The organism is Nitrosomonas sp., from assembly GCF_043753625.1.
Taxonomy (GTDB): Bacteria; Pseudomonadota; Gammaproteobacteria; order Burkholderiales; family Nitrosomonadaceae; genus Nitrosomonas.
In genome coordinates, this window is the sequence record NZ_JAYUWI010000049.1 from 1 (window position 1) to 47108 (window position 47108).

A 47108-nucleotide genomic window follows, 5' to 3' on the forward strand; every position below is an offset into this window, starting at 1 on the left:
ATAGTCCCAGTGATGGAAGAGCTTTTCTGGCGGTCATTTCTGATGCGCTGGATTGATCATCCAAACTTTCTTACTGTTAATCCGGCGCATGTCGGATTAAAGGCATTCTGCATCACGGCTGTATTTTTTGCGCTGGCACACAGCCTGTGGTTGGCTGGTTTATTTGCCGGTATTGTTTATAACTTGTTATATATACGCAGCGGAACGCTATGGTCACCGATTCTTGCACATTCAGTCACCAACGCGATATTGGGTATATGGATCGTATCGACAGGTAACTGGGGTTTCTGGTAGTAGGGTTTTCTGGTGAGATTTTTTCTCAATTAAACCACCTTCTCGGGATGCTCGACAATTTCTTGATAAATCAGGTGATGTAATGTATGCATCTGTTCAGATTTTATGTCGATAAATTCAAACCCAAAGCAGATTATTTTCTGGCCGTTCTTATTGAGCTCCTTAGCAGATCTAATAGTGCTTTTTATCGTTAAGGGTATTTCTTCGTCAAGGACTGTGATGGCAAAAGACAATGTTATTGTTGTTCCCAGTGATTCCAAAGGGAGATCTGAGCAAATTCCTGCGCCGCATATACTAAGATCTATGATGGACACTGGAATAGATTTTTCAACGACAGATCCTTGAATACTGCATTTAATTCTTCGTGATTTTCGAATGTTTTTACCTTGTATTTCCTTAGGGAAGGACAAGTGTAAATACTTAAACGGTACTTTAATAATCTTGTCGACAAAAACCGTAAAATTGAATACAGAATTTCCGCTAAATAAACTTACCTGAACTTGATCCCCTTCAACGTAAGGCTCTCCTACGAACTGATCGGATGCGGGCATGGTGACGATAAGGGTGCTGTCTTGCACATAACCAATCAGGGTTGTTGCGTAGGAATTTGATTTTATCTCGACAGAGCCTCTTAATTGCGAGGATAGTTTGAGCTGTAGCTTATGCCCCACTTTGAGTAGCATATCATCAAAGCTAAACTTATTATTGTTTGACTCAGTTTGTTCCGGTACGGGATTTTGCATACGGAATATCGATGATCCTTCCAGCTGTTTTAATTCATCCTCTGTGCTGAAGATATAACCACGCTTTTGTATCGACTGATGTTCCTGATCGAACAAATCCCATGGCAATGGCTGACCAATTGTCAGATCGGTAGTTTGTATCGGTATCAAATTCATAATCGATTATTTTTAGAGTGAAAAATGAATATCTAGTTATCGAATCAGTCAGTAGCGCTCATAGGCTGCAAGCCAATATTTGGCAGTTAGCATAGAATTGTCTTTTTAACGGTTTGAGCAATTTAAAACTTTAATCGTGGTAGAAAGTATTCAGGATGAATAAATCGTTAGGAGGTGGGTTAGCTATTGCGTTTCTTAGCTGGTGATGACAATTTCTATTGCAGATAGCTGCTTATACTGCTTATTCATATGAATTAATCAAGCTTCGGCGGTGTGATTGCAAACCCAGAGTGTGCACGCTATACCAAGAAGAATTGTCTTGTGCTTAACCAGTGAGTGTTTCTTGGGCAGACCAGATATGGAGTTATTGGATACACATTTACGCTAATATTCGAGAAAGAACTGAACCTAGTGACGATAAAACTACTATTTGTGTTGTATTTTTTAATGATAAGTCGATGAACTCACTTGTTCACGTTGACCCCTTAAGCGATTCAGTGTTAGAGTTCTTCCCACGTGGTGGCTAGGGTCTTTTGTGGTTTTTAGTTTTTGTATCTTTTTCATTGTCTTATTTAAATTCAGAGAGGGGAGAGTAATGGAATATCAATCGCTATACAAGAAACAAATATTTCACGTTGTGGCTGGGGGGTTGCTGCTGATCGGCATGAGTTCGTCGAGTGTTTATGCACAAGCTGTAACGAGTAACAAAGATAGTGGCGGCAACAGTTTTATGAATTTGCTTAAAAATAGCGGCGTTAAGTTTGGCGGATGGGTGAATGGCGGCGCGACTTTCAATCCAAGTCAGACTGATGGTTTTAACGGCCCGGTTACTTTTGCTGATCAAGCGAATAGAGCCCAACTGAATCAGTTGAACATTTTTATGGAGCGTGCTGTGAAGACGGAAGGCAAAAGATGGGATGTCGGTTTCCGTGCTGATTTCATGTTCGGTACTGATGCTATCTTTACCCAAGCCTATGGCAATCCGGCGTTTGATGTCAATAATGGTAGGGGTTTGTCTGATCGGGGTAACTGGGATCTTGGGATATGCTGTAATTCTCTTCGCACATACGGTATCGCAATTCCACAGGCTTTTGCAGAAGTTTATGTGCCGATTGGCAATGGGCTCAATGTAAAAGCGGGCCATTTTTATACGCCGATTGGCTATGAAACGGTTCCTGCGCCTAATAATTTCTTCTATACCCATGCTTACACGATGCAATACGGTGAGCCTTTTACCCATACCGGTGTATTGAGTAATTATACGGTGAATAGGAATTTCACCGCGATGGCTGGTGCAATCGGTGGTAGTGGAACCGGTGGCTGGGATGGTAATTTTGATAGGCAAATGGGAAATTGGGGCGGGATTGGCGGTGTTACCTGGACCAGTGATGATAAACAAAGCTCACTGAATATTGCAGGTACCGGTAGTACAGCTTCCACACGCAGCAATAATTTCTGGGGTATGTATAGCATCGTGGCGAAACATAAGTTTACAGAAAAGACCCATTTTATCTTGCAACATGACCATGGCTTCGCTGATGGTGTGTTGACAGCTAACGGGGTGACGAATGCTACGTGGTATGGTATTAACTCACATACATATTATGATCTGACACCGGATCTGTCGGTCGGTGTCCGCGCTGAGTGGTTTCGCGATACCGACGGCTTCCGTGTTTTCTCGCCAGGGCGGGTAGCCGCAGCAACGAATCATCTTGGAAACAGCTATGCGCTGGGTGGTGCAAGCTCACTGGCCACTAGTACTCCTGCAGATTATTATGCAGTAACCTTAGGTGCAAATTGGAAGGCAGCTAGAACATTAAAACTTGGCTGGCAGGGGTTAAGAAATTTAAATATTCGCCCCAATATTCGCTATGACAGAGCCGATGCACTTCATGCCGCTGCATATCGACCATTTGGCGGTAATAAGGATCAAATTTTATTCTCACTGGATGCGATGATACCTTTCTAAGTTCTTTACCAGTCTATGAGTTTACTGATGAAGCAAGAAGAAAAAATGCGCCTGCGGGCGCATTTTTTTATTCCGTAATCTCTGATCTGCTGTGTTGCCGCAATAGCTGCAATAAATTATTCAGGTCTTCTGGCGCATCGGCTTTCCATTCGAGGATTTGTTCCGTTTGCGGGTGAGCCAATGCCAGTTTTTGAGCATGTAGGGCTTGCCTGGGAAAGCTAATCAATAACTGTCCGATTACTTGCCCTGTTTTTCCGGGTTTTCCGCCATACACAGGATCACCGGCCAATGAATGTCCAATAGAACTCAAATGCACCCGGATTTGATGTGTGCGTCCAGTTTCAAGGCTACATTGCAGTAACGTGCAGCCTGTAAAGTTTTCGATAACCTGATAGTGCGTGCGTGCTGACTTGCCGTTTGTTGTAACGGCCATTTTCGTGCGATGTATGGGATGACGGCCTACTGGCGCATCGACGCTACCAGCTTGCGTAACCTCTCCCAGAACCAGCGCCAGATAATCGCGTTTTACGGTATGTTGCTGTAATTGGCGCACAAGGTTCGTTTGTGCTTCTAGTGTTTTTGCAACGACCAGTAAACCGCTGGTGTCTTTGTCCAGACGGTGAACTATGCCGGCACGGGGTATGTTTTTCAGTTGTGGCGCGTGATGTAGTAAGGCATTTAACAAAGTGCCCTGCCAGTTTCCATTTCCCGGGTGAGTGACCAAACCGGCCGGTTTGTTGATAATCATGATTGCATCATCTTCGTGAATGATATTCAGATCGATATCTTCAGCTACATACGTTGATTCAGCGGATATATCTTGAGGAGAGACCTTAACATGCTCATTGCCCCATACTTTCTGCTTTATCGTAGTGACCTGACCATCCAGCATGACTCGATTTTCAGTAATCCAAGTTTGCAAGCGGCTGCGTGACCAGTTGGGTAAAAGCTTCGCCAGAGCTTGATCGAGGCGCAGTCCTGCATAATCCGCAGGAATCGTTAAGTCAATGATGCTGTGCGCCGGTTCGTTGCGTACTAGCGGAAGTGGCTTTACGCTATAATCGCCGGATGTATCTTTGTTTTTTATGGAATTCGTCATGTTACGTAGTTTAGCTTTAATTTTGGTGTTATGGTTACCGGCATGCGGTTTGTTGCCGGATCGCACCGCAGACCAACAGGACTGGTCTGCCAATAAATTCTACAGTGAGGCAAAAGATAAATTGAATGATGGCAGTTATGCTGCAGCTATCAAGCTGTATGAATCATTGGAAGCGCGCTATCCTTATGGCCGGATCGCGCAGCAGGCGCAGCTTGAAATTGCCTATGCGCATTATAAAAATGAAGAGCCGGCTTCTGCAATCGCAGCGACGGATCGATTTATTAAATTGCATCCGCATCATGTGAATGTTGATTATGCTTATTATATAAAGGGATTATCAAGTTTTAACGACAATTGGGGAATGATGGGTTTCTTGATGAAAGGCCCGCTCAAACAGGATATGAGCGAGCGTGATTCAAAAGCATCGCGTGAGTCATTTGAAAATTTCAAAGAATTAGCGACGAGATTTCCCGAGAGCAAATATGCAGTCGATGCCAGACAACGTATGGCCTATTTGGTCAACGCGGTTGCGATGAGTGAAATTCATATTGCGCGCTACTATATGAAGCGCAAGGCCTATGTTGCCGCAGCCAACCGGGCGCAAAATGCAGTCAAGGAGTACCCGCGTACACCGGCGACTGAAGAGGCTTTATACATTATGATAAAAGCCTATGAAGCGCTGGAAATGTATGATTTGCGGGATGATGCGGAGCGCGTGATGCGAATCAATTTTCCTGACAGCCGCTTTCTTGCGGAATTGCCAGAGGTAGGTGCTAAGGCTTGGTGGCAGTTTTGGAGATAATCTGATCACCTCAGTTTATTCTTGATGGTCTTTCAGGTGAATAGCCAGTACATCACATTCTGCATGATATAAAACGTCCTTGGCCGTTGAACCCATTAGTATAGCAAGTCCATGTCGCCCATGTGAACCCACAACAATCAGATCAATTTGTTCTTGTGCAGCAAACTGGGTGATTTCCTGTTGCGGCTCACCCCAGATCATCCAGCGGCGTTCTGGTGAAATATCCAGTTGCTTGCTGATTTGTATTAATTTATTCTTTTCTGCTTCCAGTAAATCATACGATGAATCTTCATTCAGTGGAATCACCATGCCATAAGGCGTGTCAGGCATAGGAATATTATCCAGAACATGAATGATATGGAGACGCGCATTAAATTGATTTGCCAATGACTTTGCTCTTTGCGCCACAAAATGGCCATAATCGGAGAAATCGATAGCAAGTAGAATATTCTGGTAGTTATTCATATTGGGGCCTTCTTGTAAAAGCAGAAATATGGTCTCTAAGACAGCTAAACAATACAAGTGACTTTATCACATCTGCGTTCTTGTGGCGGGGCAATGATTCCTGATCGATATGTTGAGCGCTATCAGTTAACATTTTGGTGCAGATATTGCGATAGAAAAGCGCTAATACGTTGTTCATATTCTTGGCCGGCATAAGTATGCATATTGAAATGTCTCGCGCCAGGAATAATCCATAGCTCCTTTGGGGCTTTGGCAGCAGCATAGAGACGTTCGGTTTCTAGTTGCGTTGTGTGTGCATCTTCTGTCCCGGAGATTATCAATAATGGTGCGTTAAGATTATTGATTCGAGTGATAGGACTTAATGCTTCGGTAGATGTATCCAGGTAAAAACTTAGTTGCGACAGCATGAGCGGTAAAAGTACCGATCCATAGTTTCCAAAATGAAGCTTCAAGCGATTATCAACTGCTTCTTCAATGGTAGGATGTAATGATTCCAAGACGACGGCACTCAGCTTCAAATCATGTTTGGCAAGTACGATAGCCGCAGCGCCCAGAGAAACACCGATTGCGCCGATCCGCTCCGTAGGGAAAGTTTTTCGCAGAAAAACGATTGACGCTTTAATATTTTCAGATTCCCTCAAACCAAAAGTAATTTTTTCTCCGGCAGTTTCACCATGCGCTTGTAAATCAATAAACAGAACACTATAGCCCTGATCTCTAAGGAATCGTGCTCGGCTCAGCATTTCGAGACGATTACTGCGCATCGAATGTGCCAGCAATACAATGCCGTTGCCGGGTTGCCCATAAACTAGCCAGCCATGTACCGTGGATTCATTGGGAGCGGGGATTTGCACCGATTCAACTGGAAAATCTACAGAGAGTGCTCCTACTGCCGTGGGTGCCGGTGCGGTCAATAGTGCGCCAATGGCAAAGATGCTAAGCGTGATTGCGATTATGACAGCCAGAATCTGGATAGCTATTTTATGTAACATGACTGCTAATAGATAGTTTAAAAGGTAAAATGATTAAGTAACCGGGTTTTAGGTGTTAGATCGCAGGATTGAGTTCCAACTTCTTTAATTAGAATGAGCGGGTAATTGTACTGATTGTATCCAACTCGTCGATCAGATAAAGCTTCTTGCTGTTTGGACGGGTAGTGACGATCCACGATGATAGAGGAATTTTCTATATCTTATATTACCGGATGTCCTTATGTCAGATAAGGATGGTATAACAACACGCATCACTTTTGGAAAATTTTACAGGCTGATGAGTGTTCCTGTTATATTGATGATTGCCAGGGTGCAATTGAATTGCGTATACCATGAATCTGGATACATCGACTGTTATCGCAAAACCATTTGATCCCATGAAACAACTCACTGAGATCGAACAACATTGGGCACCATATTATGGAAAATAGAGTACACAACGAATTTCAAGAAAAAATGTGCTTGTTGGTTACTTCGTTTGCAGAGGAGTTGCCGGACAGAATTAATGAAATAGAAGCGATATGGAATAGATTGTTGGTTGGATGGGATGAGACTGTTTTACAGGAACTTCATCGTGCCGTTCATAATTTGGTTGGCACTGGCAAGACATTCGGCTTTCCGCAGCTGAGTGTTGAAGCGCATGCACTGGAGCAAATCCTCAAGAACTTAATGCAGAAATCGGCTTCAGCGAATGACCTGCAGTTAAACCAGATTTTGCAGCAGATTCTTGAGCTGAAGAAGATTTCGGCTGAGAATGAATCTAATGTCGCAAACGATGTTACTCAGACGATAGTGGATGAAGATGCATTTTTCTCAAATCCGAATCCATCCAATCTGATATTTGTGGTGGACGATGATGCTGAAGCGGCGCAGGAGCTTGCGTTGCAATTGCGCTATTACGGTTATGAAGTGGAGGTGTTTACTCATTTAGACAAATTCCGGGTGGCCATCAAAGATCAACCCCATGCCATTATTCTCATGGAAACAGAGTTCCCTGAGGATGAAAGGGGGGGTATCTATGTTATGGAAGAGATCCAACAGGAATTGCCACAACCTGCACAAGTCATTTTTATTTCAGTGCATGATAATATGGATTACCGGTTGGGAGCGGTTCGAGCCGGTAGTGTTGCGTATTTCACAAAGCCACTCAATCCTGTTGAATTAATTGGGCAGCTTGATTTGATAACAGCATCACAGGTTCAGGATTCTTTTCGTATATTGATGGTAGATGACAGTCCGACAGTACTTTCCTATCATGCTGCGATACTGGAGCAGGCCGGGATGGTTGTGAAGGCTGTCACAGAATCCATGAGCCTGATGGCAGTATTGGGTGATTTTAATCCGGATCTGATCCTGATGGATCTGTATATGCCGGGCTGTAATGGTATTGAATTGGCGAAAGTTATCCGGCAGCTGGATGGTTTCGTGAGTACTCCTATTGTTTATCTTTCCTCTGAAAATGATTTCAACACGCAATTTGAAGCGCTGAGTCTGAGCGGTGACGATTTCCTGGTTAGACCCATTGATCCCAGGCATCTGGTCTCAGCGGTCACATCGCGTGTGATGCGTGCGCGTTCTTTACGTTCTCTGATGGTGCATGACGGTTTGACAAGTTTACTCAATCATACGGCGCTCAAGGAAGAATTGGTGCGTGAGGCGGTGCGCTCCATCCGACTGGATACGCCGATGTCATTTGCTTTGGTGGATATCGATTCTTTTACAAAAATTAATAATAAGTATGGGCATGCTGCGGGTGATCGTGTGATTAAGAGCCTATCTAGACTGTTAAAGCAGCGTTTGCGTGGAACAGATATTATTGGGCGATATGGTGGCGAAGAATTCGCTGTCATTATGAATGATACCGATGCTGCGTCGGCTTCAAAAGTGATTGATGAGATTCGCAATGTTTTTTCGCGCCTATTACATCTGAGTCAGGATGAAGAATTCTCAGTCAGTTTTAGTTGTGGCATAGCGGATCTTGCTCATTTTCCGGATGCTGCCAGCCTGAGCGAGGCTGCAGATAAAGCGCTATTTCAAGCTAAACAGAGAGGGCGCAATAAAGTTGTTGTTAATACAGATGACTAAATGCGCTTATCCAGTTTATTGAAGTTCGTTTGAATCGTTTACAATTCTTGGTCATCGCTTCGAGCTCGCAGCAGACGAGATGGATACATTCCTGCATTTGTTGCGAATTGTTGCTTGCTGTAAGCAACTCGTGATTGCGGATCAGGATCAATTGTCTTGAGTGCTTCAATAATGGCAACACGTGGTGCCAGGCCAGCAGCGTTGGCCACTTGGATGGAAAGCCCGGGGCGTGCGTTGAGCTCAATAATCATGGGGCCCTGATCTCTGTCTAGCACAATATCTACACCCAGGTATCCCAAGCCAGTCATTTCATAACAAGCGGCAGCCAATTGTAAGAGTTTGTCCCAATGCGGGATGACTAATTCTGAAAAAGTCTTACGTGTATCCGGGTGGTGTAAGACCGGTTTACCATACTGCACAGCATGTAACGCATGACCAGTGCCCATGTCGATTCCAACGCCCACTGCACCCTGATGTAGATTGGCTTTGCCATCGGAGGCATGGGTTGTGAGCCGTAGCATGGCCATAATGGGATAACCGCAGAGTACAATGATGCGCAGATCAGGAATGCCTTCATAACTATAGTCAGAAAAAACCGGATCCAGTTGTATTAATGATTCGATCATGACGTTATCGGGCTTGCCGCCCAAGCTATGGAGGCCGCTCAGAATATTCGATACATGCCGTTCGATATCCGCCAGTTGTATCGAATCTCCGCTGGGTTTGAAGTAGAGATTATGGTCATGCTCGGTAATCACCAGGATACCTTTTCCACCACTGCCTTTGACCGGTTTTATGACGAACTGGGCATGCGGCTGGAGTATTTCTTTCAGCAGTTTGACATCATGCTGGTATTCCACGGTGCCAAGTAATTTGGGTACTGTGATACCAGCTTTTTGTGCCAGCAGTTTGGTTTTTAGTTTATCGTCAACAAGCGGGTATAAATGGCGCGGGTTGTAGCGGGAAATCAAACCAAAATTTCTCTGATTCATTCCGATGATGCCAAAACTCCTGAGTTTCTTAGCGCTTGCCAGTAACATCGCGTCTTTCCAGAGCATGAAAACGATATAGCTCGGATAACCGGTAGCCGGTATATTGTCCAAGAATCAGGATGAGCGCCAGATTGACCAGCATCAGTTCGGGAAAGTTAAAGGTTAGATATTCAATCGTCCGGTTCGTCATAAACAAATAAGCAATCACCGCTGTTAACAGGCTACCGCCACCTTGGATAAAGACTTCTCTAGGGCCGTCTTCTTCCCACAGAACTGACATGCGTTCAATGGTCCATGACAAGATGATCATCGGGAAGAAAGTTACCGTCATGGACTGATCAATTCCAAGTTTATTACTGATGATACTGATACTCGCCATAATTGCGATCACCACAATGATCACCGCTGAGATACGTGCTACAAAGAGCAAGTTTAAGCGTGATAAGTAAGATCGGATCAGTAGCCCTGTGCCAACGACAGTCAGAAAGATGATGATGCCGGTTAGCAAGGTGGTTTGAATCAACGCCAATGCGATCAGAATCGGCATAAATGTGCCGGAAGTCCGTATGCCGATCAACAGGCGCATAATGACAACAATCAATGCGCCGATCGGTAATAATAAGATCATTTTGAATGCATTCTGTTGTTCAATCGGTAAGCTGTAAATAGAGAAATCGATGATCCCAGCTTGCTTACTGATGCTGTCACGCACGGCGAGATTTCTGGTTGATTGGATACTTTTTATGATAGAGAAGGAAATTTTTGAGTTTTTCCCCCCGATGACATCCAGTAGAGACTGATCGCCACGTTGCCAGACCAGGAAGTTCTTGGGTTTCCCGTTCTCTCCGGTATTCTGATTAAACAAAAGCCATCGGCCGCCTATATAAACTTCCACAAAATTGGTTAGCGACAATCTTTTTCGGCCCTCATTCAGATAGAGTCCACGAACAATATGCGCACTAATACCTTCTGATGCCAGTAAATGAATGATTAAGTGGGTTTTATAATCTTCGCTGGATTGGTCATTGAGGAGTAAGCGTTGATTCTGATCAGGGGTATTGGAGTTTAAAGTTCTGATCAGCTCACGGGTAAAGATTTCAGTATTAGCCGATTTGCTGCGAACTTGATCTAATAATGTGATGGCTGCGGTCTTAAGTACCCCATCAAACTCAGGTTTTTCTGGTTCTGCGGGAAGATCTGCTGCTGCAATGGGTGGCTGAATGAACTGATCCGTTTCATACATGCTCAGGCGGTAATAAGCTGTTTGAGGCCCTGATGCGGTTCTTTTGCTCCATTGCGCGCGACGTCCTGCTGGAGAAGCTAATTCACTAAATCCATAACCGGTCGAAGCAAAATCTTCTTCCATAAAGACAACATTGGGCGTTTGCGGGGGGAGTGCGAACGAGACGATAACGGGATCACCGCGTGCAATGAAATCGATTTTGGCTTCAATTGTCCAGACTGATTTCTTGTCATCAGGCGATAATGGGAATCCCAAAGCAAAGTGCTTATATGAAATCAGACCTATGCCAAGCCCCATAATCAGAAAAACTAAAATATAGAGCCTCAATTTGGAGGACATTACCTGAGACCACCTTGTTTTACTTTATCATTCCTGGCAGTCGTATATTTCTTGCTGACGTCCACGATTGCGAGATCACGTAATAAATTGCGTCCTATCAGAACCTGATTTTTGAGTTTGCTGCGATCCACCAACGTAAAATTTATTTGTTCATCAATGTCGGCGATTACAACACGCATTCTAACCACCGGGCGATTTTGTGATTCTTTATTGTTTAGTTCCTTAACCCGTGCATAACGACGCAAGCGCCTGGTTATTTCAGTTTTTTCTCCGGTTTTTGGATTGATGACATTAAATCGCACGTGCGGCTTGCCATCCCGTTCGAATTCAACGATATCAATCGCATTCAGAGAGGATGTCTGAGCACCGGTGTCAATCCGCGCGTTAAATTCCATACCGGGAGGATCCATGTAAACTTTTTCAATACGGCCTAGTAATGTTCTGGAATCGGGGGCAAGGTGAATTTTCTCAATACCACCGGACACTGTTCGGGTATATCTCACCGTTGTTTTGTCTTTTTGAGTATTTACAGCTGGATTGAGATCGCTCATCGAGTCGCATAAACATTCAGTGGTTCTGGAAGGAGAAGCATTTTCTTCTTGGTTGGTCGTCTGATTATTTTCTAATGCTTTTTTCTGTTCCACCAACGCTGCAAATAATGTTACGAGTTCCGATTCTCTAGCGTTGATCGCTGCCTCGCGCTCTGAGAGACCGCTCATTTTTGGATTACAAGCTGATAGCAAGAAGAGCGCGAGAACAAGGGTTAAGCAGTTGCGGAAAATTTTTACGATAGGAAATTCCATAAGTATTCTTTTTTATGCATGGAAGCATTGATAGGGTTTGAAATACTGTCAACTGTAGCTAACCTATTTATCTTGTGTGAGTTATTTCTCTAGGTTATTTCAATTCAATAGACAGTGTTTGGTTTTTGTAGGTGCAAGCATACCGGTGAATTTCCAAGCAATGTGAAGTAATCGTGATTTGATAAGTGCCCGGCACTTCATTTTTGCTATCAAACTTAAAATCAAAATGACCCTCCGCATTACTTGGATAGGATTGATCAACCGCCATTGTGCCATCGGGGCGGATCAGCTTGAAATTAAGCAAAACATCTGGGGCCGGCTGCGCATTATAGTCTACTCGTCCATGCAGAATAACCATGTCTCCGATTTTATATTGTGTTTTGGGATCGATTAGAACAGGTTCAGAGATATGTGTTGCAAATGAATTTTGCATCACACCACATAAAATGAATAACAATACGAAAGAAATGCTGTGAGTTTTTTTTGTATCCATCATAGAATTTGTAAAAGTTGATTGCAATTGCTTTGTTTGCAGGAATCAGAAACCGGCTGAGTATTTTGCTGAATTTTCGGAGATACCCATGTCGTCTATTTCTTTGGTATATAAAGATCTGTGATAGTTCCTTCAGCCATTTCGGCGGCGAACAGTATGGTTTCCGAAAGCGTGGGATGCGGATGAATGGTCAGACTGATATCTTGCATATCCGCACCCATCTCCAGCGCTAAAACCGTTTCTGCAATCAACTCACCGGCATTGATTCCTACCATGCCAGCACCTAGTATACGGCGGGTATTTTTATCCAGCAGCAGTTGCGTCAATCCTTCTTCGCGTGCCATGGATATAGCACGGCCACTCGCAGCCCAAGGGAAGCTGGTCTTTTCATAGTCAATACCTTGCTTAACGGCTTCTTTCTCGGTCAGGCCCATCCAGGCAATTTCAGGATCGGTGTAAGCGACGGAAGGAATGGTACGGGCATCAAAGATGGCTTTATGCCCGGCAATAATCTCTGCAGCTAATTTACCTTCATAAGTGGCTTTATGCGCCAGCATCGGTTCACCCACGATATCGCCAATCGCAAAAATATGCGGCAGGTTGGTACGCATTTGCTGATCGACCGGAATAAAACCGCGTTCGTTGACTTGGATGCCGATTTCCTCGGCACCAACAGCGCGGCCATTCGGGCGGCGTCCGATGGCCATTAAAATACGATCGTAGGTTTGCGGTTCCGGTGCACTCTCTCCTTCAAAGGTCACGGTCAGTCCGGATTCATCGGCATTAATCTGAGTCACCTTGGTTTTTAGATAAATCGCTTCGTAGCGTTTCTTGATACGGCGGTGCAATGGTTTCACGAGATCGAGATCAGCACCCGGAATCAACTGATCCATCCATTCCACTACACTGATTTTGCTTCCCAGCGCGGAATAGACCGTGGCCATTTCCAGGCCAATAATGCCGCCACCGATAATCAGCATGTGCTTCGGCACATCGTTTAGTTGCAGCGCTCCGGTGGAATCAATCAGGCGCGGATCATCGTAAGGAAAACCGGGAATACGCGCGACGCTGGAACCGGCCGCGATGATGCAGTGCTCGAAAGAAATCGTTTTTTGTCCATCAGTAGTTTCGACCTGAATCAGATTTGGCGTGGCAAATTTTCCGCTGCCATGGATGACTTCTACCTTGCGTTGTTTCGCCAGTGCTTTCAGGCCTCTGGTCAGTTTGCCGATCACCGATTTTTTCCAGGTGCGCAGCTTATCAATATCGATTTGGGGTTTGCCAAAAACAATACCTTGCGCTTCAACATCTTCTGCTTCCGTGATTACTTTTGCTGCATGAAGTAAAGCCTTGGAAGGGATGCAGCCAACATTCAGGCACACGCCACCGAGTGTGGCGTAGCGCTCGATTAAAACCACTTTTTTGCCCAGATCAGCAGCGCGAAAAGCGGCAGTATATCCTCCGGGACCGGCGCCAAGCACTACCATGTCGGCGTGAATGTCTCCCGGTGGAATGGATTGCGGTGATATGGGCGCAGCAACTGCTTTCTCGCTGGTTCCGGTTGTGGCTTCTGAGCGCGTTGCGGCTGCGGGTTGCTCAGTCAATGCCAAAGTCATAATAACCGAACCTTCTGACACTTTGTCGCCCACTTTGATTTTGATTTCTTGCACCACACCGGCGTATGGGGAAGGTACTTCCATTGAAGCTTTGTCCGTTTCCAGTGTGATCAGCGAAGTTTCCTTCTCAATCGTATCGCCGAGGGAGACGAATAGCTCAATGACTGTAGCATCCTTGAAATCACCGATATCTGGAATCTTTATTTCGAGAACTTGTGTCATAACAACCTTTGAGGTGGACTGAGTGCCGGGCACTCGTTCTGTATAAATATGTTTAAAAGCAGGTTACTGTCTTAACTGGCCATCGCCTAGCACGATAAATTTTTGACTGGTCAATCCTTCCAGGCCGACCGGACCGCGTGCATGGATTTTGTCGGTCGAAATGCCGATTTCAGCCCCCAGGCCATATTCAAATCCATCGGCAAAACGCGTCGTGGTATTGATCATCACCGAGCTGGAATCTACTTCACGCAGAAAACGCCGCGCACGCGTATAGTTTTCCGTGACAATTGCATCGGTATGCTGAGAGCCGTATTTCGTGATGTGATCAATCGCCTGATCCAGTCCATCGACAATGCGGATACTCAAAATCGGTGCCAGATATTCTTCGTACCAGTCCTGCTCAGTGGCGGAATTCATTTGCGGAATGATGCCGCGTGCTGCCGCATCGCCGCGTAATTCGACACCTTTGTCAAAATATATCTTGCTCAAGGCAGGTAGTATTTTCTGTGCAATGCCTTCATGGATCAGCAATGTTTCCATCGTGTTGCAGGTGCCATAACGTTGCGTCTTGGCATTGTCGGCAATGGTGATGGCTTTATCAAAATCAGCTTGATCGTCAATGTACACATGGCACACGCCATCCAGATGCTTGATTACCGGGATGCGCGCTTCATTGGCAATCCGTTCGATCAATCCCTTGCCGCCGCGCGGCACAATCACATCGACAAAATCTTTCATCGTAATCAATTCGCCCACCGCCGCGCGATCGGTGGTCTCAATTACTTGCACAGCCGTTTCCGGTAAACCGGCCAGCCGCAATCCTTCTTTGACACACACGGCAATCGCCTGATTGCTATGAATCGCCTCCGATCCGCCGCGCAAAATCACTGCATTCCCCGCTTTCAGGCATAATCCCGCGGCATCAGCTGTCACATTCGGGCGTGCTTCATAAATAATGCCGACCACACCCAAAGGCACGCGCATTTTCCCAACCTGTATACCGGAAGGCCGATAACTCAATCCACTGATCTCGCCCACCGGATCAGCCAGTGCCGCAATCTGCAACAAGCCTTCCGCCATCGTCGCCACGCCTTTGGCCGACAATGTCAAGCGATCAATCATCGAAGCTTCCAGACCTTTAGCGCGTGCGTTGTCGAGATCGTTGGCATTGGCCGCTAATAATAATTGTTCATCCCGCCGGATGGAATTTGCCATCGCAATCAGCGCATGATTCTTCGCCGCCGTGTCCGCTTTTGCGACCAAGCGAGAAGCCATGCGTGCTTCCCGGCCGACGGATTGCATGTAACTTTTGATGTCAGTGGTATTCATGGATTTAGTTTTAATAGGGGAACGATATGAATCAATGAGCAGTTCGGAATTATAGTACAAGATGATAGTTATATTGTTGGCGCCGGGTTTAAATTGATTAGGCGTTATCGCGACATAGCGTACTACACCGCTGTGGATAAGTCGATCAGACTGAAATGATTGTTCCTCCATCTGTTCAGTTATAGATGAGTGGCAACAGCGAAGCACCCTCCAGTGTTAGGAATGTGCTGAAGGACGGAATGAGAGAATAGATCTACTTTGGTCGCGGGCGTGGCAGCTTCGCCTGCACCGCATGGAGCCGTCCGGCGCGTAACTCGACGACGGCTTTTGCTACGGCGAGCGCGACATTGCGTGTTTCTGCCTGTACTGCACTATCTTTGTCCAGAACATCGTGACTGGTCGCATAGGGTTCGAAGTATCCGATGTAGCGATCCAGGCGTGCCTGAGCTCCGGCGTCGATAAAACCCATCCAGTCGAGCCAGTCGGACAAAGAACGGCGCGAACCTTCAATACCGGCCACATCGCCGTGTACAATCACGCCGTAGGCACGTCCGGCCAGGTGCTGCGGGTAGTCCCATCCGGCCATCTCGAGCTCTTTCGCTTTGCTCGCATTCTTGCCCGATGTCGATGTAGGGTCAGGGTTGCCACCATCGGCGCAGACCATGCGGTCTATCATCAATTTCAGAGGGCTTGGACTCTGGTACCAATACACCGGGGTTACGATGATCACGGCATGGGCAGCCGTCCAGCGCTCATAGATTTCGGCCATCCAATCATTGTTTTGATTGAGAGAGTGATTGGGGTAACAACTACACGGCCAGTGACACAAAGGCATTGCCGTCGATACACATCCCTTGCATGGGTGGATGTTGCGACCATATTCCGAGGTAATCAGACTTAGGTCGAGTACATCAACCTGGATATCAGCCTGCTCTAACGTTTCGCGAACAATCTTCAACAGCCGGAAGGATTTGGACATCTCGCCTGGACAGGTTCCATCATTGCGTGCCGAGCCACAGATCAGCAATACCCGAGATGGCGTTGAAGGTTCACTCCAGCGCTGTTGTGCTTCTTCTATACGCTGCTTTGTGGACAGCCATTCGATTGATAACTCGTAATCCGGATCAACATATCCCGGACCTGCTTTCTGTGTAAAGGGCGCCTTGCGGCCATCGGTGTAAGCTTGCCAAGCGACCTCTTCAAGCCGTGCGATGGATTCGTCTTCGCTTCGGAACGCGGGGTCAATGAATGTGGCACGGAACCGAACGCTAAATTCAGCGCGATCAAGTCGACCTGACGTCTGGCCCTTGCGGATCTCGATCGCCGTTGATTTCACTGCTGAGTTGGCCGGATCGTTGTTGTTGCCGTGATGGTTTTCCATAAGTTACTCCTTTATGCATGAGAAGCGATGACAGATAGGCGACAATGGGTATTGCCAACAAGATTTATCGAATGCAGAGTAATGGTCTGGTGAGTTTGCCGTCTGTGCGCTAACTAACTCAGCGCGAGTTTATGGTAGTTACCGCACAGCATGTGGCTTCCTAATCCTGTTAATCGGTGTGCGGAAGTTACCAGAAAATATTGCCGGGATTTATCTGTGATGAAAACTGAAGAGTTCCAAATATTGGCGGCAGAACTTGAAAGACTGACGCCGCACCAGAGAAGGCTATTTGCAGTCTGATTGTTCCCGAGAAGGATATCCAGTCACGATAAAATCTTAAACTTTGAGAGACAATCTATTTTCCTATTTTTATATCTTTAATAGTTATCGTTTCCAGAGCATCGAATTTTTTCGGATCCATCATTTCTTCCAATAATTTCTTTATGTCTGCAATACTGGTTTTATATAAATTGATGTCTAATTCAACCGTCACTTCAACTTTCATAAGTTGTGCGCTTTTATTTGCATTTGATAAATAGATTACGGGTGACTATTGAACCCGAAGATGTCAAATATCCGACTGATGCTGATTGTGTGTTTGCGCCAAACTCACGGATTGCTTGAGAGAAAGGAACAGCATCACCTTGCTGATTCAGTAGGTGATACCCTCGTGTATCACAGATTTCCCCCGCTTTCTCAAGACAGTTGCTATAGTTCATTCCAGAGCCACTGCAGTTGATGTTATGCCCTTTGGTTCCGTCAGCCAGAAACACTTCTCTGGATGAAGCACAACCTTGAAGCGTTATGACAAAGATGATAAGAATAAAAAGTGATCGGGACATATTGGTTCCTTATAATATTTGGCCACAATACTGCTATGTGGAGGTAAGGCATTTCTCAATTCGATTTTATACTACATTACAATAACGCTGTTAAGTTCGGATGCCAGTCTAATCGTGTGCCCCTCCCCATACGGGCATTGACTTGATCAATCGCACGGTATCATTTGTCTGCATTGGCAGCGTCGTCAAGCCATTTGCATAAGCCAGATAGCACCACAGCCGGTTTGTCTTCCAACTTAGTATTAATTATTCGTTCGCAACTAGCATGGAAGTTATTCACATCAATTAGCGGGATAGAACGGGTAGGCATAGCAATGCGGCGTGATGATTTCAAAATTCTTTCTGCCATATTATGAGCCAGCAGCAACTTACTCACTTGAAACGACGGAATGATCCTGTCACTACACCAAAAATCTCAAACTGCATATCTGGACGAATGTAAATGGGTTTGTACGCACCTGATGAGTTGGCTGGCATAAGCCTCGGCATTTTGTTTGCCCCGTAATCAAAGATTTTAATGGTGAATTCACGGTCAACCACTGCAAGCACAATGTCACCGATGCCTGGTGTCTTTGATCTATCTACCACAACTTTATCGTCTGGCAGTAAACCGACATCAATCATCGAATCTCCCTTAATCGTAACGAAGAACGTCGATGCCGCATGATCGATCAGAAATTCACTGACATCGAGGCTTTTCTCGATATGATCATCAGCCGGACTGGGAAAACCTGCCGCCACTTTGGTGGAAAAGAGCGGTAGCAAGGTCGGTTGATCGCTAATGGCGGGAATAAGAAACTCATCCACATTTGATTCTTCATCACTGGGATCTGTTCTTTTACGCTGGTATGCGTCAAGAAAATTTTTGATGGTAGCTCCCTGACTTTGCGGTATGCGTATTGAAACAGTCGGCTCGCCAAATTTTCCCTGGCCGCGTGGTCTTCCCGCATTTTCTCTTTTCCCGCCACGATTTGACATATTTGAATGACTCCATAATTGATACTTGAGCAGTATTCAAACATGCCATGCATCGCAATGTCAACTCTGTTTTTCACCTCTCATGCGGGCAATCAAAAGACTGCCCACTCTTCTCTACATATTTCATCCACAAGTTGCTGTTGTGGTGTAGAAAAAACAATACCTTGTTCAGTTTCTTCATTCAGTCCTGATTCAGATTGACCACTGTACAGTGATTCCATTAGGAATCCACTCGGAATGAATAACTGAAAGGAGAAGCAAAATGGGTGCCCCAAAAAATAGACCATTCTTCTGCAAGATATGGAATATTTGTTCGAGATGCTATCTATGGTCCATGCTTTTTACTTTAATTTGCCTGGTAATAAAGGCTTTGTTTTCATCACAGTGCCAAAACCCACTGCAAGTAACTTCGATTTGATGTCAGGAGATTACTTTGAATATCTTTAAACATTCACTACTAATATTACTGTTGTGGCTTACTTCGAGCACAGTTTCAGCGGCACGATTCGATCATGCCATTTGGGATGATTTGTTACGTCAACATGTTTATATGGTGAATCAAGGAAAAGCCGGTGTTGTGGATTACTTCAATTTTTCTGCACATCGCGGTCAGTTAAGCAGATATTTGTCTCAGTTATCGCAAGTCAAAAACAGCGAATTTTCAGATTGGGATAAATCCGAACAGCTTGCTTTCTTAATTAATGCCTACAACGCGTTTACGATAGACATGATTTTTAGGACTCAATCAACATTTCCCCAGGATCGATACTATAAGCCACGTAATATTCGTGACAAATTACAGCTCATTTCCCGGATAAAGAATCAGTAAAGAATTAACTTTATTCCACTATTGGGTAAAATTATTTCATTAAGCGCGCTTGAAGATGATTTTATTCGTAGGCCTGGAAATTATGATGAACCACGCATTCATTTCGCACTCAATCGTGCTTCCATCGATTACCCGGCATTACGCAATCGGGCATATAGCGGAATCGACTTAGAGCAGCAATTAGAATTAGCAACACGCCCTTTCTTGTCAGATCGATCACGCAATCGATTGGACGAAGTGACTGGGAAACTTGAAGTTTCTGAGCTCTTTGATTGGTACGAGAGAGATTTTGAGCGCGGTTGGCAAGGCTGGCCTAACCTGTCGCAATTCTTTACCCAATATCGCGATAGCCTTGCCGACACTGCGCATGCAAAAGAATTGCTTGCTACAGACAATTTTTATATTCGGTTTCTTGAGTTTAATTGGATTCTCAATGAAAAGCTTAGAACACGATAAATCCATAATCCTAACCTTGAACATAATCAACTTAGTCAGAAATCGTTAACAATCTATCCGGTTTTGTCAGATACCACTGCCTTGTGATAGCGCAGAAAAAACAGCACCACGATCACACCTCGCTTCATTCAGTACTGATTCAAATTGACCACTGTACAGTGATCCCATCAGGAATCCATTCGAAACGAACTACTGAAAGGAGAAGCAAAATGAGCACCACAAAAACCAAGCTATTCTTCTGCGAGATAAGGGATATTTGTTCGAGACGCGATCAATGGTTCATGCCTTTTTCTTTTAATTTGTCGGGCAATAAAGAAGGGCTGCTGCTACTGCTCATAGCCATTTTGCTACTGGCGGGTTGTAAAACAGTACCAATCCAGGATAGAAATTTTGCTGAAAGGGACGGTTTTCTGGAACAAAGTGAAAATACAGGTTTTCGTATTCATCACAACGCCGGTACTGACAATGGAATCATCGGTTCCATGTACGCATCGGGCAAAAGCGCTTTACTCAATGGCGCGCAAGTAAAGATTTCTGCGAAGGTAAAGAATCATTCGTTTGTGAGCACGGGACCTCAAAGCAGTGCGCGCGTTGAATTCAAAGCATCGGATTCATCCTGCCTGATACGCGTCGATCGGTTTAATGTGGGTAATGCTTATGCGGACACATCGGATTGCCAGCAAAATATTGAAACCCTACATGCGAGGATACAAGCCAAGGACGCTATTCTGCATATCAGTGTGTCGCAGCATCAAACAGAAGTCTTGGTACTCAGCGGCGCGATCAAGGTAATATTGCTGGAAGATGCAACGCAATCCATTGACGTCAGAGCAGACCAAGGAGTTATTATTACCCATGAGGTTATCGGTCGTCCTTATCCGGTTACTCCGGACGAAGTCTGGCAACGCATACGCTGGAGAGGCGATTTCCAGCTCTATAAAACAGTCATTGATTGGAATAAAGTCATCGCAGTCGCTGTTGTTGTTGTCATCGTCGCTGCTGCGATATTACTCAGTAGAGGTCATGGTGGTGGCGGTCATGGCGGTGGGTTTCCTAGACATCCTAGATAGCGATCATGTGTCTCATGGACAGTGTATATCCATTTCTTTGTTCGCGACTCCCAACGTTCGAGTTATGTGTCTAAATGCCACCGAAGAGCTTTCCGCCGAGAGCAAAGGCGCCGGCAACGAGCACTGCGACCGTACCAAGCAAACTCCACAACTGGCTCGGTTTCATGCTTCCCACAAGCTCACCAACTGTGAGTTCTGATGGATTCTTCGGAACACTTGCGCTGGTAAGCGGACGCTTCACTAGCTTCTGCTTCCAGCTGGAGAGTACGCCATTAAACTCTGTAGTCGCCAGCGCCGACGGGTCTGGCTTCACAGATTGGATGTACCAGTCATGGCCACGCTCCAAGAGGCCTTCGTTCTTGATCCCCTGCTCTACGATCACCAATAGCGGATGGCCCCGGCTGTAGGCCATTGCGGCTTCGATCTGATTCCACGGAGTTGCAAGTTTGACATCTACTAGGGGCGACTCTTTCGGTCCCCCCCGCTTGTCGGCACCGACTGGAAAGTACATTCGCTCAAGGGCGATAACTACAGTTCCGGAGCAACTGTCCAAGAGTTGCGTCACTGTCTTGAGGGGCGAATCGGCACTGAACGTATTTCGTCCAGCCGTGTGGGGAATGAGCCCTTCGCTTCGAAGCCGATCTTCAACGGCGCGAACAAAAGTCTCTTGCTGCTCCGTCGCTGTTCCACCAACGCTGACGAACACATTAAGTTCACTCATTGCCACTACTCCTCAGGGGGCACGTAAGACACCCAACTAGAATTAGACATCCGAAATGACGCAATATATTACGTCACAAATGAAATCTATCACGGTAAGCTTCATGCTATGTTCTTATGTTTTATGACAATTTATCAATTTAGCTTTCATGATAACAAATTTTTTTAGATCCGTAATGAGCGGTTTTTATGGATTTTTACTGCAAGCCGACGTTCAAAAAACCATCGCATGATCCACCAAATATCTACCATCTTGATGTACAAGCACCATTTCCGCGACGAATTCCCCTGGCACTTTCGTGAACGATTGTTTCCACACAATGACCGCTGACTCCGGGCGTCTGAAGACAGCAACCGGGACGCGGTTAGAAAAATAGCCTTTTTCGGCTTGGTACTGCTGGCAGACGTGTTGAAAATACACCGGGGTAACGATGGCTTTCATCCGGCCAGTAAAATCCTGGACATGCCTGGCATAGTCGAGTTGGGTTGAGGCATCCATCAAGTTGTCCTTGATCGGGTTGGCGATGTCCCATAGCTGTTGTTCGGTCATCTGGTCGAAGCGGATGAGGGGTGTCATTTCGGTTCGCTCCCGGCTCCGGATTGCTGCTTGTACGCTTCATACGAAGTGCTGGTGCTCGATAAGCAGCGACTGCGTTCCTGTTGATCCATCAGGCGATTACATTCATTCCGCTGCCACGCCTGCCCAGTATTGTAGAGTTGTTGGGTGGTGCAGCCGGTTCCGGTTATCAGTGCCGTCGCTGCGATGCCAATGATCGAGATACGTGATTTCATTCGGTGCATTCAGTGGTGACGACATTGATCATCCAACTGATACCGAAACGGTCGGTGAGCATGCCGAAGCGTGGTGACCAGAATGTTTTGGCTAGCGGCATTTGTACTTGGCCGCCGTCGGATAGCGCGGTGAAGAAGCAGTCCGCTTCGGCTTCCGTTGCAACCGCAATCGACAGCGAGAATCCGCTGTAGCGTTGCCCTTCTTCGCAACCGTCCGAAGCCATCAGCACGTTGTCGCCGATGCGGAAACCGGCGTGCATCACTTTATTTTCAAATCCTGGTGGCAGCATCCCCGGCGGTGTCGGTTCTGGGCTGTCTTTGAAGCGCATTAGCATGTCAATTTGTGCGCCGAGCGCGGTGCGATAGAATTCGAGCGCCTCTTCGCAGCGGCCGCCGAACATTAAGTAAGGTTGAATCAGTGTGTTTGGCATGATGATTCCTTGTGTTAAGAAACCGCTGAGTAATCCTCATTTGTCATTCCGAACACGGTGAGGAATCCTTGCAATCAACACGATAGATTTCTCGCTACGCTCGAAATGACAGTGACCCGAAGATTCCTCAGTGGATGAATAATTTGCGTCCTGTCAAAAAATTACAACGTCTTCATGTACTCAATAATCGCCCAAGCGCCTTGTTTGTCACCGGACCAGTTGAGGCGATAAGTTTTTTTACCTTCCACAATGTCTTTGTCATGGCCTTTATTGCTCAAAGCGGGAATTGCATTGGCCTGGAATGGGTAACCTTCGTTTTGGCCGGTTGCCTGTTGCGGATCCCAAGAAAAGCCGAGAAACTTTTGGTCATAGTCCAAGCGGCTTTTGATAAAGCTGGCAGGACGCTCATCCGGTACTAGTAAGTGATAAACAGTCGGTACGGGTACCATTATGCAGATACGGTGCTTGCGCCCAGATGCCGCTTAACGGGAGGGCATTGTAGCCGTGGTGTTCGTCTTTGGGTGACATCAGCAGGTCTTTCTTGCCGGTTAACGAAACGCCATCAAATTCAGCACAAGGTTTAATCGCTTTTCCGCCTAGATTGACCGTCGTATCCGGTGAACAATTGTCATAAAGCGTTTTGCGGGCGGCATAATTTAACAGCGCACCGACCACGTAAGCCCGTTTCATGCTGGTGCCGAGAGTGTCGTACACTTTGCCGTTTTTGGGTTGATGGCAATCGGCGCAATGTTCGGCAAATAACGTTTCTCCTTGTTTGGCCAGCTTGATATCCACAGCGAAAGGGTAGGGAGTGGCTGGTAAGCCATTTAGTAGTTCCTCGGTAAAGACAGCGTTACGCACATCAGTTTTTTCCAAACCCAAGGTCAACATAGCGATCAGGTTGCGGTATAAGGGCATAGGCACATTGCCGTTCCACTGGCCGCCACCATTAATGAGTCTTTTATGGCTTTCATCCCAACTGGCGCGCCGTTTGTCCTGTTCCCATACCGACATGAAATCAGTAATACCGGGTTCCGGGGGTAAGCTGATACCGGCAAACCATTTTAGTATCGGGATGCTGCGCAAACCAATATAACCATTGACAGCACTCAAACCGGTGGCGTCGGCCATGCCAGGAAAACCTGCAACCATGGCGGATTCAAAACCCGCATAGTTTTTTGCGACCAATGCGCTGAAACCGTCATATTCGGCTTCTGCCCGTTGCGCGAATTTCTGGATTGTTTGCGCAGCATTTTTCTTGAAGAGCGCGATCTGGGCGGCTTCGTAGTCAGCGTCAAAGTTTCTGCCGGCAGATTGATAATTGCTATAAAAATAATTTAGATTCTGTTGATGCGTTGTATCCAACGCGCTCAGTAACTTTTGTGTTAGCAACTGGTATTTATTGTCGCCGGTTTCACCCGCATAGGCTTTTTGTAAGGTTTGATACAGTCTGACGCGGAACTGCACAATGTTGAATGTGGCATTCGACCCGCCATCCAGGTAATCGATTTGGCCGTTTTCCAGCCGCACGCGGCCAATATGGCAGGCGCCGCACGTAAACGAAGCGTAGTCGATGTTGCCTTGCGCTTCACTTCGGGATAATCCGCTAAAACCAACACCGCGTGCAACCGGATAAGATTTCTGCCGCTCATCGATAAACAAACCCACGGCATCGAGAAAATTTTCCTCACTGCCCCAGAGTTCCGGCGCCAGCTTAGGCAATAGCTTCAACGCAATGTAGGGAATACCGTCCACTTCGCTAAAAGCAAAATTGGAGAACCAATCATAAGCGGTTTGATGAGACTGAATATAATCGGCTTTTTCCTGAGATTTTTTGGTTTGAGCCTGCAGCCAATTATCCGGGACTGCATTGACAAAAGCGGGGAGCGATGGTGCTTCTAGTGGATGAGAACTACAGGCTACAAGGGTGATGGCGAACAAAGCGGCAATAGTGACTTTCATAGAAACTCCTTATCCTGTGTTGTGTAGTGATAATACCATTGCTATACAACGATCTTCTCAATGCGGATTGATTGTAGCATAGCTTTGATACGGCTCATTGTGAGTGGATTAGCCGGTGCTTCTGATTTTATCCTGCGTTTATGTGTGTTACTGCACAGAACTGATTCACTGATGGTTGTAATGTAGCCTCCAAGCGGTGGAGTATGTAATTCACGCTTTGGTCGCAGCTATTCGGTTGTGGCCGAACGGTTTTCAGGAGAGACTCCTGATTACAATTATTTTTACAGGAAAAAAACATGCAACCTAATAAAATGGAATTTACTCAGTTAGTTGTCGTCATCGCATTGACCTTCTGCACAGCCGGCGTTTATGCGCAAAAAAGCCATGTGCCAGCGCCGATAAATAAAGACCAAGTAGAAGGCCGTTCCGGTGAAGCCGAAGGCAAGGCCAAGGAAGCCACCGGCGTGATACTGGATGACAAAAATATGCAGACAGAAGGCAATGTGCAAAAAAATGTCGGCAAAGCCCAGAAAGGTTATGGTGATCTGAAACAAGATATTGAGCAAGGCAAATAACACGAGCAAAGCTGAACTGGGCAGGCGAATCGAGGTAGACTAACAAACTCTGTTTGTTAGGATCCGAGAGGGGTGATATGAGAGTGACCGTACTATGAAAGTTAAAAATTCGATCGAAACCAAACTACAATTACTGCAACCGCAGTTTCTGGAAGTGGTTAATGAAAGTGATAAGCACAATGTACCGGAAGGATCCGAATCCCATTTCAAGGTGACGATCGTTTCCGATGGGTTTCATGGAAAAATGCTTATAGCGCGTCATCGAATGGTTAATGAAATCCTGGCTGATGAGCTGGCGCAGTCTATTCATGCGCTTGTTCTGCATACATGGACAATGGAAGAATGATTTGAAAAGCATGGAGTACGCAACGATTCGCCGCCATGCCTGGGGGGGTCCAAATCCTAATAACCCCGGATTTAATCAATTGACATCAATGACTCGAGCTTTCCGCCCATTTACGGAGTAGCCGGATTAACCCACGAGCTGTTAGAACTAAGTAAAGGAGAAATCTAATGAACGAGAAATTTGACAAACCAGCGGTGCTGAACTGCCTCAGCAAGATCCTCGAACTTGAATTGGCTGGTGTGGTGCGGTACACCCACTATGCTTTCATGATCTATGGTTACAATCGTATTCCAATTGTCTCCTGGTTGCAGGAACAAGCGGACGAATCCTTGATTCATGCGCGAGCAGCAGGCGAGATGATCACCTACCTGGGGGCGCATCCGTCCTTGGCAATCGGCCCTTTACTGGAAACTCATCAACATGATATTGGCGACATACTGCGTGAATCTCTGGAACATGAGCGTGCGGCGCTGGCGGTGTACAAAGAGTTGTTGTCCCTGGTGGATGATAAGTTCGTGATGCTTGAAGAGTACGCGCGCCGGATGATTGCTGCGGAAGAGATGCACCAGGGTGATGTGGATAAAATGTTGCGACGGCCGGGTGCTGTGGAGACTTTTTCAGAGACAAAAGCGGTTTAATCGGAATACGGCAACAGACTGGCGCGAGTTTCGCCGATTTTTGCTTTTCTTTAGGACGGGTAGGATGAGTCCCGGATACCCGCTCATTCAGTGTAGTAGTTGAGAGATAGCGCAATAAAACGAGGAGGCAATCATGACAGAGCAATGGCAAGTCCCCAGTGCAACTTTTAAAACGCGCGTGCGCGATGAATCGATAGGTGGCGATAATCCATTTCGCTGGCAGGATGTTACAACGGACGATATTTTTAAGAATAAGCAAATTGTATTATTCGCGTTACCCGGCGCATACACCCCGACGTGTACTACTGCACATTTGCCCGGTTACGAGAAGCACTATGATGATTTCAAAACGTTGGGTATTGATGAGGTGATTTGCTTGTCGGTGAACGATGCATTTGTTATGTATCAATGGCGTAAACATTTGGGAGTCGAGAAAATATTTATGCTGCCCGATGGCAATGCCGAGTTCACTCGCAAGATGGGAATGCTTGTAGATAAATCGAACTTAGGATTCGGCATGCGTTCCTGGCGCTATTCCATGGTTGTTCAGGATAAGCAGATCGAGAAAATGTTCGTTGAGCCAGGTTTTTCAGACAATTGCCCTACGGATCCTTATGAGATTTCAGGCGCTGATTCTATGCTGAAGTACCTGAAGCCTCGATAAGGATTGCTGGCAAAGTGTCATTACGAGTCATGCTGGGAAATATATTTTCCCAGTATCCTTTCGTACTGATCCTTAACAACCTCGTAACACTCACACGCGGCTACCAGCAGACCCTTTCGATCAAGCAATTCTATTTTGCCGCGAGTATATTTGATAAGCCCTTCGTCCTGAAGTTGTGCGGCCGCAGCGGAAACGCTTTCACGGCGCACACCCAGTATGTTGGAGATGCGGCCGTGCGTCATATGAATGGTTGTTGTTTGCAGATTGTCGTTAATGATCAGCAGAAGCCGGCATAGCTGTTGTTCGATAGAATGCAGACGATTACAGATCACATTCTGAGAGATTTGGGCAAGCAACGTCTGTGTATAAAGCATACAGATGCCCTGAAAATCCGGTATTTCCTCAAAAAATTTTTCAACATCTTTGGCCTTCATCACATAGGCCTGCCCGGGATTCATGACAACGGCCCGTTTAGCCATTCGGGCATCGCCGATAAAAGTGACAATGCCAACCATACCCAGCCTACCAGTCATTCCAACTTCGATCGATTCGCCATCTTCTGTTTCATAGAGCAAACAGATCATGGCGCTAGTGGGAAAATAGATATGTTTGCGCTGTTCGTCCATTTCCCATAGGACTTCATCGAGTTTCAGATCGACTAGTTTTAGCGAAGGCTCAATCGTGTCGAATACGCTTTTCGGCAAGGCTGCCAGAAGCAGATTCTGTATTTTGGAGGAGGCTTTTTCTACCTTGGGCATAATGGTTATCCAAATTATTCCGGCCTTGACCTGCATCGTCAATTCGTCTGGAAGTCGTTGATGTTTTAAGAAAATCGTTTGACAGTCTAGATGTTAGCATAAATCTGTTTGATCGCTCAAAGTGCGATAGCGTACAGACGCTTCTTTTCGCGCCCCGTATCTTTTGTGTAATTGCAATTCATGTCTGTAGCTTTCTTTCAAGCAAGCTGAATGGATGCAAGTCGCTTCGTACATCACCTTACTGGAGAATACAACATGAACGATACCAACATGCAGGCGTGCATAGATGCATGTAGTCACTGTCACGAAACCTGCTTGCATACCGCGATGACCCATTGTCTTGTGGTAGGCGGCAAACACGTCGAAGCCAGTCATTTTCGCCTTATGATTAACTGTGCAGAAATCTGCCAAGCATCGACTAACTTTATGTTAAGCGGCTCGGCCTTTCATCAGAAGGTTTGTGCAGTCTGTGCCGAGATCTGCGATGCCTGCGCCAAGAGCTGCGAGGAGATCGGTGGTATGGAAGATTGCGTCAAGGCCTGTCGCGAATGCGCGGAGAGCTGTCGTAAAATTGCTGCCACCACGCTTAAGCTGAATTGAGGAACGAAATCCAACGATAACCTTCCCTCTACGGTTTTAATATTTTATTTGAATCACGACAGGTGGGTAGGTAGGTAGTTTTTCAACAGCCTGCTAATGCCAGGATTATGAGATGTATTGCAAACGGGAAGAAGGAAGGAAAATTATGAACTCAAGAATCCGTATTTATTGGTCTTCGGCTATGTTGGCCGCCACCTTACTTATCTGTGGCGCTGTAGCGATTGCCGCCGAAGAAGATTTCGCCACGCTAGTCAAACGCCTCCAGAATGAGAAGCCGGAATTCGCCAAACGCCATCAAGCATTACTCTTGGAGCGTTATGATCTTGTTGATCGTCCAGCCCAGGACGTTACTATGTCCAATGGAAAACCGGTGCAGGAGGGCGTGCGTGCGCGTTTGCCCTCAGGCATGACCTGGGAGAAACTCGCCGCCATGACACCGGAAGATATCAAGAGCAAAAATCTCTGGCCTGCTGGTTTTCTTCCTTTGCCACATCCGCATCACGAAGCAGGTGGTATGGTTTTTCCGCAGCCGCTCATTGACGAAACTAAGCGTCAGACTGGACTCGATCTGATGCGTTTTGACCTCGATTTCGATCTTCCGCAACATCTACTACCCGAATTTCCAGCCCCTATTTATTTGACGACGCGGCCGGATTTAGGCGACGTTTCGCAAGGGAAATTGGTGACGCTCAGAAACTTCAATGAATTGTTCAAAGATATTCTTAATCCCAAACAACTCGAAGGATTACGGTTGCTGGTTACGCCGTTTCCCCAGCAGCAGTTCAATGCCACTGAAGACCGCCGCAGTTTGCTTGCGCATCAGGGCGTAGCTTGCTTCGATTGTCATGCAAACGGTCATACGAACGCGGCTACACATACGGCCGGAGATGCTCGGCCCAACGAATATCGTCATCGGTTAGACACACCCACGCTAAGGGGTGTGAACATTCAGCGTCTGTTCGGTTCGCAGCGGGCACTGAAAAGTGTGGAAGATTTCACAGAATTTGAGCAACGCGCTGCCTATTTTGATGGTATCCCGGCTGATGCGTCGCGCAAAGGCACCAACATCCTCGAACGTGGCAGTCAGGTGCATTTCATGGCAGAGTTTCAGGCACTGCTCGACTTTCCGCCCGCGCCGAAGCTGAATATCTTGGGTAAACTTGATCCTGCTAAATCCAATGAAAAAGAGCGGCGCGGCCAGGAGATCTTCTTCGGCAAGGGTCAGTGCGCGACTTGCCATACCCCGCCATACTACACCGACAACCTCATGCACAACTTGAAGGTCGAGCGGTTTTTCAAGGAGATCACGATTAACGGCCGCAAAGCATCAGCCGACGGTCCGATCAAGACTTTCCCGCTACGCGGCATCAAAGACTCACCACCGTATCTGCATGACGACCGACTGCTAACGCTGGAGGACACGGTGGAATTTTTCAATCTCGTGTTGGAGTTGAAGCTGAATGAACAGGAGAAGAAGGATCTTTTAGCCTTCATGCGGACGCTTTAAGCCGTCCTTTTAGTCAAAGCTATGGATTATCTACATCAACTCCAGTGGCCTGCAATGGTCGTTACAATAACCGCCGTATGGCTGATTGCTTCCCAGGACAAGCGCAGGCGTAAATTCGGTTTCTGGTGTTCTCTACTCAGCAACTTTCTTTGGCTAGTCTGGGGATGGCATGCCCATGCGCATGCGCTCGTTGTCTTGCAGATTGCATTGGCATTTCTGAACATTCGAGGTGCGAGCAAGAATGAACCAGAATTAAACGCCAAGTCAGAGGTGTAGCGCTTTATAAGGGTATTACACCGCTCTTCCAACGCCGGTTAAGTGCCGAAGGAGAAATGTTGTCGTATGCGTAGCGCTATCTGGTACTCCCGGTTTGCAAAGGCGGCGGCCCATTTCTGCGGCCGTCCGCGTGTATTCACTTTAGCTGTCGCAATCATTGTTGTCTGGGTCATCACAGGCCCAATGTTTGGTTTCAGTGACACATGGCAGTTGGTCATCAACACAGGGACTACGATCGTCACGTTCTTGATGGTCTTCTTGATCCAGAATACACAGAATCGCGATACCGAGGCGATCCAGGTAAAGCTGGATGAATTGATCCGTGCGACTCAGGGTGCGCACAACGCTTTGCTTGATCTGGAGGAACTTGAAGAAGAAAATCTCGATGCTTTCAAAGCAAAGTACCAGGCACTTGCCGCTGGAGCACGTACTGATTTGGATTTAGGAAATCAAGATACGGGAACACCGGAACCATGAACTACAAACGGGCACAGTACTGAATTGCCGTTATCATCGGAGGAAACTGCTATGAATGAAATGCTGGATGTGATTATTGTTGGAGCGGGTAGCGCAGGTTTGGCCGCGCTGCGAGAGGTAAGAAAATACACGCAACGCTTTGTGATTATTAATGACGGGCCCTGGGGCACTATCTGTGCGCGGGTGGGTTGTATGCCATCCAAGACGCTGATCGAAGCAGCCAATGCCTTTCATCGTCGCAATACTTTTGAAGAATTCGGTATTCGCGGTGCCGATCAGCTCACGCTTGATATTCCTGCCGTGCTGCGGCGTGTGCGGCGGTTGCGTGATGATTTTGTTGCCAGTACAGTAAAAACGACAGAAGAATTGGGCGAAAGAGCCATTTCCGGGCGTGTGCGTCTGCTTGCGCCGGATAGATTGGAAGTCAATGGTGAGGAATTGCGTGCGCACAAAATTATTATTGCTACCGGATCGAGTCCGATTGTACCTGCGCCCTGGAATTCATTGGGGAATCGGCTGCTTACGACGGATACCTTGTTTGAGCAGGAGACTCTGCCCGCACGCATGGCAGTAGTAGGAATGGGGCCTATCGGTGCCGAGATGGCGCAGGCGCTTTCCCGGCTTGGTATTAAAGTGGTGGCATTTGGCGGTAGCCAAGCGATCGCTGGATTAACAGACCCGGAAGTGATTGCAGTGGCGACAGATCTATTAGGGAGCGAATTCCCTCTGCATCTGGGTGAGAAAGCCGAGTTGAGCAGAGTGGGCGAAGGCGTGCAGGTACGTGCCGGAAAGATAGAATTGGTGGTCGATTGTGTGCTTGCTGCATTGGGGCGTCGTCCGAATATCGACAATCTGGGTCTCGAGGCACTGGGAGTCCCGCTCGATCAACACGGCATGCCGCCTGTAAATCCAGGTACCATGCAAGTGGCCGATCTGCCGGTATTCATGGCGGGTGACGCGAATGACCAAGTGCCGCTGCTGCATGAAGCGGCCGATGAAGGATACATCGCTGGGCTTAATGCCACGCGCCCTAATCCGATTTGTTTTACACGCCGGACACCACTGGCTATCGTTTTCTCTGACCCGAACATTGCAGTCGTAGGCAGTCGCTTTCAGGCACTCGATCCTGCAAAGATTCTAGTTGGAGAGGTGCATTTTGACCGCCAGGGACGGGCGCGTGCCGGCCAGCGGAACAAGGGCATTCAGCGTCTTTATGCCGATGCGGTAAGCGGCCGGTTATTGGGTGCGGAAATGTGCGCACCTGCTGGCGAACATATGGCACATTTGCTGGCACTGGCTATTGATCGCTCGCTTACGGTGCAGCAGTTGCTGCGTCTGCCGTTTTATCATCCGGTTCTGGAAGAAGGCTTGCGCACGGCACTGCGTGCTCTGGCGGCGCAACTTCCTGACGTCAACGAATCCGATCTATCCATGTGCGGTGCTTTTAATGTGGAAGCGCTTGATTGATAGCTGTCTTGTACTGCATGCGTTGATGGCATTATTACGAGTAGTCAGGATCCTGGGATCAGGATAACAACGACAAATAGATTTCCCGGTAAGCCGCTGCGCTGGCGTGCCAACTGAAATCTTTTGCCATACCGTTTTTCTGCAAGCGCTGCCAGATTTTTTTATTATGATAAGCGAGCGCTGCACGTTTTATCGTGCTCAGCAGATTGTCGGCGGTCATTGGGTAAAATAAAAAGCCACTGGCACTTCCGTCGGCAAGCTTTGCCGGTGTGTAATTCACCACCGTATCCAACAGACCGCCGGTGGCATGGGCTATTGGCGGTGTGCCGTAATGCTGACTATACATTTGATTCAAACCGCATGGTTCAAAACGCGATGGCATCAGGAAGCAATCTGCGCCTGCTTCAATTAAATGCGATAAGGCTTCATTAAAACCGATACGGACAGCTATTGCATCGGGATAAGCTTGAGTCAATGTGGATAATTGGTGTTCCAGTTCAGCATGATCGCTACCGAGCACAACCAGTTGAGCGGGTATTTTTACCAGTTGGGATGCGATCTGTACCAACAGATCAGTACCTTTCTGGTGATTCAAACGGCTGACTACACCGAATAATGGGATATCGGCATCAACCGCTAACCCCATCTGCTGCTGTAAAGCGCTTTTGTTCGCGGCTTTATCGGATAGTTTCTTGCTGGTATAGTTTTTCACCAAATGAGGATCTGTAGCAGGATCCCATTCCCGGGTATCGATGCCATTGATAATGCCGGTGAGATGGCGGCGGCGTGTGGACAGTAATCCTTGCAAGCCAAAACCCAATGGTTCGGTTTGAATTTCCTCTGCATAATTGGGGCTGACTGTGGTGATATGATCGGCATAATAGAGTCCTGCTTTGAGAAATGACATGTTGGCATAATATTCAACACCGTTGACATCGAAACTCTCCGGAGGCAATCCCAACTGGATAACACTGCCGGGTGGAAAGATACCCTGAAATGCGAGGTTGTGGATCGTCATCAGTGTGGCCGCTTTTTTCCCAAGATGATAATGCAGATAAGCGGGGGTGAGGCCACTTTGCCAATCATTACAATGCGCAATATGCGGGCGCCAGGCAATTGGACTGGCGTCGCTGGATAGAATGGCGCCAACTTTCGACAGTAAGCCAAAACGTAATGCATTATCCGGCCAGTCGCGTCCAAGCGTGTCCATATAAGGGCCGCCTTCGCGGTGATATAACCCTGGACAGTCAATCACAAAGACTGGAATTTTTTCAGACTTGCTCAGTGATAATCGCGCTGAGAGCAGTGTGGCGGGCGGAAATTGTGGCAAGGTATTGAACTCGGCTACCTTGGATTTGTATTTAACACCGGCCAAAACTTTCGGGTACCCCGGTAGCAAAAGCCTTACATCGTTTTGCAGCGACCGCAGCGCCGCCGGCAGTGCGGCACTGACATCGCCCAGGCCACCGGTTTTGCACAACGGAAAAACTTCGGAAGTAATAAACAGAACACGGAGTTCTTGGGATGACGGCATGGGGAGTATGTTTACTGATTCGCTTTGAAATAATTGATCAAGCCGTTAGTGGATGCGTCGTGAGAAACCACTGCTATGTCTTGCTCCAGTTCGGTCAGGATTTTTCCGGCCAGCTGTTTACCCAGTTCCACACCCCATTGGTCAAAAGGATTGATGTTCCAGATCACGCTTTGGACAAAAACCTTATGCTCATACAGTGCAATAAGCGCGCCCAACGTTTTTGGGTTGAGTTTTTTGAACAAAATGGAAGTAGTTGGACGATTTCCGGGAAAAACTTTATGCGGTAATAGCTGTTCAAGGGGCTCACCGCTCAACCCTTGTGATACTAGTTCAGTACGCACTTCCTGTTCATTCTTACCAGCCATCAATGCCTCAGTCTGGGCAAAGAGATTGGCCAATAACATACGGTGGTGTTGTGTCATCGGATGATGGCTTTGGCAAGGGGCCAGGAAATCAATCGGAACGGTTTGTGTCCCTTGATGCAATAGCTGGTAGAAAGCATGTTGCCCGTTGGTTCCCGGTTCACCCCAAACGACTGATCCGGTCGCATAGTCGACGACTTCTCCATCACGGGTAACCCGTTTGCCATTACTCTCCATTTCCAATTGTTGTAAATAGGCAGGGAAGCGGTGCATGGATTGATCGTACGGCAGCACTGCATGCGCTGACGTACCGAAAAAATTAATTTGCCAGATACCTATCAGACCCAGCATAACCGGAAGATTCTCTGCGAACGGGGCTGTGGAAAAATGTTGATCCATTTCGTGGGCGCCCGCAAGCAACGAATAAAAATTATCCATGCCGATGGCCAAAGCAATCGGTAGACCAATCGCTGACCATAATGAGTAGCGTCCACCCACCCAATCCCAGAACTCAAACATATTGTCGGGATTAATACCGAATTTTTCCACGGCAGAACGATTGGTCGAAACTGCGACGAAATGCAGCGCGATATCTTTTTCACTGCCGCCATGAGTCAGAAACCATTTTCGCGCAGAATTTGCATTAGTGAGCGTTTCTTGTGTGGTGAAAGTTTTTGAGGCAATCACAAACAATGTTGTGGCTGGGTCAAGATGCTGCAACGTTTCGGATAATTGAGTGCCATCAATGTTTGAAACAAAGTGCGGCGTGATACCGTTTAATTGATACGGTTTGAGCGCTTCGGTCACCATCACCGGTCCGAGATCCGAGCCACCGATACCAATATTAACGATATCGGTAAAAATTTCCCCCGTATAGCCTCTGCGCGCACCGCTGTGTACGGCGATCGAAAAGTGCTCCATTTGTTTCAATACCCGCTTAATCTCAGGCATGATCGCGACACCATCCACTGCAATGGCCTGTTCGCCACGTAGGGCAATATGCAGTGCGGCACGGTGTTCCGTTGAATTGATCTTCTCTCCCGAGAACATGTGCGTAATCCAGCTGGGCAGTTCTTGTTGATGAGCCAGCGCCAGCAGTAAATCTATCGTTTCACGAGTGATTGGCTGTTTCGAAAAATCGATCAGAATATCGTTGAAAACGAGAGAAAATTTTTCAAAGCGCTGCGGATCGTTGTGGAATAACGCACGCAAATGTTGCCGTGCCATGATAGGTTGATGTGCTTGTAAGGCAAGCCAAGCAGGTGATTGAGTAAGAAATGACATAGGTTTGTTTTAATCGCTGAGGATCATGAATCTAAAGTGGGTAATCGCTGGATTAGTTTCTCATACCGCACGGCTAAATTTCCCTTGCATTGATTTCCAGTGTGATAACCAATTCTTGTGCCGTGATTGGCCATTCCAGCAAGAGCGTAGTTGCCTGCATAATTTTCTCAAATCCGCTCTCGGATTGTGATACCGAGAAGTGCGGTTGTGCAATAAACGTCACCGGGGAGGAGGTTTTGAGCACAATACTGCCGCCTAGCGTATCATCGTCCAGTGTTATTTCAGTCAAACCAGTCAGCTCAAGGACTTGTCCGAAACCGCCGGGAATTTCTCCCCGGTAAATGTAACGTCCGCCCATGCCGTCGCAGCTGGGCATCGCGAGATTAATTTCGGTACTGAACGCTTGTGCCATTTTGGCGGTAAAACGATAGGCGACTTGTAGTTGATTATTGTCAAGTATGATGTGTTTGTGAATCGGATACGCGGTGTTTTCGGATTGAAAGTGGTTATTTTCAAGTGCTGCAGCTTTGGATTGATAAGTGATAAACGTTCCATCCAGACGATCTACGAACAAACTTCTGGGGTGGTCGTCCGCTTCGATATCTTCTGCATTAATTTCGTGTTTATAGCTGATTCTGTCATGCGCCGAAGCAATCCCCGGGGCGGCATGATTGGATACCTGACGCTCACCCGGCTGAATTTTCTGGTAATAGTGCTCGACCTGGCAACGCAGTGTATCGCCAAAATTATGTTTCAGCCGGTAAGCATCCAATTCACAAATACTGGCAAAACTATCCAGTTTTATGACCGCTTGAAGTATGCCATTCTGGCGATAAGCTTCTTTCACGCCATCCAGATCGGTATCTTCGGTATGAGAAATTGGACGTGGCATGAGGGCATCCAACAATGCTTCCAGCTCAACGAGCGCTCCGTACACAGCGCGTCGCAGATGCGGAAGATACAAACCACCGAACAAGCCATGCCAATAAGCATCATTGGCCTGGGATTCATAGAGCTTTTGTTGCATCAAGTTCGTACGATGTTTTTCCGGCAATGCGTTTAATCGCGTAGAAAGCCCTAACATGCGCTTGTGCATCCAGTTCGATTCAGGGTAACGTGAAAAAAAGTTTTTCCAGATACCGCCGCGCAAGAATGCTTTTTTGTGTTCATACCAGCCACTTGACTTGGCCTGTTGGACCAGGTCTGCGTAGGTATTAGCAGATTGTGCAGGCAGCGTCCATTCATTCATTTCAATATAAGATACTGTGGGTAGATAGACTATGCCCCGCGTTTTTTCACTGGCATGGTATTCGCTGTAGTGCCGGGTACAAATTTTTGTTGATGCGAGCACGCTTTGGATAAATTGCTCAAGCCAGCCTTTTTCATAGACCCACTGGTAGGTTTCCGGCCAGATGCCAAATTTCTCAATGTCATCAAAATAAATCGCGGCGGCGCTGGAATGTGATGAATGATTATCTGCCAATGATTCCAGATAAGCGATCGTTTCCTCAACGGGGGAAAACGGAATTTTATAGCGTAGATTTTCAGAAATCGGGAACAAGTCGAGTGTTCGTGTATCTTCCTCGGTGGTGAAAAAACCATTTAATTCCGCAGGTGCTCTGCCGGCACAGAGAAAATGGTAGTCATCGACAATCACATAACGGATTCCGCAATCCGCGAGTGCCGGGACTACGGTTGATTCCCACACGCGTTCTGTCAACCATGCACCTTGCGGGCGTTGCCCTAGCTTTGCTGCCAGTTTGTTGGAGAAGGTTTGAATTTGTCCGATCCGGTCACGGTTTGGAATAACCGCCAGAACCGGTTCAGTATCGCCCGCGCCGAACAACTCGACTTGTTTCCGCATAACCATCTCACGGAGTAACGCCATATCTTCGGGATAATGTTGCATCAAGTAATCAAGCAGCCAGCCGGAAAAGTGGACTGCAAAACGAAAGTCCGGGTAGCGATAGAGTACTTGTAGAAAAGGTTTGTAACAACGCAAGTGTGCGTCAGTCAGTACGCTGGGAAAGTTGCCGACGGGTTGATGTGCGTGAACACCAAAAAGTAGCGATACAGGTTGTGACATTCAATTATTCCGGTAATCGTTTTAAAAACCTGGGCAACTGAAAACCCAATCTCAATCGCTGCGCAATGCAGCTTGAAATCAATCAGGTGTTATGAAGATCGCCGCATGGCGCCGCTTGCTTCCGTTTGTTCATTCCCTTTGCTAATGGGTTCAAGTATTGTTGCAGGTGTTGGCAGTTTAAGTAAAAGATAAAGATTAATCAGATTCTTTCTGAACAGCTGATCGAAACTGGCCACCGAATGCGCTGGATTGTAATCACCAAACCACCAGAACCAGTCGGAGCTTTCACAAGATGCCAGTTGCCGGCTGGCTAGGATTTTTTCTTCATCAGTCAGCTGGCCGCTCTGCATCACCAGATCAAAACTATTTTTGGCCGCACAAAGCATGTCCCAGGCGCAATTTTTTTCCTTGTCACCAATCCACGTGGAAAATGTTCCATATACCCAGCTACCGGCAGCCAGTGCTGGTAATGTCGTTATATTATCTTTATTTTCAGCGCGGGCAATATAGTCACGATACGTTGTGGTGCGGATAAACGGGTGGTTGTCGAGTAAACTGTAGAGATCGTCAAGAAAATAAAATCCGTTGTAAGGATAGGATTCCCAAGCATTTTCTCCATCCAGGATGATGCTGACAACCGGGTTTTTCTCAGCCGGTGTGTTATGGTAAATACGTTCTAGAGATTGTATAAAATTTTCCGCCGCATCGCGTCCAAACCATTTGGAATATTCAAAACCGATCAAATCGGATAAATGATCATCACGAAAAAAACAAGTGACTTGCTCTGCCTCTCCGGCTATCCGATAGGGGTGATATAAATAACTATTGCGATCCAGCAAGGACGCACCCGGGTAAGCGGCGCGCAGGCTATTCACCAGAACACCTTCCCCACTGGCGCTCCAATGGCAATTCTGCTCTGTCAGAATTTTTAATAAGGTGTTTGATATGGCGCCTTCAGCAGGCCAGATACCGGAAGGCTTCTCGTTAAAACGCTGTGTGTGACTGGTGATTGCTGAGGACAGATGAAATGCGACACGGCCACGTCCGCCTGGATAAATATCATGCGCCGGTAAGGTGACATCGGGTTGACTGTCCCGGGCGGAAGAAAAATCTATCATCAGCGGAGCAAGCGGATGATAATGTGGCGTGGTGGATAATTCAATTTGACCCGACTCAGAGAGTTTGCGGTAGCGTGGAATCAAATTCTGGATCAGTTCACCGATCAGATTGAACAATTGCAGCCGATCCGCATGCGAGAATCCATCACTTTTTGCCATCAACTGCATCACGAATTGGTTATTCCGGCGCACACTTTCACCCATCCAGGCCAAGTGATACCACACCAGCAGATCGGCCAGATATTGCCCGGAGAAATAGGTTAATTCCCGCTCGCCGCGCTGACTCAGAGTGTTATAGAGCTCATGCAGGCGCTTATAGGCGGGATAAGGTTTCAGCATCGTTTCATGATTGCTGAGAAAGCAGCTGTCGAACAAATATAGCCGATCCTGCATAGTGATGTGTTCGAGATCGGGTTCAGCTAACAGACGCAGCAGAGGACTACGTGTCTGTCCTATGGAAAACTGTTCAGTGAAATCTTCCAATTGATCCAGCAGTACCGGGACAAAATTGATTACCGCTTTGGTTCCCGGATGCATCTCCAGGTGATAGGCCATATCGGTATAATCTTTGATGGCATGCAGGTAAACCCACGGTAAAACGAATTCTTTGGTTACATAATCCCGGTAATCCGGTTGATGCATGTGCCATAACACGACAAGGTTTAATTGCTTCATGTAAAAATGAGAATACTTATAAAAATTTTCTGTAGTTAACGCACATGATGAACATTCTGCCCTAACATTTCCGGTGTAATCAATGTGATGCCTTTCTCAGTCACATAGAATCGTTTGCGATCTTCCTCGGCATCATATCCCGCTACCAGTCTTTCAGGGATGATACATTGTTTTTCCACGACGACACGTCGTAGACGGGCATATCGGCCTATTTCAACATTGGGTAGTATGACGGAATCTTCGACACTGCTATAGCTGCGCACTTTTACATTGGAAAAAAGCAGAGAACGGCGCACCGTCGCACCGCTGATAATGCAACCGCCTGACACGGAAGAATCCAGTGCTTGACCACGGCGATCTTCATCATCAAAAACGAATTTGGCTGGCGGTAACTGTTCTTGGTGCGTCCAAATCGGCCAATCTTCATCGTAGAGGTTGAGTTCCGGGGTCACTGTGGTCAGATCAAAATTAGCTTCCCAATAAGCATCCACCGTTCCCACATCGCGCCAGTAAGGTATTCCTGATGCCATATTCACGCAACTGTTTAAAAAACGGTGTGCAAATACACGATAACGAGGCACCATATAGGGAATCAGGTCTTTACCAAAGTCATGCGACGACTCATTAATTTTACTGTCACGAATTAATTGCTCATAAAGGAACGCGGCATTAAAAACATAGATTCCCATACTTGCCAGTGCTTTTTGGGATTGACCGGGAATCGGTGCTGGATTTTCTGGTTTTTCAGCAAAACTGGTTACCTGCCATTCATCGTTCACACCCATGACACCAAAAGCACTGGCTTCTTGCAGTGGGATTTCGAGACAGGCCACGGTCATGTCAGCCCCTTTCTCTAGATGCTCAGCCAATAATTTGCTGTAATCCATTTTGTAAATATGATCTCCGCCCAGGATGAGGACATACTTTGGATCATGGCGTAGCAGGATGTCGAGATTTTGGAAAACCGCGTCGGCTGTTCCTTGATACCAGGTTTCTGTGGTCCGTTGCTGCGCGGGTAGCAGTTCGACAAATTCTTTAAAGCGCCCATCGAGAAAGCTCCAGCCGTGCTGGATATGACGGATCAGGCTCTGTGACTTGTATTGCGTAACCACGCCGATACGCCGGACACCCGAATTAACACAGTTGGAAAGCGGGAAATCAATGATACGAAATTTTCCGCCAAAAGGGACTGCCGGTTTGGCGCGCCAATCCGTCAATTGATGCAAACGACTGCCCCGCCCGCCGGCTAATATCAATGCAAGCGTATTGTGCGTCACACTGCTGTGGAATCGTGTGCTGGTTGTGGATTCTGCTTGGGATTTGTTCGCATACATCCGTTCTTTATTTTCCATAGCGATGTAACCCTCCCCGATTCATCTCAATATATAGTATCGCATTATGGCATTTTCTTATACTTTGTTTATTTTAATTGTTAATCGCAGTATAAGTAGTATAAGGTGGCAGGCAAGCTATAATTCATTCTATACCCGTTAACCAGTCTATCAAATGTGATCACCCTACATAAAACCAATTTATTGCAGAACGCACTACTGAACGCGCAGCTCCACGATCCATTTGCGTATCTTGGATTGCACAAGGAGCACGGTCAGTCTTTGGTGCGCGTATTTCGTCCCTATGATGTGAATGTCTGGATCAAGACAGCCATCGGTTTTGAGCCGATGAAACGGATTCATCCGTATGGGATTTTCGAGTGGCATGGGGAATCACAGCCTGATATGCCGTATCGATTGCGGGTCGAAGAAAAAGGGGCAAAGCATACCGTCTATGAAACTTATGATCCGTATGCTTTTCCACCGCAGATTTCTGATCATGATTTGTATCTGTTTAATGAAGGTAAGTTGCGGCAGGCTTACCGGATGCTCGGCGCGCAGCAGGTCAAGAATGCCGGTGTGGACGGCATGCGTTTCTCGGTATGGGCGCCCAACGCCGGGCGTGTCAGCGTAGCCGGTGACTTTAATCGCTGGGACGGGCGCATTCATCCGATGGCGGTACACCACGCCAGTGGCGTCTGGGAACTGTTTATTCCAGGGCTGTTGCCGGATTCACTCTACAAATACGAGATCAGCAATCGCGATAGCGGGGAAATTGTTCTTAAGACAGACCCTTACGCCAATCGCTATGAACTGCGCCCCAACACGGCAGCACTGACGCCAGCCAACAGTGCCTACGAGTGGTCCGATGCAGCGTGGATAGCGAATCGCGCCAATTGGGATTGGCTGCACGCGCCATTAAATATTCTTGAAATGCATGCCGGATCGTGGAAGCGGCATCCGGATGGCCGTTTTTACACCTACCGGGAATTGGCACAGCACCTGCTGCCTTATGTGCAGGAAATGGGCTATACCCATATCGAATTAATGCCCGTTTCAGAACATCCGCTGGATGAATCGTGGGGCTACCAAACCACCGGCTATTTTGCGGTTACCAGCCGCTACGGTTCACCCGATGATTTCCGGTTCTTCGTCGATGCCTGCCATCAGGCAAATATCGGTGTCATCCTCGATTGGGTACCCGCGCATTTCCCGCAAGATGCATTTGCACTGGCGCGTTTTGACGGCACGGCATTGTATGAACATGAAGACCCGCGTCTTGGATTTCACCAGGATTGGGGCACTTATATTTTTAATTATGGTCGCAACGAGGTCAAATCATTCCTGATATCCAGCGCGCATTATTGGCTATCCGAATTTCATCTGGACGGATTGCGTGTCGATGCAGTGGCTTCCATGCTGTATCTGGACTATTCGCGCAAAGAAGGCGAATGGCTGCCGAATAAATATGGCGGCAGGGAGAATCTGGAAGCGATCGATTTTCTGCGCGAGCTGAATATTATGGTGCACGAGGAGTTTCCGGGCGCGTTGACCCTGGCGGAAGAATCTACCGCTTGGCCGGCCGTATCGCGCCCAACCTATGTCGGCGGCCTGGGGTTTTCAATGAAATGGAATATGGGCTGGATGCATGACACGTTGTCCTATATGCAGCAAGATCCCGTTCACCGGCGCTATTACCACGATAAACTGACCTTCAGCCAACTGTATGCATATACAGAAAACTTTGTATTGCCGTTCTCACATGACGAAGTGGTGCATGGAAAAGGCTCTCTCTTCAACAAAATGCCCGGCGATGCCTGGCAAAAATTTGCCAACGTACGCCTATTGTTTGTCTTTCAGACCACCTGGCCGGGCAAAAAACTCAATTTCATGGGCAATGAATTCGCTCAGACACTGGAATGGCGCGTGAGCCATGAGCTGGATTGGCCCTTGCTGCAACAACAGCAGCACGCCGGCGTTCAGGCCGCACACCGTGATTTGAATCAGTGTTATAAAAACACCCCTGCCTTGCATCAGCTCGACTTTGCCGCCGAAGGCTTTAGCTGGATCGATTGCCAGGACGACGATCAATCCGTGATCAGCTACCTACGGCGTGCCAAAGACGGTACCTTTGTATTGGTGATTCTCAACTTTACGCCGGTTCCGCGCGGCGCTTATCGTATCGGTGTTCCCGTCGGTGGTATTTACCGGGAGATTTTCAACAGCGATTCCACTTATTATGGCGGCAGCAACCTCGGCAATTTAGGTAATATTGCCAGCGTACCAATGCCCTGGATGGGATTTTCTGATTCGATTGCGATTACGTTGCCGCCGCTGGCGGGGGTTGTGTTTTGTTTGCAGGACTCGTGACGATATCTGTTTTATGATTCACACTTGCCTAAGCAGTGAGGGAGATTCTCCATCAAAGTAGTCTAGCGGCTTGGAAAAATTTGTCGTGAATCTCTCTTGCCTCATCTTGCCAATACTTGGCGAAAGGTGTGAACATATAAGCCAGTGTATAGTCCATGCGGAACTCTGGATCATTGTGATCATCATGGCAGAAGTATTTATACTCAAATATACCCATATGTGTACGGCTATTTCTATCAATTAGACTTGTCGAGCTATCAAGGGACTCCATTAGTCGGATATAGATGTGTTCGTAATCAAAATGGGAAGGTGGAATTTTTTCGAAAGGCATTTCATTTTCTATATCCAAGAAAACTTTTTGTAGAAAAAAAGAGATATCTCTGATGGTGCCCAGTTTCATTTTTGTATCTTTAGTGATTTTTTCGCGATTCATTAGAATAGTCGAAGTGAAATTTGATAATAATTTCCATTGAGCTAAATAGAGTTGTGGTGAACGTGGAAAAATGAAGTCTAGATTTTTTCGAGAAATAATACGGCTGGATTCTTGAGCTAAGTGAAGATGTCTGGAGGCTTCATATGCCATTCTTAGTACTTTGGGAATGGGAAGATGACCAGTATTTGGCGCCTCTTGATTCGAGTCTTCTGATTTTTCATTCTTATACTTGTGCACGATATATTCAATGAGTGTGTTTCCCTCTTCTGAGAGCTCTATTTTGCTTTTATTTATTAAACTTTGAAAGATTTTAAGTGTACTGCATAGTTCTAATTTAATTGTTTCTTGATTTTCTACAGTCGCTCTCTTGATCTCTACCAGTCTTTTATCGATGTGTTGACGACATAAATTACGCGCATGAGTCCAGCGCATGACGATTGTAGATCTGACTGAGAGCATACTTAAATCTTTCGGTAACGGTATCGCGTCGTAAGAATTGTGAAAATCCGGTTTTTCTATCTTGCGTTTCACATAACTAGCCCAAAACAGGGAAGAAGCTAGCTTATGTGTCCAAAGTGAATGCGGCCAAAAAATCTTCTCCTCTGAAAAGGTATTAGGATTCTCTATTTTTTCATCCGACCCAAGCAGCATATCGAATAAAGTTGTAATTTCTATTACATCTGGATCACGCCAATTATCTAAGTAGTCATAGGCCAGCATAGTCTTGTTGCTCTGATTCGATTCTAGCTGCCGTGCTTTATCAATACACCTGATTGCTTCTCTGGTTCTCCACTTGATTTCCAGATACAGCGTTCTATCAAGCTTGCACTTAAGCATCTCAACTGTCCGAATTGATGTGGATTCATGTGCTAAATTAGTATTGTTAAAGAAATCATGGTCGAAGAAATCTAATAATGAGGTGGTGTAGTGGATAGCCTTTATATGCGTCATAGCGGCGCTGATGTATAGCCGATTTTCCTCAAAAGTTTTTGCGGCTGTATTTAGTAAAGAATCTAAAGTATCCTCTTTATTCAACGGCATCATTGGGTTGCAGACAAAAACAAATAAATTTTCAAGAAATTTTTCTTTATTTGATTTATCCTCGGATTCTGCGAGTATTTCGAATAACTCACGTGACTTAAGTACCAAGTTGCTCTCAACTATTCCGACCAGTGCGTTGCCGATCATATAGGCATTTCGTTCGTCAAAAATAGATAGTGGAGAATCCGGGTCAGATTTTGCATGATCTAATGTGGTTTTGTAGGATTCAATAGCCGATTCTGCTTCACCTAAAAAGAAATGCAGGCTGGCGGCGCGGTAATGGAATCTCTGATCTTCCAAGCGATATAGATGTTCTGGTGGCTGAATTTTTTTATTTTTGTGAGCTATATATTTTTTATAGGGACGAGGGCTGCGTTTCAAATCCAGATAGAGACCGGCCCAGAAAGGTAATTTTAATAAATCCCATTTTGAGTCTCCACTTTGGAGATGAAGACTCAATTCTTTATCATTACTAAGACTTTGAACAATATAATCTGCTTCTGAGTAGATGGCAGCAGCGTGGTTATAATTCTGCCTACGTTCTTCAAGATCACCATGCTTAAGTAAAACTTCAATGTACTGCATTAAAGTTTCTTGATTGATGCTAGCTCCTTCTTCTTTCAATGTATTCGCTAAAATTCTGCTGGCGGTGTGGTAATGTATGGAAGCCGCATTATAGGATTGTTCGATGGTACACATATCCCCCAAAGAGATATGCGACCTGGAAATTACATCAGTTTCCGAACTGCTGGTGTTAGCGAGAATGACTTCAAAAAACCGTTTTACATATCTCATCGAATCCAGTGAAAAGTTAAAGGAAGCCGACTCCAATCCACTGACATGGCTGATATAACGGAGCTCCTGTTCAAATCCGCTGTGAAAGCGGTATCTGTAAAGCCCATTTCTCACTCTCCTGATATAGGATTTAAAAATGTTAGTCAGCAAGTCATCGACGATCGTGTTGAGTTCAGGGGAACGATAGACGTTGATAGCCTCCGACATCAAGTGCAGAGATTCGCGTTTAAAACCATAGGAGTGTAGTTTCAGGATAAAATGCAGGGACGAAAAGGAAGAAACAGTCAGTTTGTCGCTGATTTGTGAGACTTCGCGACTAAGATGATGCTGGAAAAGAGTGGTGATTTCGGATGCGAGAGAAAAACTTCGCAAGTGATTGACATTGAAAACTAGCCATTGTTTAGGTTTGTTATCCTTATACAGTTCTTTGTCATCCAAAATCAAGAGCAATTTTTCTTTTTTTTCTAATTGCTTAACGAGTTTATCTGGATAGATGAAGCTTTCAAATATCGAGGAAATTTTCTTCGGATTGCCCCACGAATGAAAGGTAAGGTAAAAAATGAAATTCATTAGGATAGCAATGCCATAACGAATCTCCTCCGGTGAAATATTAAAAGCATAGAAAGATTCTCTATATTTCTCCAAAGTGTAATAGGAATCTTCCTTTTCGTGTTTTTCTGGGGTTTTTCTGATGCGTCGACATACGTATTCTGCTACTCCTGCATAGAGCTGTGTATTTCTTGCGCTAAGTTGTTCTCCTTTATCAGATAAAAGACTGGGTATTTCGAAAACCTGATCAAAGAGGCTGCCGTATAGGGAGTTTGGGCTTCCTTTCTCTGAATAATATCTATCCAGCGTTTCACGTCCTGATATAAAAAAGAATGTGACGGGCGCTGTGGTAATGAAATTTTTTAGTGAACCGAGCAGAGTATTTATTTTGCTGTTTTTATCGAGCTCTTGTGTACTAGATTTATCGTGATGATGAATCTCGGAGAGTTCTTCATCATCCGAGAGTTTATCTATTTCATCCATTACAATGACTATTTTTGCTTTTTTGGATAACCCATTATGACTAATCAAATGACTCAAGATCCTGATAAGCTGTTCCTCAGCCTCTCTGGCTTTGATAGGAAGTCTTTTTTTATGCTTTGAGAAACCAATACTATTTGAGAATCCAACACTCGAATCATGCTTCAGCGTCGCATTTCGTTCTTCAGTGATTTCGTAACTCATCCTTTCAATTAGTTCATCAATATCCTCGAGTGCTTTAATTTCGTTATATTTTATTAGATATGAGATTATCCAAATCGATGCAGTCAAAGGTAATAAAATAGGTATTAACCACTCAGAAATAATAAGTATTTGTTCTGGATTAAGTAATAAGATCGGTGATGCTAGACAGACAGAAATTATGCCAATATTTCTTAGTTTAACAGTGGGGTTTAAAAAAACTTTCCATTTAGATAGAGGTTTATCTTGAATATTACCATCAGCTATCGTATTGCGCAGAATGTTGGCCATTGAATAATAAATATTCAATGGTGTTAGTTGACTGTTGTCACCTAGGTTAATTAAAGTGGACCCCGCAGTCAAGACAATAATAGATTGAATTTAAGAGGGCACCCTATTCATGCAGCGGAACGGCGCTGCCCCGATTTTTTGTTTTTA

The 47108-nt window shown here is 46.3% G+C and carries 44 protein-coding genes and 1 pseudogene; 16 read left to right on the top strand and 29 right to left on the bottom strand.

What is annotated here, in order from left to right; all coding sequences use genetic code 11:
• Positions 1-294: CAAX prenyl protease-related protein (locus tag ACH10T_RS04585; protein WP_394808145.1), on the top strand; the 294-nt coding region annotated here is incomplete at its 5' end.
• Positions 295-323: 29 nt separating this feature from the next.
• Here ACH10T_RS04585 and ACH10T_RS04590 read toward each other — a convergent pair.
• On the bottom strand, positions 324-1193 hold the full coding sequence (locus tag ACH10T_RS04590; RefSeq protein WP_394808146.1) for a flagellar brake protein: 870 nt from the start codon (positions 1191-1193) through the stop codon (positions 324-326).
• Positions 1194-1788: 595 nt separating this feature from the next.
• On the opposite strand from ACH10T_RS04590, the gene ACH10T_RS04595 reads away from it, so the two are divergent.
• Complete coding sequence (locus tag ACH10T_RS04595; RefSeq protein WP_394808147.1) at positions 1789-3162, top strand: porin; 1374 nt, start codon at positions 1789-1791, stop codon at positions 3160-3162.
• Positions 3163-3229: 67 nt separating this feature from the next.
• On the opposite strand, the gene rluD is transcribed toward ACH10T_RS04595, so the two are convergent.
• Entirely contained in the window at positions 3230-4261 is a 1032-nt protein-coding gene (rluD, locus tag ACH10T_RS04600; RefSeq protein ID WP_394808148.1) for a 23S rRNA pseudouridine(1911/1915/1917) synthase RluD, read from the bottom strand.
• Here rluD and ACH10T_RS04605 point away from each other — a divergent pair.
• Positions 4260-5063 (top strand): outer membrane protein assembly factor BamD, encoded by an 804-nt coding sequence (locus ACH10T_RS04605; RefSeq protein WP_394808149.1) that lies wholly within the window; start codon positions 4260-4262, stop codon positions 5061-5063. The two genes, rluD and ACH10T_RS04605, sit on opposite strands and share 2 nt — an antisense overlap.
• A 15-nt stretch (positions 5064-5078) precedes the next feature.
• Here ACH10T_RS04605 and ACH10T_RS04610 read toward each other — a convergent pair whose 3' ends face one another.
• Together ACH10T_RS04610 and ACH10T_RS04615 are read right to left on the bottom strand one after the other, a co-directional pair.
• A complete protein-coding gene (locus tag ACH10T_RS04610; protein WP_394808150.1) occupies positions 5079-5528 on the bottom strand; it encodes a universal stress protein in 450 nt (149 codons plus the stop codon).
• A 122-nt stretch (positions 5529-5650) separates the two neighbouring features.
• A complete protein-coding gene (locus tag ACH10T_RS04615; RefSeq protein WP_394808151.1) occupies positions 5651-6520 on the bottom strand; it encodes an alpha/beta hydrolase in 870 nt (289 codons plus the stop codon).
• Between the two features lie 420 nt (positions 6521-6940).
• Here ACH10T_RS04615 and ACH10T_RS04620 point away from each other — a divergent pair, with 420 nt between their 5' ends.
• The gene (locus ACH10T_RS04620; RefSeq protein WP_394808152.1) at positions 6941-8605 is read left to right on the top strand and encodes a diguanylate cyclase; all 1665 of its coding nucleotides are present in this window, start codon (positions 6941-6943) and stop codon (positions 8603-8605) included.
• 38 nt (positions 8606-8643) lie between these two features.
• Here ACH10T_RS04620 and ACH10T_RS04625 read toward each other — a convergent pair whose 3' ends face one another.
• The 12 genes from ACH10T_RS04625 to ACH10T_RS04680 all read right to left on the bottom strand — a co-directional run bounded on the left by ACH10T_RS04625 (position 8644) and on the right by ACH10T_RS04680 (position 19064).
• Entirely contained in the window at positions 8644-9663 is a 1020-nt protein-coding gene (locus ACH10T_RS04625) for an alpha-L-glutamate ligase-like protein (RefSeq protein ID WP_394808153.1), read from the bottom strand.
• Positions 9626-11179 carry an inactive transglutaminase family protein gene (locus tag ACH10T_RS04630; RefSeq protein WP_394808154.1) on the bottom strand — a complete coding sequence of 518 codons (1554 nt, stop codon included), beginning with the start codon at positions 11177-11179 and terminating at the stop codon, positions 9626-9628. The genes ACH10T_RS04625 and ACH10T_RS04630 overlap by 38 nt, the downstream gene beginning before the upstream one ends.
• The gene (locus ACH10T_RS04635; RefSeq protein ID WP_394808155.1) at positions 11179-11898 is read right to left on the bottom strand and encodes an ATP-dependent zinc protease; all 720 of its coding nucleotides are present in this window, start codon (positions 11896-11898) and stop codon (positions 11179-11181) included. The genes ACH10T_RS04630 and ACH10T_RS04635 overlap by 1 nt, the downstream gene beginning before the upstream one ends.
• Positions 11899-12076: 178 nt before the next feature.
• The gene (locus ACH10T_RS04640) at positions 12077-12415 is read right to left on the bottom strand and encodes a hypothetical protein (protein WP_394808156.1); all 339 of its coding nucleotides are present in this window, start codon (positions 12413-12415) and stop codon (positions 12077-12079) included.
• Positions 12416-12570: 155 nt separating this feature from the next.
• A complete protein-coding gene (lpdA, locus tag ACH10T_RS04645) occupies positions 12571-14313 on the bottom strand; it encodes a dihydrolipoyl dehydrogenase (protein WP_394808157.1) in 1743 nt (580 codons plus the stop codon).
• Between the two features lie 63 nt (positions 14314-14376).
• Entirely contained in the window at positions 14377-15642 is a 1266-nt protein-coding gene (locus ACH10T_RS04650) for a glutamate-5-semialdehyde dehydrogenase (protein WP_394808158.1), read from the bottom strand.
• A gap of 253 nt (positions 15643-15895) precedes the next feature.
• Positions 15896-17023, bottom strand: a complete 1128-nt coding sequence (locus ACH10T_RS04655) for a flavodoxin family protein (RefSeq protein WP_394808159.1) — start codon at positions 17021-17023, stop codon at positions 15896-15898.
• A gap of 355 nt (positions 17024-17378) precedes the next feature.
• On the bottom strand, positions 17379-17528 hold the full coding sequence (locus ACH10T_RS04660; protein ID WP_013967014.1) for a hypothetical protein: 150 nt from the start codon (positions 17526-17528) through the stop codon (positions 17379-17381).
• 13 nt (positions 17529-17541) lie between these two features.
• Positions 17542-17865, bottom strand: a complete 324-nt coding sequence (locus ACH10T_RS04665; RefSeq protein ID WP_394808160.1) for a hypothetical protein — start codon at positions 17863-17865, stop codon at positions 17542-17544.
• A 160-nt stretch (positions 17866-18025) separates the two neighbouring features.
• Positions 18026-18214, bottom strand: coding sequence for a hypothetical protein (locus ACH10T_RS04670; protein ID WP_394808161.1), 189 nt, complete (start codon positions 18212-18214; stop codon positions 18026-18028).
• 23 nt (positions 18215-18237) lie between these two features.
• Positions 18238-18843 (bottom strand): LexA family protein, encoded by a 606-nt coding sequence (locus ACH10T_RS04675; protein ID WP_394808162.1) that lies wholly within the window; start codon positions 18841-18843, stop codon positions 18238-18240.
• Positions 18844-18935: 92 nt separating this feature from the next.
• The gene (locus ACH10T_RS04680) at positions 18936-19064 is read right to left on the bottom strand and encodes a hypothetical protein (RefSeq protein WP_394808163.1); all 129 of its coding nucleotides are present in this window, start codon (positions 19062-19064) and stop codon (positions 18936-18938) included.
• 329 nt (positions 19065-19393) lie between these two features.
• Between ACH10T_RS04680 and ACH10T_RS04685 the strand changes: the two are divergent.
• Together ACH10T_RS04685 and ACH10T_RS04690 are read left to right on the top strand one after the other, a co-directional pair.
• A pseudogene (locus tag ACH10T_RS04685) lies at positions 19394-20128 on the top strand (DUF547 domain-containing protein).
• A 209-nt stretch (positions 20129-20337) separates the two neighbouring features.
• Positions 20338-21198: a hypothetical protein gene (locus tag ACH10T_RS04690; RefSeq protein WP_394808164.1), complete on the top strand. Its 861-nt coding sequence runs from the start codon at positions 20338-20340 to the stop codon at positions 21196-21198.
• A 70-nt stretch (positions 21199-21268) separates the two neighbouring features.
• Here the strand turns inward: ACH10T_RS04690 and ACH10T_RS04695 are convergent, their stop codons facing one another.
• From ACH10T_RS04695 to ACH10T_RS04720, 6 genes are all read right to left on the bottom strand, one after another.
• Entirely contained in the window at positions 21269-21919 is a 651-nt protein-coding gene (locus ACH10T_RS04695) for a hypothetical protein (protein ID WP_394808165.1), read from the bottom strand.
• Positions 21920-22132: 213 nt separating this feature from the next.
• Positions 22133-22495, bottom strand: coding sequence for a hypothetical protein (locus ACH10T_RS04700; protein WP_394808166.1), 363 nt, complete (start codon positions 22493-22495; stop codon positions 22133-22135).
• Positions 22492-22710: a hypothetical protein gene (locus ACH10T_RS04705; protein WP_394808167.1), complete on the bottom strand. Its 219-nt coding sequence runs from the start codon at positions 22708-22710 to the stop codon at positions 22492-22494. Before ACH10T_RS04705 ends, ACH10T_RS04700 begins: the two co-directional genes overlap by 4 nt.
• On the bottom strand, positions 22707-23141 hold the full coding sequence (locus tag ACH10T_RS04710) for a VOC family protein (protein ID WP_394808168.1): 435 nt from the start codon (positions 23139-23141) through the stop codon (positions 22707-22709). Before ACH10T_RS04710 ends, ACH10T_RS04705 begins: the two co-directional genes overlap by 4 nt.
• 161 nt (positions 23142-23302) lie before the next feature.
• The gene (locus tag ACH10T_RS04715; RefSeq protein ID WP_394808169.1) at positions 23303-23590 is read right to left on the bottom strand and encodes a hypothetical protein; all 288 of its coding nucleotides are present in this window, start codon (positions 23588-23590) and stop codon (positions 23303-23305) included.
• On the bottom strand, positions 23547-25103 hold the full coding sequence (locus tag ACH10T_RS04720; protein ID WP_394808170.1) for a cytochrome C: 1557 nt from the start codon (positions 25101-25103) through the stop codon (positions 23547-23549). Before ACH10T_RS04720 ends, ACH10T_RS04715 begins: the two co-directional genes overlap by 44 nt.
• Before the next feature lie 296 nt (positions 25104-25399).
• Between ACH10T_RS04720 and ACH10T_RS04725 the strand changes: the two genes are divergently transcribed.
• The 4 genes from ACH10T_RS04725 (at position 25400) to ACH10T_RS04740 (ending at position 27326) form a co-directional block, all read left to right on the top strand.
• A complete protein-coding gene (locus ACH10T_RS04725; protein ID WP_394808171.1) occupies positions 25400-25678 on the top strand; it encodes a CsbD family protein in 279 nt (92 codons plus the stop codon).
• 94 nt (positions 25679-25772) lie between these two features.
• Complete coding sequence (locus tag ACH10T_RS04730; RefSeq protein ID WP_394808172.1) at positions 25773-26024, top strand: BolA family protein; 252 nt, start codon at positions 25773-25775, stop codon at positions 26022-26024.
• Positions 26025-26191: 167 nt separating this feature from the next.
• Complete coding sequence (locus ACH10T_RS04735) at positions 26192-26662, top strand: bacterioferritin (protein ID WP_394808173.1); 471 nt, start codon at positions 26192-26194, stop codon at positions 26660-26662.
• A 133-nt stretch (positions 26663-26795) separates the two neighbouring features.
• A complete protein-coding gene (locus tag ACH10T_RS04740) occupies positions 26796-27326 on the top strand; it encodes a peroxiredoxin (RefSeq protein WP_394808174.1) in 531 nt (176 codons plus the stop codon).
• 20 nt (positions 27327-27346) lie between these two features.
• Here the strand turns inward: ACH10T_RS04740 and ACH10T_RS04745 are convergent, their stop codons facing one another.
• Positions 27347-28084 carry a Crp/Fnr family transcriptional regulator gene (locus ACH10T_RS04745; protein ID WP_394808175.1) on the bottom strand — a complete coding sequence of 246 codons (738 nt, stop codon included), beginning with the start codon at positions 28082-28084 and terminating at the stop codon, positions 27347-27349.
• Between the two features lie 270 nt (positions 28085-28354).
• On the opposite strand from ACH10T_RS04745, the gene ACH10T_RS04750 reads away from it, so the two are divergent.
• From ACH10T_RS04750 to ACH10T_RS04770, 5 genes are all read left to right on the top strand, one after another.
• Positions 28355-28684 carry a four-helix bundle copper-binding protein gene (locus ACH10T_RS04750; RefSeq protein ID WP_394808176.1) on the top strand — a complete coding sequence of 110 codons (330 nt, stop codon included), beginning with the start codon at positions 28355-28357 and terminating at the stop codon, positions 28682-28684.
• 145 nt (positions 28685-28829) lie between these two features.
• A complete protein-coding gene (locus ACH10T_RS04755) occupies positions 28830-30191 on the top strand; it encodes a cytochrome B6 (protein ID WP_394808177.1) in 1362 nt (453 codons plus the stop codon).
• Positions 30192-30212: 21 nt separating this feature from the next.
• Positions 30213-30467, top strand: a complete 255-nt coding sequence (locus ACH10T_RS04760) for a hypothetical protein (protein WP_394808178.1) — start codon at positions 30213-30215, stop codon at positions 30465-30467.
• A gap of 66 nt (positions 30468-30533) precedes the next feature.
• The gene (locus ACH10T_RS04765) at positions 30534-30944 is read left to right on the top strand and encodes a low affinity iron permease family protein (RefSeq protein WP_394808179.1); all 411 of its coding nucleotides are present in this window, start codon (positions 30534-30536) and stop codon (positions 30942-30944) included.
• 51 nt (positions 30945-30995) lie between these two features.
• Positions 30996-32411, top strand: coding sequence for a dihydrolipoyl dehydrogenase (locus tag ACH10T_RS04770; RefSeq protein WP_394808180.1), 1416 nt, complete (start codon positions 30996-30998; stop codon positions 32409-32411).
• Between the two features lie 58 nt (positions 32412-32469).
• Here ACH10T_RS04770 and glgA read toward each other — a convergent pair whose 3' ends face one another.
• The 5 genes from glgA to glgC form a co-directional block, all read right to left on the bottom strand.
• A complete protein-coding gene (gene glgA, locus ACH10T_RS04775) occupies positions 32470-33945 on the bottom strand; it encodes a glycogen synthase GlgA (protein WP_394808181.1) in 1476 nt (491 codons plus the stop codon).
• Positions 33946-33956: 11 nt separating this feature from the next.
• Positions 33957-35591, bottom strand: a complete 1635-nt coding sequence (pgi, locus tag ACH10T_RS04780; protein WP_394808182.1) for a glucose-6-phosphate isomerase — start codon at positions 35589-35591, stop codon at positions 33957-33959.
• A gap of 73 nt (positions 35592-35664) precedes the next feature.
• Positions 35665-37677: an alpha-amylase/4-alpha-glucanotransferase domain-containing protein gene (locus ACH10T_RS04785; protein ID WP_394808183.1), complete on the bottom strand. Its 2013-nt coding sequence runs from the start codon at positions 37675-37677 to the stop codon at positions 35665-35667.
• Between the two features lie 89 nt (positions 37678-37766).
• On the bottom strand, positions 37767-39470 hold the full coding sequence (locus ACH10T_RS04790) for a glycoside hydrolase (RefSeq protein ID WP_394808184.1): 1704 nt from the start codon (positions 39468-39470) through the stop codon (positions 37767-37769).
• A 35-nt stretch (positions 39471-39505) separates the two neighbouring features.
• The gene (gene glgC, locus ACH10T_RS04795; protein WP_394808185.1) at positions 39506-40822 is read right to left on the bottom strand and encodes a glucose-1-phosphate adenylyltransferase; all 1317 of its coding nucleotides are present in this window, start codon (positions 40820-40822) and stop codon (positions 39506-39508) included.
• A 156-nt stretch (positions 40823-40978) separates the two neighbouring features.
• Here glgC and glgB point away from each other — a divergent pair, with 156 nt between their 5' ends.
• Positions 40979-43171 carry a 1,4-alpha-glucan branching protein GlgB gene (glgB, locus tag ACH10T_RS04800; RefSeq protein WP_394808186.1) on the top strand — a complete coding sequence of 731 codons (2193 nt, stop codon included), beginning with the start codon at positions 40979-40981 and terminating at the stop codon, positions 43169-43171.
• 52 nt (positions 43172-43223) lie between these two features.
• Here the strand turns inward: glgB and ACH10T_RS04805 are convergent, their stop codons facing one another.
• Complete coding sequence (locus ACH10T_RS04805) at positions 43224-46961, bottom strand: hypothetical protein (protein ID WP_394808187.1); 3738 nt, start codon at positions 46959-46961, stop codon at positions 43224-43226.
• Positions 46962-47108 lie beyond the last annotated feature (147 nt).

Excerpts from the sequence above, each read along its gene's own strand:
- ACH10T_RS04590 (WP_394808146.1), bottom strand. The coding sequence starts at position 1,193 with ATGAATTTGATACCGATACAAACTACCGATCTGACAATTGGTCAGCCA.
- ACH10T_RS04595 (WP_394808147.1), top strand. The coding sequence starts at position 1,789 with ATGGAATATCAATCGCTATACAAGAAACAAATATTTCACGTTGTGGCT.
- ACH10T_RS04605 (WP_394808149.1), top strand. The coding sequence starts at position 4,260 with ATGTTACGTAGTTTAGCTTTAATTTTGGTGTTATGGTTACCGGCATGC.
- rluD (WP_394808148.1), bottom strand. The coding sequence starts at position 4,261 with ATGACGAATTCCATAAAAAACAAAGATACATCCGGCGATTATAGCGTA.
- ACH10T_RS04610 (WP_394808150.1), bottom strand. The coding sequence starts at position 5,528 with ATGAATAACTACCAGAATATTCTACTTGCTATCGATTTCTCCGATTAT.
- ACH10T_RS04615 (WP_394808151.1), bottom strand. The coding sequence starts at position 6,520 with ATGTTACATAAAATAGCTATCCAGATTCTGGCTGTCATAATCGCAATC.
- ACH10T_RS04620 (WP_394808152.1), top strand. The coding sequence starts at position 6,941 with ATGGAAAATAGAGTACACAACGAATTTCAAGAAAAAATGTGCTTGTTG.
- ACH10T_RS04625 (WP_394808153.1), bottom strand. The coding sequence starts at position 9,663 with ATGCTCTGGAAAGACGCGATGTTACTGGCAAGCGCTAAGAAACTCAGG.
- ACH10T_RS04630 (WP_394808154.1), bottom strand. The coding sequence starts at position 11,179 with ATGTCCTCCAAATTGAGGCTCTATATTTTAGTTTTTCTGATTATGGGG.
- ACH10T_RS04635 (WP_394808155.1), bottom strand. The coding sequence starts at position 11,898 with ATGAGCGGTCTCTCAGAGCGCGAGGCAGCGATCAACGCTAGAGAATCG.
- ACH10T_RS04640 (WP_394808156.1), bottom strand. The coding sequence starts at position 12,415 with ATGCAAAATTCATTTGCAACACATATCTCTGAACCTGTTCTAATCGAT.
- lpdA (WP_394808157.1), bottom strand. The coding sequence starts at position 14,313 with ATGACACAAGTTCTCGAAATAAAGATTCCAGATATCGGTGATTTCAAG.
- ACH10T_RS04650 (WP_394808158.1), bottom strand. The coding sequence starts at position 15,642 with ATGAATACCACTGACATCAAAAGTTACATGCAATCCGTCGGCCGGGAA.
- ACH10T_RS04655 (WP_394808159.1), bottom strand. The coding sequence starts at position 17,023 with ATGGAAAACCATCACGGCAACAACAACGATCCGGCCAACTCAGCAGTG.
- ACH10T_RS04660 (WP_013967014.1), bottom strand. The coding sequence starts at position 17,528 with ATGAAAGTTGAAGTGACGGTTGAATTAGACATCAATTTATATAAAACC.
- ACH10T_RS04665 (WP_394808160.1), bottom strand. The coding sequence starts at position 17,865 with ATGTCCCGATCACTTTTTATTCTTATCATCTTTGTCATAACGCTTCAA.
- ACH10T_RS04670 (WP_394808161.1), bottom strand. The coding sequence starts at position 18,214 with ATGGCAGAAAGAATTTTGAAATCATCACGCCGCATTGCTATGCCTACC.
- ACH10T_RS04675 (WP_394808162.1), bottom strand. The coding sequence starts at position 18,843 with ATGTCAAATCGTGGCGGGAAAAGAGAAAATGCGGGAAGACCACGCGGC.
- ACH10T_RS04680 (WP_394808163.1), bottom strand. The coding sequence starts at position 19,064 with ATGGAATCACTGTACAGTGGTCAATCTGAATCAGGACTGAATGAAGAA.
- ACH10T_RS04690 (WP_394808164.1), top strand. The coding sequence starts at position 20,338 with ATGAGCACCACAAAAACCAAGCTATTCTTCTGCGAGATAAGGGATATT.
- ACH10T_RS04695 (WP_394808165.1), bottom strand. The coding sequence starts at position 21,919 with ATGAGTGAACTTAATGTGTTCGTCAGCGTTGGTGGAACAGCGACGGAG.
- ACH10T_RS04700 (WP_394808166.1), bottom strand. The coding sequence starts at position 22,495 with ATGACACCCCTCATCCGCTTCGACCAGATGACCGAACAACAGCTATGG.
- ACH10T_RS04705 (WP_394808167.1), bottom strand. The coding sequence starts at position 22,710 with ATGAAATCACGTATCTCGATCATTGGCATCGCAGCGACGGCACTGATA.
- ACH10T_RS04710 (WP_394808168.1), bottom strand. The coding sequence starts at position 23,141 with ATGCCAAACACACTGATTCAACCTTACTTAATGTTCGGCGGCCGCTGC.
- ACH10T_RS04715 (WP_394808169.1), bottom strand. The coding sequence starts at position 23,590 with ATGGTACCCGTACCGACTGTTTATCACTTACTAGTACCGGATGAGCGT.
- ACH10T_RS04720 (WP_394808170.1), bottom strand. The coding sequence starts at position 25,103 with ATGAAAGTCACTATTGCCGCTTTGTTCGCCATCACCCTTGTAGCCTGT.
- ACH10T_RS04725 (WP_394808171.1), top strand. The coding sequence starts at position 25,400 with ATGCAACCTAATAAAATGGAATTTACTCAGTTAGTTGTCGTCATCGCA.
- ACH10T_RS04730 (WP_394808172.1), top strand. The coding sequence starts at position 25,773 with ATGAAAGTTAAAAATTCGATCGAAACCAAACTACAATTACTGCAACCG.
- ACH10T_RS04735 (WP_394808173.1), top strand. The coding sequence starts at position 26,192 with ATGAACGAGAAATTTGACAAACCAGCGGTGCTGAACTGCCTCAGCAAG.
- ACH10T_RS04740 (WP_394808174.1), top strand. The coding sequence starts at position 26,796 with ATGACAGAGCAATGGCAAGTCCCCAGTGCAACTTTTAAAACGCGCGTG.
- ACH10T_RS04745 (WP_394808175.1), bottom strand. The coding sequence starts at position 28,084 with ATGCCCAAGGTAGAAAAAGCCTCCTCCAAAATACAGAATCTGCTTCTG.
- ACH10T_RS04750 (WP_394808176.1), top strand. The coding sequence starts at position 28,355 with ATGCAGGCGTGCATAGATGCATGTAGTCACTGTCACGAAACCTGCTTG.
- ACH10T_RS04755 (WP_394808177.1), top strand. The coding sequence starts at position 28,830 with ATGAACTCAAGAATCCGTATTTATTGGTCTTCGGCTATGTTGGCCGCC.
- ACH10T_RS04760 (WP_394808178.1), top strand. The coding sequence starts at position 30,213 with ATGGATTATCTACATCAACTCCAGTGGCCTGCAATGGTCGTTACAATA.
- ACH10T_RS04765 (WP_394808179.1), top strand. The coding sequence starts at position 30,534 with ATGCGTAGCGCTATCTGGTACTCCCGGTTTGCAAAGGCGGCGGCCCAT.
- ACH10T_RS04770 (WP_394808180.1), top strand. The coding sequence starts at position 30,996 with ATGAATGAAATGCTGGATGTGATTATTGTTGGAGCGGGTAGCGCAGGT.
- glgA (WP_394808181.1), bottom strand. The coding sequence starts at position 33,945 with ATGCCGTCATCCCAAGAACTCCGTGTTCTGTTTATTACTTCCGAAGTT.
- pgi (WP_394808182.1), bottom strand. The coding sequence starts at position 35,591 with ATGTCATTTCTTACTCAATCACCTGCTTGGCTTGCCTTACAAGCACAT.
- ACH10T_RS04785 (WP_394808183.1), bottom strand. The coding sequence starts at position 37,677 with ATGTCACAACCTGTATCGCTACTTTTTGGTGTTCACGCACATCAACCC.
- ACH10T_RS04790 (WP_394808184.1), bottom strand. The coding sequence starts at position 39,470 with ATGAAGCAATTAAACCTTGTCGTGTTATGGCACATGCATCAACCGGAT.
- glgC (WP_394808185.1), bottom strand. The coding sequence starts at position 40,822 with ATGGAAAATAAAGAACGGATGTATGCGAACAAATCCCAAGCAGAATCC.
- ACH10T_RS04805 (WP_394808187.1), bottom strand. The coding sequence starts at position 46,961 with ATGGCCAACATTCTGCGCAATACGATAGCTGATGGTAATATTCAAGAT.